The organism is Pedobacter gandavensis (assembly GCF_032678465.1).
Lineage (GTDB): Bacteria > Bacteroidota > Bacteroidia > Sphingobacteriales > Sphingobacteriaceae > Pedobacter > Pedobacter gandavensis_B.
The window spans coordinates 230,687-288,357 of the sequence record NZ_JAVTSK010000007.1; the positions used below are offsets into that span (position 1 = coordinate 230,687).

46 protein-coding genes (2 of these 46 running past the window's edge) are annotated in these 57,671 nt (G+C 39.5%); 28 read left to right on the forward strand and 18 right to left on the reverse strand.

All coding sequences use genetic code 11. The annotated features are described in order from the left end of the window. The 6 genes from R2Q94_RS14725 to R2Q94_RS14750 all read left to right on the forward strand — a co-directional run. A protein-coding gene (locus tag R2Q94_RS14725) for an SCO family protein (RefSeq protein ID WP_316822227.1) crosses the window boundary here: on the forward strand, positions 1-379 show its 3' portion. It extends 329 nt beyond the left edge of the window; the window shows 379 of its 708 coding nt (coding positions 330-708); the start codon falls outside the window, past its left edge; it ends in the stop codon at positions 377-379. A 22-nt stretch (positions 380-401) separates the two neighbouring features. After that, complete coding sequence (locus R2Q94_RS14730; protein ID WP_316822228.1) at positions 402-971, forward strand: DUF420 domain-containing protein; 570 nt, start codon at positions 402-404, stop codon at positions 969-971. Between the two features lie 132 nt (positions 972-1,103). After that, on the forward strand, positions 1,104-1,352 hold the full coding sequence (locus R2Q94_RS14735) for a hypothetical protein (RefSeq protein ID WP_316822229.1): 249 nt from the start codon (positions 1,104-1,106) through the stop codon (positions 1,350-1,352). 44 nt (positions 1,353-1,396) lie between these two features. Continuing rightward, positions 1,397-1,795, forward strand: coding sequence for a DUF983 domain-containing protein (locus R2Q94_RS14740; RefSeq protein WP_316822230.1), 399 nt, complete (start codon positions 1,397-1,399; stop codon positions 1,793-1,795). Next, the gene (locus tag R2Q94_RS14745) at positions 1,792-2,451 is read left to right on the forward strand and encodes a DUF2461 domain-containing protein (RefSeq protein ID WP_316822231.1); all 660 of its coding nucleotides are present in this window, start codon (positions 1,792-1,794) and stop codon (positions 2,449-2,451) included. The genes R2Q94_RS14740 and R2Q94_RS14745 overlap by 4 nt, the downstream gene beginning before the upstream one ends. 2 nt (positions 2,452-2,453) lie before the next feature. Further along, a complete protein-coding gene (locus R2Q94_RS14750; protein ID WP_316822232.1) occupies positions 2,454-3,299 on the forward strand; it encodes a flagellar motor protein MotB in 846 nt (281 codons plus the stop codon). A gap of 91 nt (positions 3,300-3,390) precedes the next feature. Here the strand turns inward: R2Q94_RS14750 and rfbC are convergent, their stop codons facing one another. From rfbC to R2Q94_RS14765, 3 genes are read right to left on the reverse strand one after another with little or no spacing between them, the layout of a single operon-like run. Then, the gene (rfbC, locus tag R2Q94_RS14755) at positions 3,391-3,945 is read right to left on the reverse strand and encodes a dTDP-4-dehydrorhamnose 3,5-epimerase (RefSeq protein ID WP_316822233.1); all 555 of its coding nucleotides are present in this window, start codon (positions 3,943-3,945) and stop codon (positions 3,391-3,393) included. A gap of 7 nt (positions 3,946-3,952) precedes the next feature. After that, a complete protein-coding gene (locus R2Q94_RS14760; RefSeq protein WP_316822234.1) occupies positions 3,953-4,255 on the reverse strand; it encodes a DUF4286 family protein in 303 nt (100 codons plus the stop codon). 16 nt (positions 4,256-4,271) lie between these two features. Then, positions 4,272-6,080, reverse strand: coding sequence for a tetratricopeptide repeat protein (locus R2Q94_RS14765; protein WP_316822235.1), 1,809 nt, complete (start codon positions 6,078-6,080; stop codon positions 4,272-4,274). Between the two features lie 226 nt (positions 6,081-6,306). Between R2Q94_RS14765 and R2Q94_RS14770 the strand changes: the two genes are divergently transcribed. From R2Q94_RS14770 to R2Q94_RS14780, 3 genes are read left to right on the forward strand one after another with little or no spacing between them, the layout of a single operon-like run. Next, a complete protein-coding gene (locus R2Q94_RS14770) occupies positions 6,307-8,202 on the forward strand; it encodes a prolyl oligopeptidase family serine peptidase (RefSeq protein WP_316822236.1) in 1,896 nt (631 codons plus the stop codon). A 10-nt stretch (positions 8,203-8,212) separates the two neighbouring features. After that, positions 8,213-9,880, forward strand: coding sequence for a HAMP domain-containing sensor histidine kinase (locus tag R2Q94_RS14775; RefSeq protein ID WP_316822237.1), 1,668 nt, complete (start codon positions 8,213-8,215; stop codon positions 9,878-9,880). Between the two features lie 5 nt (positions 9,881-9,885). Further along, positions 9,886-10,575, forward strand: a complete 690-nt coding sequence (locus tag R2Q94_RS14780; protein ID WP_316822238.1) for a response regulator transcription factor — start codon at positions 9,886-9,888, stop codon at positions 10,573-10,575. On the opposite strand, the gene R2Q94_RS14785 is transcribed toward R2Q94_RS14780, so the two are convergent. The 7 genes from R2Q94_RS14785 to R2Q94_RS14815 form a co-directional block, all read right to left on the reverse strand. Further along, on the reverse strand, positions 10,572-11,453 hold the full coding sequence (locus tag R2Q94_RS14785) for a hypothetical protein (protein WP_316822239.1): 882 nt from the start codon (positions 11,451-11,453) through the stop codon (positions 10,572-10,574). The two genes, R2Q94_RS14780 and R2Q94_RS14785, sit on opposite strands and share 4 nt — an antisense overlap. Positions 11,454-11,470: 17 nt before the next feature. Then, a complete protein-coding gene (locus R2Q94_RS14790) occupies positions 11,471-12,748 on the reverse strand; it encodes a metallophosphoesterase (protein WP_316822240.1) in 1,278 nt (425 codons plus the stop codon). Between the two features lie 38 nt (positions 12,749-12,786). Then, positions 12,787-14,286 (reverse strand): sigma 54-interacting transcriptional regulator, encoded by a 1,500-nt coding sequence (locus R2Q94_RS14795; RefSeq protein ID WP_316822241.1) that lies wholly within the window; start codon positions 14,284-14,286, stop codon positions 12,787-12,789. Positions 14,287-14,311: 25 nt separating this feature from the next. Next, positions 14,312-15,409, reverse strand: a complete 1,098-nt coding sequence (locus R2Q94_RS14800) for a vWA domain-containing protein (protein ID WP_316822242.1) — start codon at positions 15,407-15,409, stop codon at positions 14,312-14,314. 194 nt (positions 15,410-15,603) lie between these two features. Beyond that, positions 15,604-16,485: a cupin-like domain-containing protein gene (locus tag R2Q94_RS14805; RefSeq protein WP_316822243.1), complete on the reverse strand. Its 882-nt coding sequence runs from the start codon at positions 16,483-16,485 to the stop codon at positions 15,604-15,606. A 97-nt stretch (positions 16,486-16,582) separates the two neighbouring features. After that, entirely contained in the window at positions 16,583-17,464 is an 882-nt protein-coding gene (locus tag R2Q94_RS14810; RefSeq protein WP_316822244.1) for a cupin-like domain-containing protein, read from the reverse strand. 287 nt (positions 17,465-17,751) lie between these two features. Beyond that, on the reverse strand, positions 17,752-18,297 hold the full coding sequence (locus R2Q94_RS14815) for a fasciclin domain-containing protein (RefSeq protein WP_316822245.1): 546 nt from the start codon (positions 18,295-18,297) through the stop codon (positions 17,752-17,754). 125 nt (positions 18,298-18,422) lie between these two features. On the opposite strand from R2Q94_RS14815, the gene R2Q94_RS14820 reads away from it, so the two are divergent. The 3 genes from R2Q94_RS14820 (at position 18,423) to R2Q94_RS14830 (ending at position 22,961) form a co-directional block, all read left to right on the forward strand. Continuing rightward, positions 18,423-20,393: a DUF1800 domain-containing protein gene (locus R2Q94_RS14820; protein ID WP_316822246.1), complete on the forward strand. Its 1,971-nt coding sequence runs from the start codon at positions 18,423-18,425 to the stop codon at positions 20,391-20,393. Between the two features lie 12 nt (positions 20,394-20,405). Continuing rightward, a complete protein-coding gene (locus R2Q94_RS14825) occupies positions 20,406-21,671 on the forward strand; it encodes a DUF1501 domain-containing protein (protein WP_316822247.1) in 1,266 nt (421 codons plus the stop codon). Between the two features lie 69 nt (positions 21,672-21,740). Further along, positions 21,741-22,961: a formylglycine-generating enzyme family protein gene (locus tag R2Q94_RS14830; protein WP_316822248.1), complete on the forward strand. Its 1,221-nt coding sequence runs from the start codon at positions 21,741-21,743 to the stop codon at positions 22,959-22,961. 35 nt (positions 22,962-22,996) lie between these two features. Here the strand turns inward: R2Q94_RS14830 and R2Q94_RS14835 are convergent, their stop codons facing one another. After that, positions 22,997-24,307: a DUF3472 domain-containing protein gene (locus tag R2Q94_RS14835; RefSeq protein ID WP_316822249.1), complete on the reverse strand. Its 1,311-nt coding sequence runs from the start codon at positions 24,305-24,307 to the stop codon at positions 22,997-22,999. Between the two features lie 167 nt (positions 24,308-24,474). On the opposite strand from R2Q94_RS14835, the gene R2Q94_RS14840 reads away from it, so the two are divergent. Continuing rightward, positions 24,475-27,633, forward strand: coding sequence for a glycoside hydrolase family 2 TIM barrel-domain containing protein (locus tag R2Q94_RS14840; RefSeq protein WP_316822250.1), 3,159 nt, complete (start codon positions 24,475-24,477; stop codon positions 27,631-27,633). Between the two features lie 152 nt (positions 27,634-27,785). Here R2Q94_RS14840 and R2Q94_RS14845 read toward each other — a convergent pair whose 3' ends face one another. The 4 genes from R2Q94_RS14845 to R2Q94_RS14860 form a co-directional block, all read right to left on the reverse strand. Beyond that, positions 27,786-28,109 carry a phage holin family protein gene (locus R2Q94_RS14845; protein WP_316822251.1) on the reverse strand — a complete coding sequence of 108 codons (324 nt, stop codon included), beginning with the start codon at positions 28,107-28,109 and terminating at the stop codon, positions 27,786-27,788. A 134-nt stretch (positions 28,110-28,243) separates the two neighbouring features. Further along, a complete protein-coding gene (locus R2Q94_RS14850) occupies positions 28,244-29,029 on the reverse strand; it encodes an SDR family oxidoreductase (protein ID WP_316822252.1) in 786 nt (261 codons plus the stop codon). Between the two features lie 42 nt (positions 29,030-29,071). Further along, positions 29,072-30,214, reverse strand: coding sequence for a radical SAM family heme chaperone HemW (gene hemW / locus R2Q94_RS14855; RefSeq protein WP_316822253.1), 1,143 nt, complete (start codon positions 30,212-30,214; stop codon positions 29,072-29,074). A gap of 41 nt (positions 30,215-30,255) precedes the next feature. After that, entirely contained in the window at positions 30,256-30,837 is a 582-nt protein-coding gene (locus R2Q94_RS14860; protein ID WP_316822254.1) for a YdeI/OmpD-associated family protein, read from the reverse strand. A 334-nt stretch (positions 30,838-31,171) separates the two neighbouring features. Here R2Q94_RS14860 and R2Q94_RS14865 point away from each other — a divergent pair, with 334 nt between their 5' ends. From R2Q94_RS14865 to gldN, 15 genes are all read left to right on the forward strand, one after another. Continuing rightward, positions 31,172-31,738, forward strand: a complete 567-nt coding sequence (locus R2Q94_RS14865) for an RNA polymerase sigma-70 factor (protein WP_316822255.1) — start codon at positions 31,172-31,174, stop codon at positions 31,736-31,738. Between the two features lie 93 nt (positions 31,739-31,831). Next, entirely contained in the window at positions 31,832-32,989 is a 1,158-nt protein-coding gene (locus tag R2Q94_RS14870; protein ID WP_316822256.1) for a FecR family protein, read from the forward strand. A 156-nt stretch (positions 32,990-33,145) separates the two neighbouring features. Continuing rightward, the gene (locus R2Q94_RS14875) at positions 33,146-36,493 is read left to right on the forward strand and encodes a SusC/RagA family TonB-linked outer membrane protein (RefSeq protein WP_316822257.1); all 3,348 of its coding nucleotides are present in this window, start codon (positions 33,146-33,148) and stop codon (positions 36,491-36,493) included. Between the two features lie 9 nt (positions 36,494-36,502). Further along, positions 36,503-37,924 (forward strand): RagB/SusD family nutrient uptake outer membrane protein, encoded by a 1,422-nt coding sequence (locus tag R2Q94_RS14880; RefSeq protein ID WP_316822258.1) that lies wholly within the window; start codon positions 36,503-36,505, stop codon positions 37,922-37,924. Positions 37,925-37,940: 16 nt separating this feature from the next. Next, positions 37,941-38,717: a DUF4843 domain-containing protein gene (locus R2Q94_RS14885; protein ID WP_316822259.1), complete on the forward strand. Its 777-nt coding sequence runs from the start codon at positions 37,941-37,943 to the stop codon at positions 38,715-38,717. Positions 38,718-38,762: 45 nt separating this feature from the next. Next, complete coding sequence (locus tag R2Q94_RS14890; RefSeq protein WP_316822260.1) at positions 38,763-40,274, forward strand: PKD-like family lipoprotein; 1,512 nt, start codon at positions 38,763-38,765, stop codon at positions 40,272-40,274. 44 nt (positions 40,275-40,318) lie between these two features. After that, on the forward strand, positions 40,319-41,692 hold the full coding sequence (locus tag R2Q94_RS14895; protein WP_316822261.1) for a TlpA disulfide reductase family protein: 1,374 nt from the start codon (positions 40,319-40,321) through the stop codon (positions 41,690-41,692). Positions 41,693-41,808: 116 nt separating this feature from the next. Continuing rightward, positions 41,809-43,323, forward strand: coding sequence for a retropepsin-like aspartic protease (locus R2Q94_RS14900; RefSeq protein ID WP_316822262.1), 1,515 nt, complete (start codon positions 41,809-41,811; stop codon positions 43,321-43,323). Between the two features lie 10 nt (positions 43,324-43,333). Then, a complete protein-coding gene (locus R2Q94_RS14905; protein WP_316822263.1) occupies positions 43,334-44,491 on the forward strand; it encodes a thioredoxin family protein in 1,158 nt (385 codons plus the stop codon). A 355-nt stretch (positions 44,492-44,846) separates the two neighbouring features. Then, entirely contained in the window at positions 44,847-45,830 is a 984-nt protein-coding gene (locus tag R2Q94_RS14910; RefSeq protein ID WP_316822264.1) for a DUF4271 domain-containing protein, read from the forward strand. Between the two features lie 17 nt (positions 45,831-45,847). Continuing rightward, positions 45,848-46,618, forward strand: a complete 771-nt coding sequence (locus tag R2Q94_RS14915; protein ID WP_316822265.1) for a uroporphyrinogen-III synthase — start codon at positions 45,848-45,850, stop codon at positions 46,616-46,618. Between the two features lie 234 nt (positions 46,619-46,852). Beyond that, positions 46,853-48,214, forward strand: coding sequence for an SUMF1/EgtB/PvdO family nonheme iron enzyme (locus R2Q94_RS14920; RefSeq protein ID WP_316822266.1), 1,362 nt, complete (start codon positions 46,853-46,855; stop codon positions 48,212-48,214). Positions 48,215-48,245: 31 nt separating this feature from the next. Next, entirely contained in the window at positions 48,246-49,055 is an 810-nt protein-coding gene (gene gldL / locus R2Q94_RS14925) for a gliding motility protein GldL (RefSeq protein WP_316822267.1), read from the forward strand. A gap of 45 nt (positions 49,056-49,100) precedes the next feature. Next, positions 49,101-50,639, forward strand: a complete 1,539-nt coding sequence (gene gldM / locus R2Q94_RS14930; RefSeq protein ID WP_316822268.1) for a gliding motility protein GldM — start codon at positions 49,101-49,103, stop codon at positions 50,637-50,639. Between the two features lie 8 nt (positions 50,640-50,647). Then, positions 50,648-51,529 carry a gliding motility protein GldN gene (gldN, locus tag R2Q94_RS14935; protein WP_316822269.1) on the forward strand — a complete coding sequence of 294 codons (882 nt, stop codon included), beginning with the start codon at positions 50,648-50,650 and terminating at the stop codon, positions 51,527-51,529. Between the two features lie 127 nt (positions 51,530-51,656). Here gldN and uvrC read toward each other — a convergent pair whose 3' ends face one another. The 3 genes in view from uvrC to R2Q94_RS14950 are tightly spaced (at most 22 nt apart) and all read right to left on the reverse strand, a layout consistent with a single transcriptional unit that may run on beyond the window. Beyond that, complete coding sequence (uvrC, locus tag R2Q94_RS14940) at positions 51,657-53,465, reverse strand: excinuclease ABC subunit UvrC (protein WP_316822270.1); 1,809 nt, start codon at positions 53,463-53,465, stop codon at positions 51,657-51,659. 22 nt (positions 53,466-53,487) lie between these two features. Further along, entirely contained in the window at positions 53,488-55,710 is a 2,223-nt protein-coding gene (locus R2Q94_RS14945) for a penicillin-binding protein 1A (protein WP_316822271.1), read from the reverse strand. Positions 55,711-55,712: 2 nt separating this feature from the next. Then, positions 55,713-57,671, reverse strand: the 3' portion of a protein-coding gene (locus R2Q94_RS14950; RefSeq protein ID WP_316822272.1) for a tetratricopeptide repeat protein. The gene runs 828 nt beyond the window's last position; 1,959 of the gene's 2,787 nt are visible here — the last part of the coding sequence; its start codon lies beyond the right edge, outside the window; the stop codon is at positions 55,713-55,715.

Consider the following 57,671-nt stretch of genomic DNA (forward strand, 5'->3'; position numbering starts at 1 on the left):
GGCATTTGGAGCTACTTATGATCACAATAAGACGGTTAACTTTGTTGGATTGAGTATTGACCCTCGCCGGGATACTCCGGAAGTATTGGCGAAGTACGCCAAGGGTCTGGATGCAAAACCTGGAAAATGGGATTTACTGACTGGTGATAGCACTACGATTTACGATTTGGTCAATAAAGGTTTGTTTATCGATGCGCATCAGGAGTTAGAAAATGGAGAACCAAAATTTGTATACAGTAATATGTTTGTCTTGTTGGATCCTCAACGCCGCATACGAGGCTATTATCCTGCGAGTAGTCAGGAAGCACTCTCCCAGTTAAATGATGAGATCAAGGTGTTGATCACAGAAGAACTAAGAAACAATAACGACGGAAGGTAAACCTTTCAAAATACCATTTAAGATGAATAATGATAAGTTTTTTTTAAGACTGGTTTGGATCGTAACGGCAGTTGTACTGGCTGTTGTGATTGCATTGAAACTGGTTCCCCCTCCAACTCATAAACCCGCTTTCATTTATATGCTGCCTCATATTATTGGTGGGATCAATGCCACTTGTTCTATTTTACTGATTGTATCTCTGATCTTCATTAAAAAAGGTAACATTCAGGCTCATAAAATTACAAATATATCGACCTTTATTTTGTCGGCTATATTCCTGATTTTTTATATCCTGTTCCATCTTTATGAGAAGGATACGAAGTACGGTGATATTGATCATAACGGTGTATTATCTGCTGCAGAGCTGGCATTGGTTGGCAGTACACGATATATCTATTTCTTTATCCTGGCCACGCATATTATCCTTGCGGTGGTAGTATTGCCTTTAATTCTGGTGAGTTTTTATAGAGGATTAACGATGCAGGTGGAGCTTCATAAGAAGATTGTACGCTGGTCATATCCGGTATGGTTATATGTTGCTGTAACCGGAGTAATTGTTTATCTGATGATCTCACCTTATTATAATTTCTAGGTTAAAGTCAGAAGAGCTAATTAAAATAATGACTCGGAGGTTGCTGGATGTTGATTCAGCAACCTTTTTTATGTGATATTTTTTACAATAGCAATTGCCTTATTCTTAGCGTTGTTTCTCTATATTTGTCAAATGAAAAAGATAGTTTTTATCTTCCTTTTTATGCTCACATTGTTGAGTTCTAATGTACCTGTTGCAAATGCACAATGTGCGATGTGTACAGTTAGTGCAGAACAAAGTGTGAAAAATGGAAATACACAAGGAAATGGCCTGAATTCAGGAATTCTTTACCTTCTGGCAATCCCATATCTGTTAATTACTGGGATGGGGGTTCTTTGGTATGTGAAATTCCGTAAGAAGAATACAGAAGAAATCGCCTAGTATTTCAGAAACTCATTTCCAGTAGTCCCGATTGATTAATCTCTATGAACAAAACTTCAAAATTGTATGCAGTGCTGCATGGTAAATGTCCGCAATGTCGTAGAGGGGATATCTTTACCGGAAGTATGTACGGTTTTAATATCCAACAGACCAATACCAATTGCAGCCATTGTGGTTTTCGATTCGAAATTGAGCCAGGCTACTTCTATGCAGCAATGTATGTCAGTTATGCTATGAATTGTGCAGAAATGATCAGTTTAGGTGTGGCTGCTTACGTCCTGTCCGGTGGTTGGCTGGAATATGAATCGTTCTGGATGTACATCACTGTGATTTTTAGCGGGTGTTTAATTTTAGCACCTTTTAATTATCGTTATTCCCGGGTGATGTTATTACATTTTCTGTCACCTAAGATAAAGTATAAACCCGCATATGATACGTTATGATTAGACCTGAAACATTTGCTTTCATCACCGATGTCGCTCGAAATAACAATCGGGATTGGTTTGCGGAAAACAAAGCAAGATATGAAAGTGCAAAAGAAGATGTATTGGCCTTTGTAGATCAGTTGATTCCTGTCCTGGCAGGGATAGACCCGGGATTTTCTATTGATACACCGGCGAAGAAATGTTTGTTACGTATTTACAGGGATGTTCGCTTCAGTAAAAATAAAGATCCGTATAAAAATAACTTTGGTATCTCCTTTAACATAAAAGGCGGGATTCATGGACCAGGTTATTATCTTCATCTTCAGCCAGGCGAATGTTTTTTGGCTGCTGGTTTCTGGATGCCTGAAGCTCCGGTGTTAAAAAAAATAAGAGAAGAAATAGATTATAATGCTTCAGAGTTTTTAGATATTATTCATGCTAAAAGTTTTAAAAGTACGTTTAAGCTGAGTAAAGAAGATACGCTGAAAAATGCGCCTAAAGGTTATGAGGTAGATCATCCGCAGATAGAATTTTTGAAGCTAAAAAGCTTTGTTGCAGTTTACCCTATACCGGATCAGGCATTTTTTAAAGAAGGAATTGTGGATCAATTGAGAACTGGCTTTGAAAGTGTCTATCCTTTTATATTGTTTTTGAGAAATGCCGTTGCACAATAATTATGAAGAGAAGAATTATTTTATTTTTATTTAGCCTACTGTTTGCCTCTGCATTCAGTGCCTGTGTGGTCTTATCACCACAGAAATATAAATCCTTATTAGCAAAGCAGGATTCATTGAGCCTAGGTTTAGATCAGTCTCAATTGAAAAATGAGTATCTGGAAGATTTGATCGCCAGATTGAAAAAGGATACTACCGGGCTTAGCGCCTCTTTAAATGACTTGAGAGGGAAGTATGCTGAAATTGACGATAGTTATGCTAAGTTGAAAAATAACAGCTCTACAGAGATTAATAAGTTGTCTCAGGACTTGAAAAAAAGAGAGCAACGTTTAAAAGAGGTGGAAGAGATTTTGCGTAAGCGTGATGAAGCGACCAATCAATTAAAAGAGAAGCTACAGCAGGCCTTGCTGGGTTTTACAAAAAGTGGCTTGACTGTAGAGATCAAGAACGGAAAGGTCTATGTGTCTTTGATGGATAAACTATTGTTCCCTTCAGGGAGTATTGTCATTGACGAAAAGGGAAAGCAGGCATTGACGCAATTGGCTGCAGTATTAAAGGAACAACCTGAGATTAATATCGCGGTAGAAGGACATACTGATACGCAGAAAATTAGTAATCTGGGGCAAATTAAAGACAACTGGGATTTAAGCGTATTGAGATCCACTTCTGTTGTGCGTTACCTGACTGAGGTAGCAAAAGTAGAAGGAGTGAGGATGACTGCTACCGGAAAGGGCGAATTCCAGCCATTGGCACAGAATTCAACAGCTGATGGAAGAAGTAAAAACCGTAGAATCGAAATTGTACTTTCTCCAAAACTGGATGAGCTTTACGACCTGATTAAACAATAATATTATAGTTTACCAAATAAAAATGCCGTTAGGATCATCTCTTAACGGCATTTTTATTTGGTAAGTTTTTTCGATTTAAGGTATCCTTTTATTAGAATGGACTACTGAAATCTTTGAACGCCGGTAATACCAGGTCTTTATCAGAAAGTAAAAGTTCTTCCAATGGAATATCCTGACTCCAGTTGATGTTTAAATCTGTATCATTCCAGATGACACCTATTTCTGATTCCTTATCGTAGTAATTACTTACTTTATAAGTGAAAATTGTCTGATCTTCGAGTGTTAAGAAGCCGTGTAGAAAACCGGGTGGTACCCAAAGTTGTCTGTGATTTTCTCCGCTAAGTTCAATCGTGAAGTGTTGGCCGTATGTAGCAGAGTCTTTTCTGATGTCTACTGCAACGTCCAATACTTTGCCCTGAATTACTCTTACCAGCTTTCCCTGAGCGAATGGTGCTTTCTGAGCATGTAATCCACGTAAAGTACCTTTCTGAGAGAAAGATTGATTGTCCTGTACGAAATTGACATTGATGCCGACTTCTGAAAGGGTTTTTGCATTGAAACTTTCATAAAAATAGCCACGGTTGTCTCTCCAGACTTTAGGCTCTATGATCAGGAGATCAGCAATAGGGGTTTCTAAAATATTCATATAATGATTAATCGATGATTTCCATTAGGGTTCGAAAAGCAACAAGTTGATTTTCGAATTTTGCGGTCACCTCGGCCTGTAGGGCAGGTGCAAAGTTTTGCTGGTAATCCAGGTAGCTCTCCATGTCTTCTACCACATATTGTGCGCAATAAGTCACACCTTCATTTGGAGAGTCTACTACTTTAAGTAAACGGTGGGAAACAAACTTTCCAGTGTCCATTACGCTTGGAATGTGTGATTCCTGCATCCATTGCAACCAGCGATCTGCTGCTGCATCTTCAATTATTGAGGTAACATTGTATACTAACATTTTGTAAAGATAGGAACTATGTACCAATAATATCTCCGCGAAGTTTTCTAAAGCGTTTGCGTGCCTCAGTGGTATACATACTTCCAGGATAATCATTGATCAGTTTCTGATACATGGCTTTAGCCTGCTCCGTATCTTTCAGGTTATTTTCATATAAACCCGCGAGTATAAATAAAGCATCGTCTGCCCAAATGCTGGTTCCATGTTTTTCGGTAAGTATTTTTAGGCTGATAATGGCCTGAGGAATATCGTTGCTTTTAATCCATATTTTTGACTTTGCCATTAGAATATCGTCGACTAAACTATTATTTGGAAAGGCGATATCAATGCTATCCAGCTTCAGGATGGACTGACTGGAGAGGTTTCTAAATTGTAGCATTTCAGCATCTGCATACATCTTTAATGCAGCGCTATCTGTTGGAGATTGTAAGTTGTCAGAAATCAGTAAGCTGAGGTTGAGTGCATCATTTGCGATCAATTGAGAGGTAGATGCTTTAAGGATATCTGCTTGTGATTTAGCATAGTCAAAATTACCTTGATAAAACGATAACCTTGCTGAACGGTATCTTGCCTCATTACCGATGGCCTGATTCTCAAACTGTTTGGCTACTTGTTCATAGATTAGAATAGCTTCCCATGGTTGTTGGGTTAGGATGTAGAGATCTCCAAGGTCGATTTTTAATTGTCCAAGATCGGTAGGAGCAATTCCAGAAATTTTGATTGCTTCCTCCAAAGCTTTTTCTGCAATACCGGGTTGATTTAAATAGTAAGCCTGAAGATTTATCCATTTTTTCAATGCAAAAATGGTTTGAGGCGTTTTGCCATATTCATTAAGAATGGATTGGTAGGCATTAGCAAGTTCTGCAATAGCAGTTTTTTCGTATTTTCCGGCAATTAATAGTTCATATCTTGTATTGATCAGCTCGACTTTTGCCGGAAGGTAATAATCGCTTTCTTTTCCTTTTTGCAACAGGTATTCATAAGCTTTAATTGCTACAGGATAGGCCTGGTTGCTAAGGAAGGTATTTGCCGCCTGATAAATTATTCCGCCATCATCTTTGATGCGTTTATCCTGAGCGATTAACTGCCTCAGCGCCATCTCATACTCTTGCTGTTGCAGGTATTGCCAAATCAATAGTTTGGTATAAATCTCTATCTGTGGTTCTTTCTGGATCTTTTTTAACAATGCAGTCTGTAATAGCTGATAATCACTGTTCTCTTCAAATACTGTAGAAAAAACACTTTCGGCCTGCGGTAGTAGTTGAGGCATTTCTGGCAGGGCTTCCAGATATTCCTGAATCAGCATTGCTTTATCTTTTTTATAGCGATAGATACTGAGTAGTTCAAATGTGAAGGGTTTATTACTTTTCAAGAGTTTTCTTCCCTGTAGGAAGGCAGTAATTGCAAGGTCATAGGCTTGGAAATTGTAAAATTGAGTTGCAATTTCTCTGATCTTGAATTCATCAGGAGGGAGATTACTCAGTGTCTCCGCATATTGTTTATTGGCTTCTTGAGTTTGTCCTTTTTCCTGAAATAAGCGGCCTAGTGCAATTCCAAAGCTGAGGTTCTTCGGGTTTTGTTTCAATAGCTTTTTCAGCATTTTTTCCGCATCATCAAATTTCTTGATTTTTAGGAGGCTACTAAAATAGAGTTCAAAATAAGTTTCATTGTTGTTTCTATTGTAGAGCTTCTCGAATAAGACAGCAGCCTCCTGGAACTGCCCTTGTTGGTAATACTGATAGGCAAGGGCATCATCCATTTGGTCTTGTGCAGCACAAAATAACTGAAGCAGGCAAAAGGTTAAAACTAAAACTAATTTCTTCATTGGAGGCTTAGCAAAGAGGAATCTAAAAATAACGATTTAAAGACGAATGTATGATGTCTTGTGACAAGATTAATACCCAGGGGTATTTTAAATGTTACCAATTTATATTTTCATACCCCAAAAAAGTATCTATATTCATCAGTTGTGGAAATGTAATAGTAACAATATTGGTGTATTTCTGCTATAGACAAGTTGGGTTGCGTAGCTTTGTTAGCGATAAAATTATATGATGAGATATAAAAGATACTTTTTCCTGTTTTTAATATCTCTAGCCTTTGGTTGTCAGCCGAAGGAGGAAGGGGAGCGATTGATTCCCCTGGATGACTTTTTTAAATCACAGGACAGGATGACCTATCGTGTGTCGCCGGACGGATTAAATCTTTCCTATTTGAAGTTAGAAGGGAAAAGCCTAAATCTTTATATTGAAGATATAGCTTCCGGAAAAGCCAAAAAGATTACTCATTTGGAAGATAAAAATATAGTTTTTTATTTTTGGCTGAGTAACAATGAATTGATTTACTATAAAGAGGTAGATGCCGCTAAAAGGCGTTCAGATATTTTCATTATCAACAAGGAAGGGGCAAATGAGCGTCAGTTGAGCCGTAATGAAAAAAGTAGAGTTCGGGTAATCGAAGATCAGCTGATTGATGATAAGTACTTGTTGATTTCTTCTAATAAAAGAGATTCCACTGTTTTTGATGTTTATCGTCTGAATGTTCGGAATGGGAGTATGGAGATGGTCGCAAAAAATCCTGGAAATATTACCGAATGGAGAACAGATTCTGAAGGAAAGTTAAGACTTGCGGTAAGTACGGATGGGGCGAATACCACTATGTTGTATCGTGCGCAGGAAGGAATGCCTTTCAAACCAATTATGACCAATAATTTCGTCACGGTATTTAATCCAATTGCTTTTAAGCATGATCGTCCAAATATCATTTATGCAATATCCAGTGTGAATAGAGACAAAAGTGCTTTGGTGGAGGTAGATTGTAATACTGGTAAAGAGTTGAAAGTTCTTTTTGGAAATGATTCTTTGAACATTACTGATGCCCAATATTCCAGGAAGAAACAGCAATTGTTATTTGTTATTTATGAAACATGGAAAAAGGAGAAGCATTATATGGATGATTCCATAAAAGCTTTGTATCAGGATCTGGATCAACTTTTGCCTAAAACGGAAACGAGAATTCTGGATCGTGATCAGGCCGAAAACGTTTTTGTATTGCGGACCTTTACCGATCGAAACCCAGGTTCTTATTACTTATACTTTGCCAATAAGCGTAAACTGAAGAAGCTGAGTGATTTTAACCCTGCAATTAAGCAAGAGGAAATGAGCGAGATGAAGCCGGTTAGTTACCAATCCAGGGATGGCCTCAGGATTAACGGTTACCTGACTTTGCCTCTTCATGTTAAACCAGAACAGCTACCAGTAGTTGTTCTTCCTCATGATGGTCCTGTGGACCGGAATTTATGGGGTTATAATGCCGAAGTTCAGTTTCTTGTAAATAGGGGATATGCGGTCTTTCAGGTTAATTATCGTGGTTCTTCTGGTTATGGAAAAGCATTCATGTCTGCCGGATTTAAGCAATGGGCCGGGAAAATTCAGGATGACATTAATGATGGGGTAAAATGGCTGATTGAACAGAAGATTGCAGATCCCAAAAGAATAGGAATTTACGGTGCTGGATTTGGGGGGAATATTGCATTAAATAGTGCTTATCTGAATCCTGGAATGTACACTTGTGTTGCCTCTAACTCAGGAGTGATTAATCTGTTTGCTTATTTAAAATCTATTCCACCATTCTTAAAGAATAGTTTGCAAATGTATTATGAAATCGTAGGAGATCCCTTAACGGATGCTGATCAAATGCGAAAAGCTTCACCCTTATTCCAAACCGATAAAATCAATACTCCTGTATTTATCTCTCAAAATGTGAAAGATCCAACTGCAAATGTCGCAGAGACGCTACAATTTGTAAAAAACCTAAAGAAGAGAAATGTGAATGTGACTTATCTGGAAAATGAAGGTATTGGATTTCCGACTAAAAATCTGGAAAGCAGGCATCAGTTTTATACTGCTCTTGAACAATTTTTAGAAATAAACCTTAAAAACAGGTAAATTCGGATCAATGATCTTAGAGAAGAAAACAGGCTATCGTAAGAATTTTTCATTAATCCTTACTTTCATCATATTGATGTCTGTATTGTTTTCCCTATCCTTGTATTTTGCCTACAATTTTAGCAAAAAATATATCGAAAGTGAGTTTGTATCTGAAAAAGTGAATGTGCTGGAAAAGACCATTCAACCTTACAATGACTTCTTTCAGAAGAAACTGCCGGAGGTTTCTTACTACAATGGCTACCTTGACTCTGCCACGGCATCCAGTTTTGTAGATACGGTATTGCTGGAATATCCTTTTGTTTCCAGAGTGGTATTTTATGACTCTGAAGTAAAAAATACTCCTGTTAATGATGGATTGAACACTGGTAAGTTTTCTTTTGGACCTAAGGATATTTACCAGTTTGGGAGTTTGATTCCTGCTGATTCAATTAGGTTATTTTCAAGGTCTAATACGCGTAATTTTATTGTAGGGGATGATTTTAATGCATTGGCATTGAAACTTGCCTCTTACATTGAAAGTCTGGATACGAATAAGGTACCGAATCAGGATGAGCTGTTCAGTAATTTTAGTAATGTACGCTCGAATAAAATCACTTACCTTAACATACCGCGGATAGAAGATCTGAAGATGTATAAACGAATGTTGAGGGGTTCGTTAGATCCAAAACCAGTCTATCAGCAAGATATGCTCTCTTTTCATCTGGATCCATACAAGCTTAAAATTATCAATTCCAGGCCATTGTTGTATCAACATATTAAGATTCAACCCTCAACTTATGATCCTCTGGACACTACGGAGACTTATTTAAGTACTGAGATCACTTTGCCAGGAGCTTTTTCAGACTATAAGCTTTATTTTTTGTCTTCGAAGTCATTTGTTGACAAGGAAGTACTTAGCTATTTTCTACCTATCGCAGCAGGTATTTTTGTTTTCTATGGAATTCTCGTACTTGTTGCATTCTTAATTTATAGGAATTTGAATATTAACCAACGAATGTTCAAATTACAGTATGATTTTGTAAACAATTTGACGCATGAGTTTAAAACGCCTGTCAGCGTGATCAAAATAGCGGGGAATAACATAAAAAGTGCGACATCGCTTAGCGATAGAGAGTTGAAACTTTATGGAAAGATTTTGGATGAAGAGGCTGATAAATTGAATGGCTTAATGAATAAATTATTAGCTTTCACCCAAATAGAGAACAAAGCAATTCATCTCAACCAAGACAAAATCTATATTGAGGATTTCATAGAAAGTACAGTAGAGTCTCATAAGTTGAAGCATCCTGATTTCGATTTTACTTATGAAGTCAGTGGTTTTACCACTTTTGTGACCGACCCGGTACTCTTAGGTAGTCTTTTTGATAATCTTGCAGAAAATGCTTATAAATATTCTCCTCCGGAGCGGAAAAAGCTACATATTAGTGCCCGTCTTATCAAAGGCCGGGTAGTGTTTAGGTTTACGGATCATGGGATTGGGATTCCTTCCTCCGAAATTAATAATATCTTTAAGAAGTTTTTCAGAATTCAGAATCAGTACAACCAGAATGGGAGTGTTGGTCTCGGATTGGCTTTCTGTAAGGAACTTGTTAACTTTATGAAGGGCGAAATTACTGTGAAAAGCAAGTTAAATAAAGGAACAGAATTTAAAATTGTACTACCATATAACGATTAGAAAGTATGTCGAAGGGAATTAAAATATTAATAGTTGAAGATGATGAGAATCTTAGGTTTTTAGTGGTTCACCGTTTAAAAGCGGAAGGGTATGAGGTGCTGGAGGCTGGTGATGGCGAGACTGCAGAAACCTTGATTATGGCAGAAAAACCGGATATTGTTTTGCTGGATTGGATGTTGCCTGGCAAACAAGGTTCTGAGGTTTGTGAATCTGTTCGTAAACAAGGCTTTGAAAATCTGATTATCATGATGACTGCAAAGGCACAGGATGTGGATAAAATCGATGCGTATAATTTTGGTGTTTCCGACTATGTAACAAAGCCCTTCAATATGGATGTGCTGGTTGCTATGTTAGATAATAAAGTGAAATTCCTATTAAATAATGACCGGTCAGAGATCCACCGTTTTGGAAATATGGAGCATCATCCTAATATTCATACTTTGTTCAGGAATGAGAAGAAAATTGAGCTGACTATTTTAGAAAATAGAATTCTACTTTACTTCTTAAGAAATCCGAATAAGGTCATCAACCGTGATGAGTTGATGTTGGTAGTTTGGGGTTACAATTCAGACGTGAACACCAGGACACTGGATATGCATATTGTACGCTTACGTAAAAAGATTGAGCTTAACCCTGATAACCCCCAGTTATTACAGACAGTGAGGGGAGTGGGGTACCGTTTTAATCCTGCTTAACAACATTGGTGTAGCAGTAGCAGTAAAAGGTATTGCAATAACATCATTCCATCCAAATACAGAAAATAATAATATTCATTCTTTTCTGTATTTGATTTATAAATGAGTCCACCCGTTAATACGATCGTGATGGCCAAGGAAATGACTTCAAGATTTACAGTTTGCCGGAATACGAGTAATAATATCAAATGCCCAGCAAGCAGAAATTGACAGAATAAGAAGGCCTTCTTATCTCCCAGAAGAGCTGGAATCGTTTTTAATGCAGGGATTTTGTTTTGAAAAAGATCTCTGACATCAAAAGGAACAGTAATTGCTGCCACAAATAGAAAGCGCATCGCAACCAGGAGCAGGGTATCTCCTGTGGAGATGTTTAGCAAACGATTATGTTCGGTCTCTATAATTGGCAAAAGAACACAGCTGATTGACCAAATTAAGGCTACGAGAAAGAGCTTAATCAAGGGGATGTTTTTTAATCCTATTTTCTGATCATCAAGGGTTAAAAAGGGAATGTTGTAACTAACAGCCAGTATTCCTGTGAATAACATCAGTAGTTTTCCTTCTATACTTAAATACAGTAATCCTAAAGGAATCAAACAAAGTGCTGAAATCAGAGTGATAGAAATGATTAACCGTTGATGTGAAAAGATCCAGCGAACTCTCAATAACTGATCGTTTGCAGGATCTTTTGGTTTTGACAGCAACATACTGAAATTATAAAGCCCTAATGTGCCGAAAAAGATAATGGCAAGGATGTATTTATCAGGAGGAACCTGAAGTAAATCGTAAGTAAGCAAGCCCTGAGCAACTGCACAAATGGCAATGAATAAATTGCTGAATAGCAAAAAATCAAGACTGGAGAACAGTATTTTTTTTACCATAGCTGATGGCTACTTAATTAGGCACGTTTCAACTCAAATATCGTGATTTCTGGTAAAATTCCAACCCTACCTGGATAACCCAGGAAACCATATCCTACATTGACATAGAGTTGTTGTTGTTGATCCTGGTAAAGACCGGCCCATTCGTTATAGATATATTGTACAGGACTCCATTGAAAATCTTCGGTTCTTACCCCGAATTGCATCCCATGGGTATGTCCGCTAAACATGGCATCAATCTGTGGGTATTTAGGCAAGACCTCCGCTCTCCAATGAGAGGGATCATGGGATAACAATAGTTTAACTGGTAAATCGTCCGTGTCTTTCGTAGCCAGGTCCATTCTTCCATATTTTGGAAACCTTCCTGTACCCCAATTTTCGATGCCTAGAATCCCAATTTCCTCACCGTTTATCTTTAATCGGCGATGCTCATTCATTAGCAAATCCCAACCCATTCTTTCATGTGTTTTGATCACTTCCTGGAGGTTTTTAGTTTTGGCAGTGGAAGGTTCCTTTCCAAAGCGATACTCCCCATAATCATGGTTGCCTAGAACGGAATACACACCTAATGGTGCCTTTACCTTTTTAAAGATATCCTGATAATCTCTCATCTCCGTTGCCATGTCATTGACCAAATCTCCGGTAAAAAAGACAACATCAGGTTTTTCGGCCATCAACATTTCGATTCCACCCAAGACCGCTCTCTGATCATAAAAACTTCCGGAATGGATGTCAGATATTTGTGCGAGTTTCATACCCTCAAAAGAAGAAGGTAGGTTAGGCAGGATCAATGTGCGACGGATAATTTTATAATCATATGCTCCTTTAACAATGCCCCAGCTTAAGGAGGTTAAGGGAATTGCAGCAGTAATGATACCTGCTTTTACGAGAAAGGCAGAGCGACTGATGGGCTCTCCTAATACGGGCTGGGTAATGGTCTCTGGAAGAGCAGGATCTACGATTGGGCCTGTTTTTGATTTTGCCGACCTGGAAAGTCTGATGATGAATCTTCTAAGGTCGTCTACAATCAGAAAAGGCAGCAGGACCATTTTACAGGCAACAGTCAAGAAATAAGCAACTAGAATTACTGATTTAAGGCTAAGAAATAAGTTGGCATAGAAGGTGCTAAAAACACCAATGAGTAGCACAAAAGTATAACCCCACCATAGAATAGTAAATAACTTCCGGGTTCTGGGTTTCCATTTATTGAAAACACTGAGGATCGCACGAAAGCAATAATAATCGAATGCTAAAAGTAAAAAGGATAAAAATATAAAGACGGGTAATCGGCCCATTGGATATTTAATAAGGGTTTGTTTATAATTAAAAATGTTTATCTGAAGTCCATATCATCTTCATCCTCATCATCAGGACTCGTATTAAAGAGACTGTCGAACATATCAGAGAATCCAAAACCACTCAGCAGGTATTTTTTATTCAGCTGGGAATATTCTGCTAGTCCGTGTAAAGCGAATTCCATCATCAATAAAGTTTGATTGGCACTAAGTTTTGGATGAAACTGTTTTACCAAATCATTTAATCCATCTACCTGCATCAACTCCTTCTTGTATTTAGCGAAGCTAAGCTGGTCAGAGATGTCCAGGGTATTACCTTCAGTAAACCATTCTGTAATGTGGAAGTAAGGGTTTGCGGATTTGCTCTTTTTCGCTTTTTCAGGATCTGGAAAATAACGGTTGAATAAAGATTTAATGGCTTTTCCAATGAGTGTATGTGCGACTTTAGCCGGACCTTCCAATTCACCTTCATACACCAGCTCGATTTTTCCGGTAATCGCAGGGGTAATTCCTACCAGATCAGATAGCCTAACAAAAGTACTTTTTTCCTTATTGATGAGCATTCTTCTTTCCGCGGTGCTGATGAGGTTTTCATAAGCAGAGATCGTCAGCCTTGCCGAAACACCTGATTTCTGATCGATGAACTCACTTTGTCTGGCTTCAAAAGCGACTTGTTCTACCAGATCTTTTAGCAGACCATCAACCTCGATCAGTTCTTTTTGTTCGGCTGTTATTTTCGCTTCCTGCGAGGTAATCTCTCTTGAAATGGCAATTGTTTTCGGGTAATGGGTTAAAATCTGACTTTCTATCCGATCCTTCAGAGGGGTTACAATGGATCCTCTATTGGTGTAATCTTCTGGGTTAGCAGTAAAAACGAATTGTACATCAAGAGGTAATCTTAGTTTAAATCCTCTGATCTGGATGTCTTTTTCCTGGAGCATATTGAATAAGGCCACCTGAATTCGGGCTTGTAAATCTGGAAGCTCATTGATGACAAAAATACTGCGGTGTGCTCTTGGAATTAGTCCAAAGTGAATCACACGCTCATCATTATAGGTGAGTTTAAGTGTTGCCGCTTTGATTGGATCCACATCACCAATTAAATCGGCCACGGTGACATCGGGAGTAGCTAGTTTTTCTGTATAGCGTTCGCTTCGGTGCTGCCAACTAACTGGTGTATCATCCCCATGAATATTAATCTCATGTTTGGCATACCAGGAAATTGGGTTTAATGGATCATCAAAGATTTCGCTCCCTGAAACGTATGGAATATATTCGTCCAATAAATTAACCATCAGTCGGGCAATTCTTGTCTTTGCCTGACCTCTTAAACCCAGTAATAAGATGTTATGCCTGGATAAGATAGCGGTTTGAAGTTCTGGCATTACCGTTTCATCATAACCTAAGATTCCTTCAAAACCGGCTTCATTACTTTGAAGCTGGCTGATCAGATTTTTACGAAGTTCGTCTTTTACGGGAAGAGACTTATAATTGGAGGCTTTTAATTGCCCAAGGGTTTTTATCGTGATATGATCCATGTGATGTCTTCGTGTTGAGGAGGAATTATCGAACTGTTTTTCTTCTGTTTTTTATATAATCTTCAAATATGTATTCCCCTAATCCGTTTAGAGAACTATAGAATGCTCTGCCACCGTTAATCTGGGTAAATTCCCTGACGAACTGTTGTAAGTAGGGGTCTTGTGCAATCATAAAGGTGGTAATTGGAATGTTCAGCCTTTTACATTGTGCGGCCATATTTAAAGTCTTATTGATCACTTTTCGGTCTAAGCCCATGCTATTTTTATAATAGCGGCCATTTTCTTTCAGGCAGGTGGGTTTCCCGTCGGTGATCATAAAAATCTGTTTATTGTGTGTTTTTCTACGCCTTAGCAGATCTGCTGCAAGCTCCAGTCCTGCGAATGTATTGGTATGATAGGGGCCAACCTGTAAGTAAGGCAGGTCTTTTATGGTGATGGGCCAGGCATCATTACCAAAAACAACAATGTCCAATGTATCTTTTGGGTATCGTGTTCTGATCAATTCAGCAAGTGCCATAGCTACTTTTTTGGCGGGGGTAATCCGGTCTTCCCCATAAAGTATCATGGAATGACTAATGTCAATCATGAGCACTGTAGAAGTCAGGGTTTTATAATCCTTTTCTTCCACTTCAAGATCGCGTTCTGTTAAGGTAAAATTACCGATGCCATGATTGATCTGGGCATTGTGAATAGAAGCAGTCATGTCGATTTGATCCAGGGGATCCCCAAAAGTATATTCTCTTCTATCGGCATTTTTCTCTTCTCCGATTCCAGAGATATTGGTGTTATGATTTCCTTTTCCTGCTTTTTTTAGCTTGCCAAAGATTTCTTCCAGGGCTGATTGCCGAATGGTTTGTTCCGTTTTCGCTGTAATATTCAGATCTCCATTAACTGGGTTTTCTTTTAGATAACCTTTATCTTTCAGGTCCTCAATAAAATTACCCATTCCATATTCGTTGTTGGTGAATTTATATTTCTTATCCAGTTCATTCATCCATGACAAAGTTTCTCCCGCATCACCGGCAGTATAATTTAGCAGTTGAGTGAAGAGCTTAAGCAATTCATCAAAGCCACCTTTCGGTAAGTCATCTGGCTGAAAATTAGAAAAATGGAAACCTCTCATATATTCGTTATAAACGGAATATCGAAGGTAAAAGTTTGCAAAGGGAGTAATGTTATCCAGTTGTAAAAATACCTTAGCCTGAGAAAGGTTAGGATAAGTGGAATTCGAGGATCGAAAACCTCTTTTATACAGGGTACGATAAAATATCAATACCCTGTATGAGAAGGATTGGAATAAGAATATTCCTGTTTTAATTATTTCGGAGAACGGTTTGCGAGTGCACGTTCTGCTCTTTTTATTGCAAGTTTCTCCCTATATTTAGCATAAGGGGCTTTAAAAGCCATCTTCAGCACACTATCTACACCGCCTTTTACAGCCAGGTTGAATACACTTTGTGCTTTTCTAACGATAGAAGCATCCCATGCCCTCAGGCTTAAAGAGAAGGAACCGTCAAGGTATTTCATCCAGTGCCACATTCCTGTAGGCATAAATAAAGTATCGCCATGTTCCAGGAACACTTCATAACCTTCTACTCCTTTTAAAGCAGGGAATTTTTCGAAATCAGGATTTGCAACATCATAGTCTTCTAAAGCATAGGTTGCGTTAGGGATACAGTATAATCTTTTCTTCCATTTATTATCGAATAAAATGATGTGTTTTCTTCCACCAAAATGGGTATGGAAAAGGTGTGGCAGATCAATATCGTAGTGTAAAAAAGTAACTGAGTTAGAGCCACCAAAAAACATGGCAGGCATACTTTCTATAAAGCCACCCATTAATGCTTTTGGCAATTCAATATCTTTAATCAGGCTAGGCACATGCTTAAACAGGTTAAAGAAAAAGATTCGAAGTTCTGTAGGTTCTCTTTTGATCAGATCAAGGTAATCACCAAAACGCATATTGGCCACGGAGGCATTGATAGGTTTTGATGGATCAGCCTTTGAGTTATCCATTAAGCTGACATTTATATCGCCGGCGATTTCTTTTAAATATTCAGTCGTCCATTTTTCTCTGGCTGGCCACGATTTAGTCAATCCTTTAATAATTAAAGGACGTCTGGGATCTAAATAATTCTTTTTGAAATCCTCAGGACTAATGTTCTCAACGGTATCTACCGGCTTCAATATAAAGCTCATAATTATCAAGGTTAAAGGACAAAAGTGTAAATTAAAATTTAAACTTGTCTATCTCTCAATAATTATTTTTCCCTTAAAAAAGGATTCAGCAGGCAGATTATTCGGGCTTTTGATTTACAAGCGCTTTGTCTGCTCTTTTTATGGCGAGTCTTTCCTTCCAGGCCATGTACTTTTCCTTAAAATTGGCTTTCATAAAATCATCAAACTTGCGCTGAACGGTGAGGTTGTATAGGCTTTTTGCTTTTACTGCAAGAGATTTATCCCATGCTCTTAGACTGATGGAGAAAGAACCGTCTAAGTATTTCATCCAATGCCAATAGCCGGTAGGCATAAATAAAGTATCCCCATGTTCCAGATAGGCTTCAATTCCTTTTACACCTTTTAGTGCAGGAAATTTGTTGAAGTCTGGTTTTTCTACATCATAATCCTCTAAAGCATAAGTAGCATAAGGGATTTGATATAAACGTTCTTTCCATTTGTTCTCAAATAAGATTACGTGTTTTCTACCATTAAAATGGGTATGAAAAATATGTGCCAGGTCGATGTCATAATGGAGAAAGGTGACAGAGCCCTTTCCACCAAAAAACATATTTGGATAACTATCTAAAAAACCACCCATCAAGTCTTTTGGGGCCCGATAGTCGTCCAATAGCTTAGGTGCTTGCTTGATGGGATCGAAAAGAAAAATCCGGAGATCGGTTGGCCTTTCTTTAATTAATTCTATATAATCGGCAAATTTCATTTCCGCCGCAGAAGCATTAATGGGCTTGGATGGGTCTGCTTTTGAACTGTCGTAGAGGGGAACGGTTTTATCGCCCACCACAGATTTCATATAGTCCAGCGTCCATTTTTCATGTGCAGGCCAGTTTTTAGACATGTTTTTAATGATGAGCGGGCGGCGGGCATTTAGATAATTCTTCTCAAAATCTTCTTTTGAGATGTCCTGGACAACGTCAATTGGAGTTAATTCAAATTTCATCTCTGATGCTTTAATAAAGCAGATGGGCATGAGAACATGCGCTGGTCATGCTTCGTTTATTTAGTATCAAACATAATAAAAAGGTAAAAGTTTGTTAATACCAGATTTTAAAAAATGGAAATCTTCTGACAAAAGAAAACAATTAATCCTGTTGTCAGACTCAAACTTTTCCGAAGGGGAAAATATGTTAAAGTCATCAAACAGGATTAATTTTTCTTTTTAATCATTAATGTGCTAAGTATTCAAATTTTTAATGCTCTGAACAGGATCAGCTCCTTTATGTTTATTTAATTGGGCATTAAAACGGTGTCAATAACATGAATCACTCCATTTTTCTGCATTACATTCGCGATGGTTACGGTAGACATTCCACCTTTTTCATCTTTCAGAACCAGTTTATTCCCTTCCATCCATGCCCATAATTTCCCTCCGCTAGCGGTAGTGAATTCTGCCTTTCCATTTCCAGCTTTGATGGCTTTTGCAATATCCGCGGCAGTCATTTTTCCGGGAACTACATGATAAGTAAGGATTTTTACTAACATGTCTTTGTTTTCTGGTTTTAACAGCATTTCGACTGTTCCTTCAGGAAGTTTTGCAAATGCTTCATTTGTTGGAGCAAAAACAGTGAATGGTCCTGCTGATTTTAACGTTTCTACTAGTCCGGCGGCTTTTACAGCTGCAACCAGAGTGGTGTGATCTTTGGAATTTACTGCATTATCTACAATGTCTTTATTGGGATACATAGCTGCGCCGCCCACCATTGGATTTTTTTGTGCTTGTGATGTAACTGCCATAGTTAATAAGGCTATTACGATAAAAAATGTTTTTTTCATGATAGTAGTTTTTGTATAGGCAGATACGAGGAAATCTCCGGGTCGGTTTTTGTTATATTTAAAAAAGCATTAATCTTTCTTTAATTCTATAAGTCATAAGAACGAGTTATCAAATCATTCATCCTATGAACACAACGCTAAAGGTTTTTTATTCATTTCTCGGATTAGTATTCTTCGCTATACTTTTTAGTTCTTATAAAAACGGGGAATCAGCAGTTTATAAACCAACATTTCCTTATCGTCAGGCAGGTTTGAGCGAGCGTCAGGCAGCGGCACATTTACTTAGTAGGTTTACTTATGGGGCGAAGAGGGGAGATTTGGATAGGGTATTGACAATGGGTTTGGAAAAGTGGTTTAAACAACAACTGGATGGAACAATTCCCGATGATAGCCTGAATTTGTTATTGAGTAAATATGAGGATATCAACCTGACCAATGCTGAAGTTGAGAATAAATTTCCCAGAGGAAATCGGGTGTTGAAGCTAGCCATACAAGATGGATTTATCCATAGGGATTCGGTTAATAAAGGCGATCGGGCTGAATATCGGTCACAGATCCGTGCTTATATGGCGCAGAAAGGCTTAAAGCCAGAGCAGGAATTATTGCGGCAATTCATCAATCAAAAAATACTAAGAGCAACTTATAGCAATAACCAATTGAGGGAATTATTAACTGATTTCTGGTTTAACCATTTTAATGTATCACTTACAAAAAATCAGTGCGCGGCTTTTGTACCTGCTTACGAACGTGATGTAATTCGTCCAAATGTGACCGGGAAATTTGAGGATCTACTCATTGCTACCGCAAAATCGCCTGCGATGCTGCTGTACCTTGATAATTTTAGCAGTACCGGTACTCCTTCAAAGAAAAATGGCGGACAATCAATAAACAATGAGAAGGGGCAGTATCGGAGGATTAGCCAAGTCCAACAAAGACAAAATAACATTGGTTGGCAATTAAAGAAAGAACAACAGGGGATGAAGCAGGCTGGGCAGCCCAAAAAAAGGAGCGGCGGACTCAATGAAAATTACGCCCGTGAAGTGATGGAATTACATACCCTCGGTGTAGATGGAGGATATACCCAGTCGGATGTGACGCAAGCAGCAAGAATATTAACTGGTTGGACCATCGCGCCTATGGGAGAGGAGGGGTACGGAGCGGCTATGAAAAAGACGCTTGACCAAATTGGAGCGGAAAATTTAGAAAAAAGAGGTTTTGTGAGGGATGGCGACTTTCTATTTGTCCCGAATAGACATGACAATGAAGAGAAGACGGTCTTAGGACATTATTTTCCAGGAGGGGTTGGGTATGATGAAGGTATAGCTTTATTTGATTTACTTTCACATCACCCTTCTACGGCTAAATTTATCAGCAGAAAATTAGCGATCAGGTTTGTGAATGATCAACCCGCACAAAGTCTGATTGATAAAATGGCCAAGACTTTTACCAAATCTAACGGTGACCTTAAACAGGTCATGATGACGATGGTGGAGGCTCCGGAATTTTGGAGCAGCAAGGCAATCAGGGAAAAAACAAAATCTCCATTTGAACTGACAATAAGCACGGTAAGAGCACTAGATGCAGAAATTACACAACCTTATCAGCTTTTCAACTGGGTCAATAAAATGGGCCAGAAAATGTACTATTATCAGGCGCCAACCGGCTTCCCTGACCAGGGACAATTCTGGATCAATACAGGTTCATTGCTCAATAGAATGAATTTTGGATTGGCAATTGCGGCTCAGCGTATCCCTGGTGTCCAGATCAATCTTTCAGCATTAAATGACTTTCGGGAACCGGAAAGTGCCGAGGCAGCATTGTCTACATATGGAAAGGTGATGATGCCGGAACGCAATTTAACGGAGACTTTTAAAAGGCTTAAACCGATGTTGAAGGATCCTGAATTAACTGATAAAGTAGCAAATGCTGCAGATAAAACAGTGGCAGGAAAACCTGTAAGCGCAGAGGATGCGCCAATGGTTAGCAGTAAAACAGATTCAAATCAGCAAGATAAAAATACTAAAAAGAACAACCATGCAATGTTGGCACAAGTTGTTGGCGTTATTATAGGTTCTCCGGAGTTTCAGCGTAAGTAAATTTAGAAAATCATGACATCAAGAAGAGGATTCATTAAAGGAGGGGGATTGGCATTATTCGGAATCGGATTGGGAGGGATTCCAGGATTTCTGAGCGAAGCTGTAGCCAATTCGACAGCAGCTGGATTGTTCAAAAGAAAGAAAATACTGGTTTGTATTTTTCAACGTGGAGCGATGGATGGTTTAATGGCCGTGACACCCTTCACCGATCAATACCTGCAGCAGGCCAGGCCAAATTTGTTTATGAGTGCGGCGAAAGGAGCGAAAAATGCAGCATTGATTGATTTGGATGGACGATTTGGATTGCACCCCTCTATGGCTGGCTTTGAATCTGTATTTCGGGACAAACGGCTTGCGATCGTACATGGCATTGGTTCTCCAAATAATACCAGATCTCATTTTGACGCCCAGGACTACATGGAATCTGGAACTCCTTTTAAAAAAGGAACGGATAGTGGCTGGTTAAACCGTGCTGTTGGTTTACTAGGTCATGACGGAGCAACACCTTTTCAGGGTCTTAGTTTAACTTCTTCCTTGCCAAGATCCTTCTATGGAGCTAATCCTGCATTGGCGATCAGCAATTTACAGGATTTTAATATTCAAATGAGAGGAAACCTGAAGGGGGCAAATCTAGCGGCCAAAAGTTTTGAGGATTTGTACGATCAAACCTCTTCAAATCTATTAAAAGATACAGGAAAGGAAAGCTTTGAAGCTATAAAAATGCTGCAACAAACAGACACAAGGAATTATAAGCCTGCCAATAATGCGCTTTATCCGAATACAGCGCTAGGAAATTCACTGAAGCAAATCGCACAGTTGATCAAGATGAATGTAGGAATGGAGGTTGCTTTTGCGGAGTCTGGAGGTTGGGATACCCATTTTAATCAAGGCACAGATACCGGAATTTTTGCTAGAAATGTGAACGATCTTAGTCAAAGTATGATGGCTTTCTGGACTGATATGGGTACTTTACAAGATGATGTGACGGTTATGACGATGACTGAATTTGGACGTACAGTGAAACAGAATGGAACTGGAGGGACAGATCATGGACGTGCATCCTGTAATTTCATTCTGGGCAATGGGGTAAATGGGGGATTGGTTCATGGAAATGTTCAACCTATGGCCATAGAGAATTTAGAGGATGGCAGAGATCTCGCGGTAACCACTGATTTTAGAAGTGTATTTTCTGAGGTAGCAGACCGGCACTTAAATCTTCATAATGATCAGGTTCTTTTTCCGGATTGGGTAGGTAGTAAAATCGGTGTGATGCGGTAAAAATCAGATTATTGAGCCAAGACTTTAAGATTTTATCATTAATTTGGCCTTCATTAAGCTAAGTTCAGGATGGCCTGTGAATTAATTCAGGCGTATATCAACCTCAAGCTGAACCTGACCCGTATTTTTATGAAGAAAGAGTTTTTGTATTTGTTTTTAACAGCAGCAGTGGCTGGCTGCAATCAAAGTGATCAGAGTAAGTCGGCGGCGACCGGAAGCAGTGCAGATAGCACAACCAAGGTAGGAATGTCTGGATCAAATCCTGAGGATGCACTTTGTTGCAGTTCAAATCTTCCTAAACGATATGCTGCGGTTTCGGGCATAGCAACACTTTCAAAGGATAGTAAAAACGAATTGCATTCTCATGTAGGCATGAAGTTTATTCCGGCAGGCTCCTTTAAAATGGGTGCTTCGGATAAAGAAGGACGTAAGGACGAATATCCGGCTCATGAAGTAAAAATGGATGGTTTCTGGATCGATGAAACAGAAGTGACAAATGCGCAGTTTGCAGAATTTGTGAAAGCTACAGGTTATATTACCCAGGCGGAGCAAAAACCTGACTGGGAGGAAATCAAAAAACAATTGCCTCCAGGTACTCCAAAGCCTTCAGAAGAACAATTACAACCCGCTTCTTTAACTTTTTCTCCACCTAAGGGCAGGGTAGATATCAATGATGTGTCACAATGGTGGAGCTGGACTCCTGGTGCCAGCTGGAAACATCCACAAGGCCCAAAAAGCAGTATAAAAGGTAAAGAACACCATCCGGTTACCCAGGTATCCTGGTTTGATGCCAATGCCTACGCTAAATGGGCAGGAAAACGTCTACCTACAGAAGCTGAATGGGAGTACGCCGCCAGAGGTGGTTTAAGAGAGAAAAAATACCCATGGGGGGATGAAGACCTGGCTACCGGAAAAGTAAAAGCAAATACCTGGCAGGGAGAATTTCCATATTCGGATAAAAAGACGGATGGTTACGGTAGTGTTGCTCCTGTAAAGACATTTGCTGCCAACGGATATGGCTTATATGATATGGCTGGAAATGTATGGGAGTGGACTGCCGATTGGTACCGTGAAGACTACTATCAGCAACAGAAAGGTCAGACTGCAAATCCACAAGGACCGAAAGATAGTTATGATCCGGCTGAACCAGGCATCCCTAAAAAAATCATCAGGGGAGGTTCATTTATGTGTCATTCTTCGTATTGTAAAGGTTATAGGGTGACTTCTAAAATGAAGTCTTCTATGGATACAGGACTGGAGAATACCGGTTTCCGGTGTGTGTCCAAATGATATTCTAATCCCAGTCCTGATCGCAGGCTACCTACCTACGGCAGCTTATTGAAATCTATTTCAGGATGTGTTTTTCCTGTAGATTTCCTATGAAATGGTGTCCGAATGGGTGTGAAGTCATTAAAGAAACCGCAATTTTTTAAGTAGAAAACAGTCTGATCAGCTCCGCCGGTATAATCCTTTCTGTAGTTGATTCTTGCTGTTGCATCTGCACCGAAGTTCGCCTGATTTACTTCATGCCATTTACCGGAGGCATCAATTGCCCACTGGTTTTTATAGTCGCCTCTGCGGGATTGATCACCTGTTTGAGGTGAGAAATTTTCCAGGAAAGAGTAAATCCCGTTCAGGTAAACTGAAGATTGTGGGCGCTCGAAACTAGCGACTAACTGCCAGTCTCCTTTTTCAAGATCTTTGAAGTAGGCTGTATAAATAGTAGTCTTTTTTTCGTTATTAGGCTGTGCATGGGTTAAGAAGGCATAACTTTTACCCGCTTCCCATGGATAAAGCATATAGCTTTGTCCGCCTGAACCCTCATTTCCAAATTCTCCGGTTTTGGTCGTATTTCCTTTTTTTAGCAATACAATCTTCATGCTATCAGGAATAGACTTCGGATCATCTGTGCTAAAGGGGCTCCAGATAGAAAATAATACCCTACGCTCCGTAGGAGAATTTACCTGCATGCCAAAATAACCAGCATTAAAGCCATTGGCCATGTAATAAGTACCTTGTTTGTCTTCTCCTTTAGGCACCATAATTTCATTATAGAACCACTCTACCTTACCTTTTGCTGCTTCAGGAATTACATAATTTAGATGTACAGAAGGACCTCTTCTGCCCCAATGAAAATAACTACCTTCATTATTTTTTACATAAACGGCACCTTTTTCTAAAGCTGAGCCACTAACAATCAAATCTGAAACTTCTGCAAAAACGGCTCCCGTTTTACTGATTCCTTTTAATTCAACTTTAACGTAACCTGCTGTTTTGATGTTTGCTTTGCCGATAGATATAATTTTCGATTCCGCATTGTTTAGTTCTTTTTGGAAGGTCTTTCCACCTACTGTCAGGCTGATTTTACTGTTTCCTTCAGGAACACGCAATTTAAGCGATAGATCTGCTGATCCGGCTGCTTCTGTTCTAAAGTAAATGGCAATTGCATCAGAGGCTTTGTTCCAGTTGGTTAAGCCTTCATTTTTTATTCTTGCAGTTCCGCCTTTTTCTACATAACCATTGCCCCCAAGTGGGATGGTGATGCTTTCAGACTCGGTTTCAGCCCTGCTTCCGGCAAAGGTAGCCGGAAGAATCAGCAGCTGAAAAGCAAGAAGGAAAAAACTAAATTTCTTCATGTTCATTTGTGTGTGTGTTGGTTCTTGTGTGGTTGATGGTATGAAATTAGGAAAAGAGGAATTAAAAGAAGGATCTAAAACCAGTCAAACGTTTGCGCTACCCATTTAGGGCATTATTTGCTAGAATATGGTTAGGTTCGATTTAGCAATACAATCTAAACACATAAATGAAAACAATTTTTACCACACTATCCTTATTATTGGCCTCTTCGGCAGTAATGAGCCAGCAATTACCAACCGAGTTGCAAACTCCAGAGGTAGTTTCTGTAAACAGGATGCCTATGCGTGCTTCGGCATTTGCATATGAAAGCAAGGCATTGGCTGCAAAGCGTGAAAAGGAGAAATCAAATTACTTCTTAACCTTAAATGGACAATGGAAATTTAATTGGGTTCAAGACCCGCGCCAACGTCCACAAGAATTTTTTAAGACCACTTTCGATGATAGCAAATGGGATAATTTTAAAGTTCCGGCCAATTGGGAAACCAATGGCTATGGTTTGCCAATCTATGTAAATCATCCTTATGAATTTGCCGGTCGTAAATTAATGGGAGAGCGAATGAATCCTCCATTCGACATTCCAGAAGACAATAATCCTGTTGGTTCTTATAGAAAGAAGTTTATACTTCCGGAGAACTGGGATGGCCGTCAGACTTTTATCCACCTTGGTGCCGTAAAATCGGCTTTTTACATCTGGGTGAATGGTAAGAAAGTTGGTTATAGCGAGGATAGTAAGCTTGCTGCGGAATTCGACATCACCAAATACCTTAAAAAAGGAGAAAACCTGGTTGCACTGCAAGTTTACCGTTGGAGTGACGGCAGTTACCTGGAATGTCAGGACATGTGGAGAATCTCTGGTATAGAGCGTGATGTTTATTTATATTCTACCCCGAAAGTAGATGTGAGAGACTTCAAAACGATTGCTACTTTAGATAAAACCTTTAAAAACGGATTATTATCTTTTGATGCAGAGATCAATAACTACAAGATCGAAAAAGGAACGCTTCACAGCACACCAGATACCTTCTCTGTAGCTTTAGAACTGGTAGATCCGAAAGGGAAAATAGTTTATACGGAAGAAACTAAAGGAATCAACAAGGTAATTGGAAACTATAAAGCAAATGTAAAGCTGCAGACGGAAATCCCAAATGTTGCAGCATGGACTGCTGAGACGCCAAACCTTTACACCTTATTCATCACGCTTAAAAACAAAAAAGGAGAAGTCCTGGAAGTGATTCCACAAAGAATCGGTTTCCGTACGGTAGAACTGCTGAATAACAACTTCCTGGTAAATGGAAAAAGGGTGTTCTTTAAAGGGGTAAATCGTCATGAGCACAACGCTACACAAGGGCATACCTTAACTAAAGCAGATATGTTAAAGGATATGGAAATGATGAAGAAACTGAATGTGAATTCGGTAAGACATTCTCATTACCCACCAGATCCTTACTGGATGGAACTTTGCGATGAATATGGATTATATGTTATTGACGAAGCAAATATTGAATCTCATGGACGTTATTATGACCTTGCTTATACGCTTGGAAATGATAAAGAGTGGAGAATGCCACATTTAGAGCGTATCAAAAGAATGTACGAACGCGATAAAAACCATTCTTCAGTGATCACCTGGTCTTTAGGTAACGAAGCGGGTAACGGTAGAAACTTCTATGAGGGTTACGATTGGTTGAAAGCGAATGATGGTCGTCCGGTACAATACGAACGTGCAGAAGAAGATTTTAATACTGATATGATTGTTCCTCAGTATCCTGATCCAAACTGGTTGAAAAGCTATGCGAACAGCAATCCGGACCGTGCTTTGATCATGAGTGAGTTTGCACACATTATGGGAAACAGTTTGGGTAACTTTAAAGAATACTGGGATGTGATTGAAAGTCAGCCGAATTTACAAGGTGGATACATCTGGGAATGGATTGATCAGGCAATTGATACCGTAAAAAATGGTAAACGTATTGATGCCTACGGTGGTGATTTCCCTTTAAGCGGACCGGTAAATGAAAACTTTAGCGATAACAACTTTAGTGTAAAAGGTGTGGTCACCAATCATCGTGGCATGACACCAATGGCAGTAGAGGTGAAAAAGGTATATCAATATATCAAAACCAAATACAATGGTAATAACACGATCAGTATCAACAATTCCTACTTCTTCAAAGGTTTGGAGAATGTGAAGTTAAACTGGGAGTTGTTGGAGAACGGTAAGATCGTTGAGAAAGGAAGCCAAAACGTATTGAGCATAGCGCCAAGAACAGAGAATGATCTGAGCTTGCCAATCAAAACTAAAGCAAAAACTGGATCAGAATATTTCCTGAATATATATTACAACTTAAAAACAGCAGAACCTTTCCTTCCTTTGGGTTATGCGATTGCTACGGAACAATTTGCCTGGAATGGTACGGCACACGCTGTCAATCCATCAGCAGCAGCTGGTAAACTTACGGTAGAGAAAGCAGGTGCTAAAACGCTTGTGAAAGGAAAGGACTTTACAGTAGAGTTGGATCTTGATAAAGGACTGATGACTGGTTATGCTGTAAAAGGCGAACAGTTGTTAGCTGAAGGCCCTAAGCCAGGTTTCTGGCGTGCACCAACAGATAACGACATTGGTGCTGGTTTCAATAGTAGCCTTAGAAAATGGAGAACTGCCTATGATGAAGCTAAAGCAAGCGCTACGGAAGTAACGACTGCAGCTTCAGGAGAAGTAAGGGTGGTATTTAGGAAAGATGTAGTGAATGGCGATGCTACCGTTGAGCAAACGATTACGATCAGACCTGACGGAATTTTAAAAGTAAACAACCGTTTTAAAGCAAATAAAGGGAAGTATCCTTTGATGTTGCGTATCGGTAATGATTTACAATTAAACGCAGGGTTGAATAAAATCAATTATTATGGTCGTGGACCAGGCGAAAACTATTCCGATCGTAAAACGGCTTCTTTCGTTGGCCTATACAACCAAACTTTAGATGAGCAATACTTCCCTTATGCACGTCCACAAGAAAGTGGAAATAAAACGGAAGTACGCTGGGTGAATTTCAAGGATAAAAAAGGAAAAGGATTGAGCTTCGGTATGGCAGATAGCCTATTGAGCTTCTCTGCACTGCCTTACAGTGTAGATGACCTGGATCCTGAAGTGAATAAGAAGCAGTACCATTCAGGTGAATTGATAAAGAAAGATCGCATCTATATGCATCTTGATCTGATTCAAAGTGGTTTACAAGGAATTGACAGCTGGGGTTCTATGCCATTAAGCGAATATAGAGTTCCTTTCGCGGCACATGAATACTCTTATTGGATCAAACCAATCAAGTAATCATCCTACAATAAAAAGCAAAAGCGGTCTTTCGAATACTAATTCGAAAGACCGCTTTTTTTATGTGTCTTTGTTTTATAACCGAATGTTTTTTAGTCGATTAAAAAATATTGCGCAAACGTTTGCGTCTGTTTTTAAAACTTCTGTTTGTGTTATAGGATCATTCCAACGATAGCCATCACTAAAGCGATGATGATTGCCGGGACAAATCCTGTGATTTCGAAATCGTCAAATAACTTGTCTGCTAATTTGATCATTACAGCAGTCACAACTAAATGAACAAAAAAGGATAGGAAACCTAAGGTAACGATATTCAATGGAACCCTTAATACCCAACCTAAAGTTGCGTTTAAGAGGCCAATCACTAAGGCAACCACAATTGCAGTACCGTAATTTTTAATTCTTACAGTAGGTAGAACATAAGTCATACCCAGTAAAATACCGGCGTTGACTAAGAGAGTGATGATAAAATTCATAGCTGATTTTTTGAGTTTTCAATGGGTCAAAAATCAATCCAAAAATTAAAGGCCAGTTTAATCAGTAGGCCTTTAATTTTCCAATTCTGGAAATTCCATATTGTGATATGGAAACATGCAACAAGCAAAATCAATTAAGTAACCTTTGCAGTTCTGATGTATTTGGAGAATTTTAGTGGAAAGAACCTTTTTAACCAAACGCCTTTAACCTCTTTACCCCCGATGTAAACTTCTTCTTTTCCTAGGTCAATTGCTTTTACAATCAATTCTGCGCAGGTTTCGGGTAGCATTCCTGTCTCCTGTGCTTCATCCATTGTTCCTTGTGGACTGCCGGAGGGCGTTAAGGCATTTAAGGTTACATTGGTTTTGATGAAACCCGGGCAAACGATCGTAATTTGAATGCCTTTATCATATACTTCGGATCTTAAGGAGTCGAAATAGCCATGTAATGCATGTTTAGAAGCCGAATAAGCAGAGCGAAGTTTAGTACCAAACTTACCCACCAGACTACTGATGCAAACGATCTGACCAGCACCATTTTCGATCATCATTGGCAAAACAGCTTTGGTTAAAGCAACTGTACCCCAGAAATTGACGTTCATCAGTCGTTGTTCTACAGCCAGCTCTGTTTCCAACGCTAGTCCACGCTGACTAATTCCTCCACTATTGATCAAGAGATCAATCTTTCCAAAAATTCGAATCGCTTCTGTTGCTTTTTCTGCCAATGCGCCTGTGTTTTCCAGGTCCAGCGACAATACATGGACATGCATCTTGTTTTTGCAATTGCCTTTTACACGGAACAATTCATCCCGGTTACGGGAAGAAATGATCAGTTTAGCGCCCAGATTACTATAAGCATAAACCAATGCTTCTCCTATGCCGGATGAGGCTCCGGTGATCCATATCACTTTATCTTTCATTTCTAAAATGCTATTGTAGCAGTATTTTTATTTTAAACTGGTTTACCGGTGGTCATCAGGAATTAAGAATAATTCTGAGGCAATATGATCAGCAAATAATTTACCATCTAAGGTTAAAGTTAAATGATCTTTTTCATTGATCAACCATTTCCTTTCGATAAAAGGGTTGATGCTTTTCAGCGTATCCTCTCGGAAAATCTGACCAAAATCTGCGGTTATTTTATCCAGACTTGTTCCCCACATGGTACGCAAGGAAGTCATGATGTATTCATTAAAGCGGTCGTACAGATCTAAGGTCTCTATGGTTTCCGGTAAATGTCCTTCTCTGATTTCCGCTAAATAAGCTGCATTGTTAGCGATGTTCAGGTAACGGGTATGGCCATCAAATCCGTGTGCGGATGGGCCGATACCTATGTAAGGAATGCCACGCCAGTAATTGGTATTGTGTACTGCGTATTGGCCAGGTTTGCTAAAGTTAGAAATTTCATAGTGTTCAAAACCGCCATCTTTGAGTTTATCAATCAGCATCAGAAACTGTTCTGCGCTTTGTTCATCATTTATCGGTGTTTGTTTACCTCTTTTGATGGCACTGGCAAGTGCGGTTCTTGGTTCTACCGTTAAAGAATAAGCAGAGATATGTGGGGTTTGAAATTCTATTGCTTTATTGATGTTACTTAGCCATTTTTGATTGGTCAGTAGGGGATAGCCATAAATCAGATCAATACTTAGATTTTCAAAACCGGCATCCTGACTTCTTTTGATACAATCTTCCGCTTCCTGCGCATTGTGTGCACGGTTCATCCAGATCAGATCTTCTTCAAAAAAAGACTGGATGCCTATACTGAATCTGTTGACAGGTAATTGTCTTAAGTCCTTGATTTTCTTTGCATCAAGATCATCTGGGTTGGCTTCAATGGTGATTTCCGCATCTGAAGCAATTGAAAAATGTTTGGTCAGCGTATTGAAAATCTTCTCGAATGCTGCGGTTGGGAGTACGGATGGTGTGCCTCCGCCAAAGTAAATACTGCCAACCTGATGGTCGTTAACCCTATCTTTTTTTTTAATGATTTCTGTGCAAATTGCATCAGTCATCTCATCAACGTATTTTAAGGTGGTGCTAAAATGGAAGTCGCAATAAGTGCAGGCCTTTTTGCAAAATGGAATATGGATGTAAATGCCGGACATCTGGCAAAAGTAAGCTATAAAAATAAGATATCCTTTTTCCTTTATCTAAACTGTTTAGGCCTCAGTTTTTGGGCAGCATGTTCCGCTACCTCATCAATTCTTTTTTTTCTGGTTTCTGGTCGTTTGGCGCTCAGAATCCAATATAGTATCATCTTTTTAACAGATTTCCTCAGGCTGTTGAAATAATCCGCTGAATCTGGCAGCGACCTGAATGCTTCCTCCAGATCTTTCGGGATGATCAATTCCTCTACTTCATCCAGGTTAGTCCATGAACCATTTTTCTTTGCGATTTCAATACTTTTTAGTCCCGCTTCAGCCATCAATCCTTCAGCGATTAAGCGTTCGACTTTAGCTTTGTTAATTTTCGACCAATTGCTGGTTGGTTTTCGCTTAGTGAAGAATTGTATAAAACGCTCTTCGTCGATCGTTTTTCGAGTACTGTCAATCCAGCCAAAGCAAAGTGCTTCATCTACAGAATCGCTCCAGGAAACACTATGTTTGGTTGATTTTTGTTTATATTGAATAAGCCAAATGGACTGGCTTGAATGATGATTTTCCTTTAACCAATTTCTCCATTCTTCCTGGTTCTCAGGGCAAAAAGTTTCTATTTCCTTGTGCTGCATGAGCTCGTTCTGATTAAAATAATACTTCTCAAATATTACTGATTTATCGCTAAGGTCTTTTGATATCCCTTAGCGTCCTTAAAGTTAGGATTTAATTGGTACAAGATTTAGCTCATTTTTTTGCTTTTTTATCATCCATCCTGATAATTTATACATTATAAAATTCTGAGAAAGCTGTTTTTAAAGCTTTGGTGTTTACGTATTTAATGGTACTTTTGAACTTCACGAAATTTTATTAGGCAAGAATCGAGCTGCGGTCGTTTAGAAAAGATTGCATGGATACTGTACAGCCTAAAGATATCGTTTGTTTGGTTTCAAATTACTAGCGGGGGCAATGTTAGCTGATACGGCACTTTCTGATGTTGAATTGATTTCACTGTTGAAACAGGGGAATGCAGCAGCGTATACCGTAGTTTACAATCGTTATTTTGAGGAACTTTACCTCCATGCTTACAACCGTTTGCGCGATAAGGAAGAGGCCCAGGATTTGCTTCATGAGCTTTTTGCAACAATCTGGAACAAAAGGGCTGAGTTACAGATTAAGTCGAGTTTAGCGGCTTACCTCTATACTGCGGTGCGTAACAGGGTTATGGATGTGATTGCTCACCAGCAGGTAGAAACGAAATATATCAGTTCCCTGCAATATTTTATGAGCCATGGTTATTGCGTCACAGACCATCAGGTAAGGGAACGACAGCTTGCTGCATTGATTGAAAAAGGCATCAAGGATCTTCCTCCAAAAATGAGAGAGATATTTGAACTGAGTAGGAAGCATGAAATGAGCCATAAAGAGATCGCAGTCCAATTGAATCTCTCTGAGCAGACCGTTCGTACCCAGGTTAAAAATGCCTTGAAAATACTGAGGGTAAGGCTGGGAATGATGCTCGTGCTCTCTCTATGATCTGAATTTTTTAAATAATTATCAATTTTCTCTACCCCATAAGCATTTGCTTTCCGTCTATAGTTTAAAAGGGGAGATATTCCTTTTTAAACTATGCAAAATAAAGAAGCAAAAGAACTACTGAATAAGTATCGCAATGGCGGATGCAATGAGACAGAATTGGCCTTGTTGGAAAGCTGGTATCTGGAGGATACGGAAGTAGCGGCTATGCAATTGAGCATGGAGGAAATTAGGCAAGCTAAAACTCAGGTATGGGCAACGTTGCCCGTTCATGATGCCCAAAAATCAGTGGCTCAGAAAAAAGTACGCCGGTTATGGTCCTCTGTTGCTATTGCTGCTTCGATTGTACTTTGTTTGACCGCAGGAATTATCCTTTTAAAAACGAAACCAAATATAGGTAGGACGGTCTTTAAAGGAGAAACAGCACAAATTGTTCCTGGGGGGAACAATGCTGTTTTAACCTTGGCCGACGGTTCAAAAATTTCGCTGAATGATGCTGAAAATGGGCAGCTGGCAAATCAGTCTGGGATTGTCATTACCAAAACCAAAGACGGACAACTTGTTTACAGCATTTCGGAAAGCGCAGCAGCTACCGGAGATCAGAAATTAGCCAGCGCACATAATACCATTACTACGCCAAGAGGAGGTCAATATCAGGTGAACTTACCTGATGGGAGTAGGGTTTGGCTAAATGCGGCTTCTTCCTTAAAATATCCTGCTGCCTTTAGTCTTAATGAACGTAAGGTAGAATTAAATGGAGAGGCTTATTTTGAAGTTAGCCATGATCAAAACAGACCATTCAAAGTCGCGTCCAACCGTCAGGTGGTAGAAGTGCTGGGTACGCATTTTAACATCAGTGCATATGCAGAAGATAAATTGGAAAAAACGACCCTTTTGGCAGGAAAAGTAAGGGTGAAACTTCAACAGGGAAATGCTGAAGCTGTACTTCGTCCCGGAGAACAGGCGGTTTTGCAAAACCAGTCATATAAAGTCTTGGAAGTGACTACCGAAGATGCCATCGCCTGGAAAAATAATGCTTTCGTATTTAACAATGAAGAACTGGGAAGTATCCTGGATAAAATCTCCAGATGGTATGATGTGGAAGTGACTTGTCCGCCGGAAATGGAAAAGATGATTTTTACCGGATCAGTATCCAGAAATAAAAGCATCACACAAGCATTACGGATTATGGAACTTACCGGAACTGTACATTTTAAGATTGAGGGAAGGAGGATTACTGTAATGCCTTAAACCTTTACTTTCTCTTAAGGCTTTTATCCTCAAAACAAGAGCCAGGAGCGGTCGCAACGCCCCTGGCCTTTACTCTTTTGGAGTGTTTTGTCTGGGAAAGGCTGTAAAATTTTCTGAAACTAAACATTGGATCCTAAACCCAAACTAAACAAATGTATGAATTTTTATAGGACATCGAAATGCGGCGATCCCAGTCGTATTTGTGCCAATATTTTATTGAAATTGAAACTTACTTTTATACTGTTGATCACTGTAATCCTACAGGTTAGTGCAACCAGCTATGCCCAGATTACACTCAAAGAAAATGCTGTTCCGATGGAACAGATTATCAAAAAGATAAGAAAACAAAGCGGTTATGACTTTTTTTATAATGCAAAGATGCTGGCAGGAGCGAAACCAGTTACCATTGATGTTAAAAATGCTTCTGTAGCAGAAGTCCTGGCGCATTGTTTTGCCAATCAACCCCTCACTTACCGTATAGAAGAGAAAACAATTGTCGTGCAATTTGCTATGCCAAAACCTGTAGCCCCAAAACCTGCAGTAGTGTCAGGAACGGTGTTGGATGAAAACGGACTCCCGATTCCAGGTGCCTCTATCCGTATTAAGGGAAATGGCATCGGTGCTACTGTCAGTAATAAAGATGGGGATTTTAAAATTATCCTCCCTTCGGAAAACGAAACCATCCTCATTTCTTACATGGGTTATAAAACCAGAGAAATACAGTTGAAGCCCAACCAGCAGCCATTGATCGTTAAACTGGAGGTTGCGGAGAACAACATGAAAGATGTGGTGATCACCGGAACCGGGATTACCCGTAACAAAAACACCTTTACTGGGGCGACCGCTACTTTTACTGGCGAGCAATTGAAAGCTGTAGGAAACCAGAATATCATTCAGGGATTAAGAGCCCTAGACCCTTCTTTTGTGCAACTGGAAAATAATCGTTTTGGTTCCAATCCTAACGTGTTGCCAAATATTGAGGTACGCGGAAAAACGAGTATCTCGTCCTCTCTGCAAGACCAGTTTGCTGCTGATCCAAATCAGCCCCTATTCATTTTGGATGGTTTTGAAACTACTTTAAGAACGATTGTGGATTTGAATATGAATAGGATCGCCTCTGTTGTAATTTTGAAAGATGCTGCATCCACCGCGATGTATGGCTCAAAAGCCTCAAATGGAGTAGTGGTGATTGAAACCGTGAAGCCCCGCCCCGGACAAATGCGTTTAAACTATACGACCGATTTAAGTGTGGAACTTCCAGACCTGAGTGGCTATAACATGATGAACGCAAAGGAAAAATTAGAATTTGAAAGACTTTCAGGTAGGTACAATGTGGACAAAAGTTTTGATTCGAATCCACTTTCACAGCTCTATCAGGATTCTCTGTACAATAGCCGCCTGGCAGAAGTACAAAGAGGTGTAGATACGTATTGGTTAAGAGAGCCGGTAAGAACCGGATTTTCTCAAAGGCATTCTATTTATGCAGATGGTGGAGATAACGCTTTTCGTTATGGAGTAGGTGTGACTTACAAGAAGCACAATGGTACTATGAAAGGTTCAGGAAGAGAAGACTGGGCAGGAAACGTAGACCTTAGTTATCGTAAGGGAAAACTGAATATTTCTAATCAGATTTATATCAATGGCTATGAATCTAATGAATCTCCTTATGGTTCATTCTCAACTTTTGTAAATGCTAATCCTTATTACCGTAAAAGTAATGACCGTTATCTGGAGCTAAGTGTAGACCGTCAGGGTGTGCGTTTTCCGGTAGAGAATCCTTTATACAATGCAGGTTTGAATAATATCAACAGAACTACAAACTTTGCCATTCAGAACAATTTGCAGATGAATGCAGATTTGAGTAAGGAATTGATTTTCCGTGCGGCTTTACAATTGCAAAAAGGAGTTACTACAGGAATTAGATTCCTTTCTCCATTACACACCAGCTTTGACGAAGCCAGTATCTTTGAAAAAGGGTCTTACAGGAACAGTCGTATAGATAACTTTAGCTATAATGCCAATGTTGTGTTGACCTATGGAAAGGTTTTTGCAGATGCCCACTCTTTAACCGCAAATTTTCGTGCAGACATCAGAGAAAATGACAACACAAATTTATCGATGTCTGCGGTTGGATTTCCGGCTTCCAGCAATGGAAACCCAAGTTTTGCCTTCAGCTACAGTCCAAACTCCAGACCAGTTGCAATTATTGGGAAATCCCGTAACAATTCTATACTCGCTTCTGCTAACTATGCTTATAAAGGTCGGTACCTGGCGGATATTTCCTACAGATATGACGGATCAACGGCTTTCGGTTCTAATAAAAAATACTCCCCTTATTATAGTGGAGGGATTGGCTGGAACCTCCACAATGAAACGTTTATGAAAGCAGTTAAGTTCATCAATATTTTTCGCCTGTTCTTAAACAGTGGGGTTACTGGTAATCAGAATTTTGCTTCTGCTTCTTCCTTGACTACTTATGGACATGATTCTTTTGTGAACATCTACGGACAAGGAGTGAACATCAATGCCTTGGGGAATCCCAACTTAAGGTGGCAAAACTCTGTTCAAACGAATCTGGGAACAGATATCGTGATGTTCGACAATAAGTTTAGTATCAATGCCAATATTTATCAGAAAAGGACAGATCCTTTAGTGGTGGCGATAGACTTACCTTCATCTACAGGAATCAGCTCTTTCCCAATCAATGCAGGTTCATTAAATATAAAAGGGCTGGAGGCTACAGTAAAATACTCGCCTATTTATAAACCAACTGAAAGAATCATCTGGACCATAGGTTATATGGCGTCTTTATATAGAGGAACATATAGTGGCTTTAACAACCAGTTGGCCTCACTGAATGCGAATCAGCAGAGAAACAATTTATTGATGCGATACAAAGATGGGTACAGTCCGAATGACATTTGGGCAGTGCCTTCTATGGGAATTGATCCGGCCTCAGGAAGGGAAATTTTCCGTAAGAAAAGTGGGGAATATACTTTTGTTTATGATGCCAATGATATTGTAAAAGTTGGTAACGAACAGCCTAAAATTGAGGGTGTATTCAGCAATAATGTGAGCTATAAAGGTTTTACTTTCGGTATGACACTTAGGTATATCCTAGGTCGTGAAATCTTTAATACTGCCCTGTTTAACAAAGTAGAGAACATTTCCATCAAAGAATTGGCGAATAACCAGGACAAACGTGCACTGTACAACAGGTGGCAAAATCCGGGTGATATTGCGCAATTTAAGGGAATTAGTCTGACTGATAAAACGCAAATGTCATCCAGGTTTGTTCAAAAAGAAAACCTGCTGAGTGCAGAATCGGTAAGTTTTGGTTATGATTTTCAGCATAATAAATGGCTGAAAACCATCGGACTTTCTTCCTTGAGATTAAACGCCTATATGAATGATATCTTTCGCATTTCTTCCGTACAAGCAGAACGTGGAATTGAATATCCATTTGCAAGGTCCGTTTCTTTTAGTCTAAACGCCAGTTTTTAATCTTTTATCATGAAAAAATCACTTATAAATACTTGTTTATTTGCCGGCCTTGCCTTGATGATGGCGCTTAGCTCTTGCAGTAAATGGCTGGATGTACAACCAGAAGATAAGTTTACAGAAAAACAAATTTTTTCCAGTCTGGAGGGAATTTCTGATGCCATAAATGGTGTTTACCTGGATATGGGTAAAACAAAATTATATGGTGCGACACTGACCAGTGCTCATTTGGAAATTTTTGCCCAGCGCTATAATGTACCAAGCGTACACAACTATACCCGATATCAAACCTATAATTATGAGGATAAGGTCGTTAAAGCCAGTCTTGACTTAATCTGGACGGATATGTATAGAAATGTGCTGAATGTCAATAAGTTTATTAAAAACCTGGACGCTTATCCGGGAGTATTGGATGCAAAAGCGGATTCTATTTTTAGGGGGGAAGCGTACGGTCTTAGGGCTTTTCTTCAATTTGATCTGCTGCGGATGTACGGACCAAGATACAGCAGTGTTGATTCTTTAAGAACATCAATACCTTATTATACTGATGCAGGTACAAACGTAAATGAGATTTCTCCTGCAAATATAGTAATGCAAAAGATCGTTCTTGATCTGAAAAAGGCAGAAGCCCTATTGGCTGCAGATCCGGTAAGGAAGCAGGGAGTCCTGAAAGTGGCAGAGCAGCCTTACCTGCAATTTCGCAATTATCGAATGAATTATTTTGCATTAAAAGCATTGCAGGCCAGAGTTTATTTATACCGCGGTGATCAGGTTTCCGCAGCAGCAGCGGCTCAGGTAGTGATCAATAATTCGGAGAAGTTTCCCTGGATTGAGAATAAAAATATCATGTCTGATAAACAAAATCCTGATCGTGTATTTTCTACTGAAATCTTATTTGGTTTGCAAAGTATAGATATGTACAGCAATTACAGAACATTCTTTTCAGCCGATCAGCAGACGCTTCAAATATTGGCTCCTGGAGAGAATAACCTAAAGACATTGTTTGAAAACAATGAGAACGATTACAGGTATAATCCAAACTGGATGATGACGGGGATTGGTGGAAAGAGTTTCAAAACATTTTTTAAGTATGCTGATATCGATAATAAAGCACTTGTTTATAGGATGACCATGCCTTTGATCCGTTTGAGTGAGGTGTATTACATCGCAGCTGAAGCAGGAAAAAATGTGGAATATCTGAATAAAGTGCGTAACCAGCGCGGGTTACTCAACCTGCTACCGACAGCAAACTTTGATACTGAGTTGCTCAAAGAGTACCAAAAAGAGTTTTTTGGAGAAGGCCAGCTATGGTTTTACTATAAACGTAAAAATGCCACCAGTATTCCTAATCCTCTTGTTGCTTCGGGGAACTTAACAATGAACCTCAGCAATTATGTATTTCCACTACCATTATCAGAATTAAATCCACGCTAGTTTAAAAATGATCATCATGAAAAGATATATATACGCGATCTTCAGTCTCTTCCTGTTCGGCAGCATTTTTAGCTCCTGCAAAAAAGGATTGAAGGATTTTGATGGCACAACAGGAATTTATTTTCTGCGGGCCGTGGAGCCGCTTAAAAAAGACGGAGCATTGCTGGATAGTACAGTGGTTAGTTTTGGCTATACTACAGCGACAACGACAGATTCTACTATATTAATCCCGGTCAGGATTTCAGGTGCCCCCTTAAATACCGAGCGGAGTTATCAACTGAGCATCGATACAAGCTCTACTGCAGTGCGTAATCAGCATTACCAGATTTTAAATACTAAAATTTCTATTCCTGCAAATCAGGTTACCGATACGTTAAAGGTAAAACTGATCCGGACGACGGATATGCAAACCAATTCCTTTAAACTAATTCTGAACCTGAAAAGTAATGAACATTTCAAAACGACTATGCAAGATCAGGTAATCGATTTGGCGACAGGCAGAAAATTAAGTTTCATCAGTCACCGGATCCAGGTTACAGATCTACTAATAAAGCCTAAAGCCTGGCTGGATACTTATCTAGGTACCTTTAGCAGGAAGAAATTATACCTGATGGCGGAGGTTATGTCTATAAAGAACCTGAGTGTTTTGGACGATAGGAAGCTGACCAACCCTGGTCATTTAATCTATTATGGCTCCTTTATGCAACGCTACCTGAACGAGCTGGAAGCGAAAGGAGAGACGATATACGATGAAGACAAATCGAAAATGAAAATGGGACCGGCAGTTCAATAGTTTTCTTATTAAAATTTAAATCAAATGAGCTTAAGTTATAAAAAAATGAAACAAATAGTATTGCTCGCAGTATTGCTGCTGACCTTCTCCTGTACCAAAGATCTTGGTAATTACGAGTATCAGGAGATTAATGCAGTAAATTTCTCAGGAATCGAGCCTTTATATACTGTATTGGTAGGTGAAACACTACAAATTAAGCCAGTGTTAAAGTTTACAAGGGATGAAAGCGGGAAAGAAGACGACTATACTTACGAGTGGATAGGTTTCAAAATTGAGACTACGGCAAATGCAACGACCAAATTCGTTATTGCCAACACTAGAAATCTGGACCAATCTATCGGATTACTTCCCGGAGATTACAATGTTCATTATGCAGTGAAAGATAAAAGAACAGGGGTTTCTTATCGATCAGTTTTTAAATTAAAGGTGGAAACTTCCCTGAATGAAGGCTGGCTGGTTTTAAATGATGTCAACGGTCAGGCCAGATTAGACATGGTCTCTAAAATTAAGGACAAATACAAGAATATTACAGATGTTTTAAAAGTAGCAGAATCTGGATTAAGCCTGCGGGGGAAACCATTAGATGTGTATTGTTATGCTTACAATTTTTCTGAATATGGGGTGTATGTCAGTACCGATCAGAGTACAGATCGTGTGGATCAGAATACCTTTAAATGGAAGAATACTCTCAACCTGAAGTATGAGTTTGTAGCCAGTGTCCCTGATGATTTTCATGCAGACTTTTTCAGTGCAATTAAGGAGCCTTCAGCTTATGGGACTTCCTACCTTTTTGCCAGAAACAAAGTATATTTTTATCAAAGTACGCAATCTATTCGTTATGGACTTCCCATTAACCTGGTGAAAGGAGAGATCAATACTTTTAAAGCAGCTCCATTCGTCACAGTGGCTCAGGATCCATCTACACTTAATGCAGTGGCAATTATGTTCGATGTCGATAAAAAAAGATTTTTAAGACATGGCAACAATGAAAATACATCCTCCACGATGGCCAATCCAACTAACCTATTATTTAACTACAATAATGTGGGAATGGATTTACTTTACATGGAACAGGTAACTTTCAATGGCGGGGAGGTCTTTGCGCTTCTAAAGAATTCTGCAGGAAAAGTATTTCTTGCCCGTTTTAATCCTACTAATGGCATTCAATCTTATTTTGAAGAAATAGCCGTTTCTGAGATAAGCAATGCGGAGCATTTTGCAGTTCATCCTGGCTTTGGTTACCTCTTTTATACTATCGATAGCAAAGTTTACGAATATGACACCTCTTTGAAAACCACAAAACTAATGCTGGATAAGGGCACCGAAAAAATCTCTCTGATGAAATTCCAGAAGTTTGCACAAAAGGGATCTTTAAGACCATATAACGATAGTAGAAAAGATCAATTGTTGCTGTGTACCTATAATCCTGCACAGGCCGCTGATCAGAACGGTACTATGGAATTATATAACGTTCCTAACCTGAATGCAGCATTGACACTTGGAGAAAGCTATACAGGCTTCGGTAAAATTGTGAGTGTTTCATATCGTGAACGTTAAACCAATCCTCAAAATTATTTAAACACAACACCTAATTATAAACTATGAATATTAGAAAATTAGCCATTGCCGCCCTGTTGGCTTTTCCTTTAGGAAGCAGCTTTGCGCAATTACCAGTACAGGTAACCGGCTTAATGAAAAAACAAACCATTAGCCCGGTAAAGCTTTTCAAAGTCATCGAAGGCCGTTCTGTAGAAATTGCCTCTGCTACGCCTGGAAATACAGGTAAATTTGGATTTATATTTTATCCGGAATATGAAGGCCTTTATGTAATTGGGACTGGAATTGCTGGTAGTCCATCAGGAAATTACAAATTCTATTTTAAAGGTGGAGAGCAGCTGGGACTTTCTCTTTTAGACAGTACCTATGTATTAACCGGAAAGCAAAATTCAAAAGAAAATCTATTGTTGACACAATGGCATGAGGTGTTAAAGCCAGTAGAAATTAAGTCGGTGACTTTCATGAGCAGCTTTGTGGATTTCTTTCCAACTTTAGAAGAGGTGGCGGAAAAGTCTAAAACCTTTATGGTAGGTAAAACGAGTGGAAATGTGAATTTCGATCGTCAAATGAAAAGTTTCATGGAGTTAGATCTGGCTATGTTTGCAACTAACTTCCTGCAAACCCCTCGCGGAGCCCATCCTTCAAGTGAAGAATTCAGCCCTTATTTTGATGAGATGAAAGCCTTGAGATTTTCAAAATATACCGGGAATATTTATCGCTATCCATGGGGGCAACGTACTCTTTTAGGGATGATCAATGCAAATATGAATCAAGGTAAAATTAAATATGTAAGAGGGATGGAAGGGGTCAAAACCTTGATTTCTTTTGTGGCTAATGATACGCTGAAAGCAGATGTGATCCTGGATGCTGCCAGTAAAATTAAAGTTTACAAGGATTACAAAGAATTAAATGATACTTACCAAAAATATGTGGTGACTAAAAGTCAGAAGGTGAAAAATATGGACATCCTTTCCGGTCTGGCACAATTGAACCCAGGGGATATGGCCTATAATTTCTCCTATCCGGACAATAAAGGGAAAGTGATTTCATTGGGAGATCTAAAAGGAAAAGTGGTCTTGATTGATGTTTGGGCAACCTGGTGTGGACCTTGTAAAGCGGAGATTCCTTACCTGAAAAAACTGGAAGAGGAGTTTAAAGGAACAGATCTTTCTGTGGTAAGTGTGTCTTTTGATGAGCTGGAAGATAAAGAAAAATGGATCCAGATGATCAAGGATGAAAAGTTGGGAGGTACGCATTTATTTGCAGGCGGATGGGCCGATTTTGCTCAATATTATAAAATCAGAGGGATTCCACGTTTTATGGTCTACGATAGAGAAGGTAAAATCGTAACTGTTGATGCGCCTAGACCATCAAATCCTGCGCTAAAAGCACTTTTGGAAAAGACATTAGCAAAATAGTATCCCTATTGTTAATCAGTGGCTATCCCCGATAGCCAGTAGAAATGCCGGTGCATGGTGTTATTTTGATCACCAGCCCGGCATTTTTTTAATGACCCAGATTTAATAATTGTCAAATGAATAAAAGATATCAATCGGGCCTGCTGGGCCTGGCCCTCTCTCTATTGAGTGCTTTTCCTACGCCTGCACAAGAACGCTCTGCTGCGGTGCTCATTTCGGGTTTAAAGACCATGTTTATTCAGAACAATGCAGAGCCTGTGAAGTCTCAGCTCTCTACGGAATTTTCTATAGCAGCGTATACTCATGAAAGTGCCATCAAAGTCTTAAACATTATTGCCGGTCGGTATGAATGTGATTCCGTATCACTGGTTGCTGAACAGACGGTGGGAACCATCAAAAAATTGCAGTTGAAACTTTATGACAAAGGTCTGTTGAAAACAGAAACCGGTCTTTATGCCGATCAGAATTATCGGATATGCTATGTGGATCTTTTTGATCAGCTCTATGGCATGAACCGTTACCAGTCCTCTAAATTAAAAGCCAAAATTCCCTTTGAAATCCATGATGGATTTATCGTGCTCCAGGTGAAAATTAACAACCACCCGCTCCCCCTGCGGTTGATGTTTGACACCGGAGCCGATGGAATTGCGGTGCTTAAGGAAAAGGCAGAACAAATTGGTTTAAAAGAAACCACCTCTCAAAATGCCTCAGTAGTGGGGGCAGATGTTAAAATGTCTTTTTCCCAAGGAAATGTAGTTTACCTGGATAGCCTGGCATTTAGAGATCAGAAAATCGCCCTTTTTAATGAACTGCATAAAGGAATGGATGGAATTATCGGTAATGGATTTACCCGACGATACATCACGAAAGTAGATTTTGACCAAAAGGAACTTTCTTTGTATGATTATGGAGATTATCAATATGAAAAAGTAGGGGCTTCAGTGCCTGTAAGTATGCCTTCAGGGGTGTACGTCATTCCCGGTATATTGAGCATTACCGCCCCAAAACCGGTGAATGGAAATTTTGTATTTGATTCTGGTGCCGGGTATCAGTTGATTGCTTTCCGACCATTTGTGAAAAAGAACAGACTGTTGGTGTCGGGTTTTAAAGCCGAATATAATGGTAGTACAAGCAGTATGGGCGTAAGCTCCCCAACCTTTAGCGGAAAGGCTGCAGCTTTCTCTTTCTCGCATATGCCTGCTGTAAACGATATGCCGATTACCCTAATGGCCGGTGGTGGTGCCAATGAAAATTGGGATCCCGGCTTCGATGGATCTATCGGATTGCGGTTAATCAGTAGGTATAATTTCACCATCAATATGCAAAAGAAGGAAATCCATTTTAGTCCCAATAGGACCTATGATTATCCGCATGATTTTGCGATTGGAGGTTTTCTTTTTGGCTTCAATAGCGATGGAGTGCTGGAAGTTCAGAGCCTCACTAGTGGGGAAAATATGAAAGTGAGTCTTAAGCCAGGGGCAAAGGTGAAAAGTATTAATGGGCTGGCTGCTGCGATTTTTTTGAAGGATAAAAAGCAATTGACAAAATTAATGAGTTCCCCAGTAGGAACTGATATTGTCGTAGAATCAACTCAAAATGGGATGTCGTTTAAAGACGTTCTTGTCAAATAAAAAATTAAAAATGATGAAATCTATTAAATGCATTTTTCTGCTCTTACTGATGGCAGTTTCATTTGGCCTACATGCTCAGGAAAGCCAGTTTATCAAAGTTAGTAGCTGGGAATCTTTGCTTTCAAAAGCAAAGAAAGAAGGAAAATTGGTACTGATCGACAGCTATTTTATTGGCTGTATCCCTTGTAAAGAAATGGATGATGAGGTATTCCCTTTAGAGAATGTGAAAGTTTTCATGGAGAAGAACTTTGTGAATGCAAAAATCAATTTCATGACAGAAGAACTTGGGAAACAACTACAAATCAAATATGGGGTGACGGGCTTTCCTACGTTCTTAATTTTGAACGGGGATGGACAGTTGATCTCCAGATTTTTGGGATATAAGGATGCGGATCAGTTTCTGAAATTACTGTCTGAAGCCATGGATAAATCTGCAAATGGATTGGTCTTGGCCGGTTTTTCGCCTGAATTAAACGTCTTGTATCCAGATTTTTATACGGAAATGTTCAAAGCCAGAAAATCTATGAATCCGATTGAGGTAGCTGCTTACATGGACAAAAATAAAGAAGTAATGAAAGAGGGGCATGCGCTGCCGTTCCTCCTTACGAAGCATATTAATCCCTATTGGAATTCATATTTTTTGGAAAATTATGCGCAATGGGAGCAGGCCTTTGGTAAAGAACTCATAGCGATAAAACGTAATGTGGTGATTAAAGAAGGGATGAAAGCGATCGGAACAAGCCGTGATGATGCACGTTTTGCCAGCTTTCTAAAGGAAGTTCAACCTAAGATCGTCTTAAAAGACTGGCCTAATGTGAAATTGAATGCCGCAGAACATTATTATTTGAATCTGCATAAGGATGCAAAGGCCTTTTTTCAGTTCGCCCTGGAAAATGCAAATGATGACGAGAATAAACTGGTTTACCTTTCTTCCCATCTGAATGGCCCAAAGGTGGATGCGGAAGAAAAAAGATTGTTTTGCGAATGGATGAAACAGGTGGTTAGCGCTGGTTCCGGTTATGAAATGCTGACCATTGCGACTCGTTTGATGCTCGCGCAAAATGATCTGGAACAGGCTAAAAGGTATGCCAAATGGGGGCTAAATAAGTCGGTTTTACTTCAAAAAGACGGCAGTTATTTTCAAGGGGTATTGGCACTGAAAAAATAAAGAAACCATCTCGAAATTATTCTGAAGAAATGATGGAAAATGGCTGAATGTTCTCTGAAAAAAGTCCAGATTGAGAGGGTGTTGGGATGGAGAGTTCGTTTGGGATTTAGTTGGGATTCCTGTATCCATAACCAACCAAACTCCATCCCAACCCCATCCGAAGGTGGTATTCTTCCCGAACACTTCCCCGATTCTTCCAGACATAAGCTTAGGTTCATTTTTTGAAATTTATAAGCACTTTAAAACCTGTAATTGGGGCACATTTTATTCCCTCGTTTTCGATTCTTCTTTTCCTTTTAAGCAGGATCTGAAAACGGTTGGGAAACTCATGCATATTTAAGCTAAATTTGCAGCAATGAATTCAAATCGCATCATCCTGTTGCTCTTCTTTTTTTGCTTGGCTGGCTTTTCAAAAGCGAATGCTCAGATTCCTGATATTGCTGTGGATACCTTGCAGCAAAGGACTGCCTATCCGAAGCGGGTATTGAAGGATGCGGCATATTTTGCCCGGCAAAAGTTCGTGACCGATTCGATCATGACACATACTTGGATTTTGCCGGATTCCCTGATTGATAAAAACATCATTATAGACAGCATCATTAAGGCAAATACTCATGGACGTACAAGCCTGTTAAATCGCTATCAGGAGATAGGCGATGCCAGAAAAGTTTCAGCCTACCGTTCTGGTAAACCATTGCCTCATGGAGAACGCTGGGTGCTGGGGGTGCTAGTCGTTTTACTCGCCATCTTTGCCGCTTTGAAAATTTATTTTTCAAAACAATTGCAAAGTATTGTCCAGTCCTTCTTTAGTAATAGGGTGCTTAACAACCTGAATAGGGAAGATAATTTGTTTACCTCATGGCCTTTTCTACTGCTGTTTGTGCAGTTTGGATTCACTTTAGGAATGTTTTTTTACCTGGTTTCCCAGTATTATCACCTCGCTTTTGCCAGCAGTGGTTTTCAGTTTTATGCTAGTATTTCTATCCTGATTATCGTTTTATACGTGATGAAAATTCTCATTTTACGTCTTTTAGGCTACCTGTTTGAGGTGCAAAAAGCCGTAAATGAATACGTTTCCATATTATATTTAAGTTACTTTAATCTTTCTTTAGTTTTCATCCCTTTGGTAATTGCATTTGCCTTATCTCCTTTAAGGTATGGAGCTTACTACGTGGTAGCTTCTTTTGTACTTCTCGCAATTATCTTTATTTTTCAGTTTATTAGGGCAGGGATAAATATTTTATCTCATTATAGATTTTCTAAAGTCTATTTGTTTTTGTACTTTTGTGCCCTCGAAATTTGCCCTATATTAATATTAATCAAGGCAATAGGATTTTAAAGCGGTAATTAGGTAAAATGCAAGAAAAGACAGAAGATAGGTTACGTAAAGTGAAAAATATACTGATCACCTTACCAAAACCGGAAACAGAGAAGTCTCCTTATTTTGATTTGGCAAAGAAGTACAACCTGAAAATTGATTTTAGATCATTCATTCATGTTGAAGGTATTCCAGCCAGAGATTTCAGAAAAGATAAAATCACTTTGAGTGATTATACTGCAGTAGTGTTTACCAGCAGAAATGCAGTAGACCATTTCTTCCGGATTTGTGAAGAAATGAGATATGATGTTCCTGCTGACCTGAAATATTTCTGTATTTCAGAATCTACCGCTTTGTACCTCCAAAAATATATTCAGTACAGGAAACGTAAAATCTTCTTTGGTAAGCAAACTGCTGCTGACTTAGCGGAGGTGTTGAAAAAACACTCTAACGATAAATTCCTATACCCTTGCTCTGATATGGCAACTGAAGATACCATGAACTTTTTGCAGAAAAATGGTTATGATTTTACTCCGGCAGTACTTTTCAGAACTGTGGTGTCTGATCTCTCTGATCTTGCTGAAGTTTTCTATGATGTGATTGGCTTTTTTAGCCCTTCGAGCATCCAGTCGCTTTTCACCAATTTCCCGGACTTCAAACAAAATAATACCCGTATTGCAGCATTCGGATTGAATACGCATAAAGCGGTTATGGATGCGAACCTAATTGTAGACATTGCAGCTCCATCTCCGGAAGCGCCTTCTATGATTATGGCCATCGAGAATTATATCAAGAAATCCAACAAGTAATCTTATACACTTAATTTTATACCCCAAATTGTGCTTTCTAGCGCAATTTGGGGTATTTTTTTTTTGAGGGTTAGGTTTTTTTACTTTGAAGTAGAACCTTCTTTCGGACAGGTGGTTGGTGCTGGGAATGAACGGATTATTCCGTTCATTATTATCTTTCCGCGTATTTTTATGGCTTAATAGTTGTGAATGTGAATCTTAATATATAAAATTGCTATAAAATTGCGGGAATATATGAGGAGAAACATCTACTTTTTGGGATTTATAGCTACAATTTTTCTTGCCAGCTGCGGAAAAGGCGGCCAAGGTGAGCTGGTTGGAGTCTACAATAAGAAGTTTAAAAACAACAGGGTGCCGCTTGGAATGGTCTACGTACCACCAGGGAGAACCTTGATTGGAATGTCTGATGAAGACATCAACAACTCTCAGACCTCCCCAAGCCGAATGACTTCTTTTAGTGCTTTCTTTATGGATCAGACCGAGATCTCCAATGCAGAATACCGACAGTTTGTAAATTGGGTAAGGGACTCTGTAGCGGTTACTACACTCGGACCAACTGTGGCTGCAAATTTTTATAAGCCGGTTCCCGCAAATGCCGGACCAACGTCCTCTTCTGAGCGTTATATCGATTGGAAAAAGGTCGGAAATGGTTCTTTGCTTTGGAGTAGAAAAAATGGAGGCTTCGGTGCCAAATTAACCGATATGTACTATAGCGGTGCAGATGCCCTTCCTGGCAGAACAGAAATTGATGTGAGAAAGCTGAGGTATGCTTACAGTTATAAAAGTACTGATCTGGAAGCCGAAGGCCGTAAAGATCCCAGTAAGAAAAGACAGGATTTTATCGTGACTTATTCCGACCTTCCTGATCCTGAAAAACCAAATCAATACCCTTCCGTAAATGTATACCCGGATACCTTGGTTTGGAAAATCGATTATTCATATTCCCAGAATGATCCGATGGTGAAAACTTATTTCAACCATCCTTCTTATGATGATTATCCCGTTGTAGGGGTTAGCTGGGAACAAGCCACTGCATTTTGTGTGTGGCGTACACGTTTCTATGAATCGGTGGCCGTTGCCAGAAAACAACCGTTAAACTCCAGACCAGAATACCAATTGCCAAGTGATGCCCAATTCGAATACGCTGCAAGAGGTGGTAATGTAAAAACAAAATATCCCTGGGGCGGGCCATATATTCGTAATACCAAGGGGTGTATGCAGGCCAACTTTAAAGTTGGGCGTGGAAATTATTCAGATGATGGTGGTTTATATACCGTAAATGTGAAATCTTATTTTCCGAACGACTATGGTTTGTATAATATGGCTGGAAATGTTGCAGAATGGACTGTTACGGCCTATAATCAGTCGGCCGCACCATTATTGTTAGATTTCAACCCAAACTTTACCTACGTTGCTAAATCTACAGATAGCAAATACCTGAAACGCAAAGTCGTAAGAGGCGGCTCATGGAAAGACATCGGATTTTTCCTTCAAAACTCTGTAGGTACTTATGAGTATCAGGATCAGGCCAGATCTTATATTGGCTTCAGGTGTATTTCCGCTTATCCGGGATCTGATATCCGAAATAAAAATTAAAAACAACATATACCAAATTCATCCTAAAAAAATGGTAGCAAAACGTAAATTCGATAAAATGCACCTGGCAATATCGCTGGGAGCCAGTGTGGTTATTCTAGGCGCACTTTTTAAAATTCTTCACCTTGGGGGTGTATGGGGTAATTACATGATAGGAATTGGACTAGGTGTGGAAGCAATTCTTTTTGCTTTAACCGGATTTATTCAGCCAGAACCAGAACCTGCATGGGAACGGGTATATCCTGAATTGAGAGATGATTATGATGGGGAATTGCCGAAATCTTCAGCAAGAAATATCGCTCCGGTGGCTGGATTTTCTTCTACTGCAGCCCTTGATAAAATGTTGACTGATGCTAAAGTTGGTCCTGAATTGATTGAAAGCCTGGGCAACGGACTTCGTACCTTTGGGGATAAAGTGGCTGCTATTTCCAATGTAGCTGATGCCTCTACCGCAACTTCCGAATTTGCCGGAAAGATTAAAACTGCTTCTGCAAGTTTTGATGCTTTGAATGGCGCATTCTCAAAAGCAACAAACCAATTGGTGGAAATCGGTGAAAGTGCCGGCGCCTCTAAATCTTATCATGAACAGGTAAATGCATTGGCTAAAAATCTTTCTGCTTTAAATGCTGTATATGAATTGGAATTGCAGGATTCCAGTGCGCATTTAAAATCAATGAACAAATTCTATCAGAACATCGCTTTGACGATGGATAACTTCAGTGGTTCTATGGAAGATTCTAAACAATTTAAGGACGAAGTTGGGAAACTGGCTAAGAACTTAGGTTCTTTAAATGCAATCTATGGTAACATGTTGTCGGCGATGAATCAGCCACGCGTTTAATCCGTATTTAATTAGTGATCATTTCATCATCAGACTGAATTAAGAATGGCCGGAGGAAAACAAACAACAAGGCAGAAGATGATCAATATCATGTATTTGGTATTGTTAGCTATGCTTGCCCTGAACGTATCAGATACGATATTGAATGCTTTTAAGAACATTAATGACAGCTTGCAGACCTCAAAAAATAATGTCAGCACCAGCATTGATCAATTGTTCGCCGCATTTCAAAACACAAAATTAAAAGAAGAGCCTGCAAGGGCACAGCCCATCTGGGAAAATGCCAATAAAGCGAAAACGTATGCTTCTGAACTGAATGATTATATTCAGAAAATTAAAGATCAGTTTGTAGTTGAAGGTAAAGGGATTGATCCTGAAACCGGAGATTTAACGGAACGTTCTAACTTGGATATCGCCCAGGGCATTATGATCAACCAAAAAAAAGGGGCTGATCTTCAAAAGAAAATTAATGAAACCCGTGAAAAGTTGATTGCCCTATTACCGGAAAAAGACCGTGCACAGGTGACTTTTTCTCTGGAAGCTAAAGATGCCGAAAAGCCAGTCAATGGAAAGAAAAACTGGGCAGACATTAACTTTGGTGAAGGCACGCCATTAACCGCTGCCAATACCATTCTTACCAAAATACAGGCAGATGTGAAAAATGCGGAGGCTGAAGTAGTAAAGAAATTATTCGGAGATATGGATAAGGCATTGGTCAACTTAGATCAGTTTGATGCGGTTGCTGTAGCACCGAGTTCTTATGTGATCCAGGGACAGCCCTATACCGCAGAGGTATTTCTAACCGCAAGCGATTCCAGATCTACTCCTGAAATTTCGGTAAATTCGAGCCCCCTTTCTGTGAAGGATGGTAAAGGTACCTATACCGGAAATACGGGGAGTGTTGGAGTATTCAAATGGTCAGGTTTGATACGTGTAAAACAAACAGATGGTAAAGTTGTAGAATATAAAACGCCTGAACAATCTTATCAGGTGGCTAAACCTTCTGCTACCGTATCTCCTGATAAAATGAATGTCATCTATGCGGGTATCCCTAATCCATTCTCTGTTTCTGCAGCAGGTTTTCCATTGGAAAGCGTAAAAGCAACTATGCAGGATGGATCTATTTCCGGAGGTAATGGTAAGTTTACTGTTAACGTCAGTGGTGCACAGGTAGGCAGAGAGTTGAGCATCAACGTTTCTGCAAATACCGGTGGTAAATTGTTAAATCTGGGTTCTCAGACATTCCGTGTAAAAGCCTTGCCAACACCAAAAGCGCTGGTGAAAGGTAAATCCGGTGGTAGTGTAGACCTGGAATGGCTGGAAAATGCCGGACTGCTGGACACTCAGCTGGATGATTTTGTTTTTGATGTAAAATATAAAGTGATCAGATTTGCGGCAACGTTCATCAACCCAAGGTCTGACGCTGTAACAATACAAAATAGTGGTGCTGGATTTAGTGGTCAGGTAAAAGGGGCCTTGAATTCGATTAAACCAGGAGCTACCGTGGTTTTTAAAGACATTGTTTGCGAAGGGCCAGATGGCCGTCAGCGCGTGTTGGATGGCATCACATTTAGTGCAAAATAGGATTGAATATGAAGAACATTTTAAGTATTTCGGCATTACTGTTATTGGGATTTACTGCATCTGCACAAGATGTAGCTCCTCCGGTTAAACCAAGTACAATAAAGAAAGCGAAAATCAAAACCCCGCCTAAAGATGGCTTTTCGGCTAGAAAGGACGTGGATAGTGCAGTGATGGTTCCTTTCGCCGATGTGAGAGAAGAGGATGTGTTTTACTCCAAAAGGATCTGGCGTGAAATCGATTTAAGGGATACCATCAATTCGGTATTGAAAGCTGAAAATGCTAGGTTAATTGATGTATTGCTGGAAGCCATTACCAATGAAGAACTGACCGTTTATTCTCCTAAAGATACGACTGCAGGTAAATTGCTGGAAGACAATGATTCTTTCAAAATTGCATTAACCACCCAACAGGCATTGCAAAATATGCGCGGTACAACAGAAGGCACTCCTGATGCGACCACCGGTAAAATTGCTGAACCTACTTTAAAAAGATTCAGACCAGATGAATACCTAAAATACAGGATTAAAGAAGATTGGATTTTAGATACTAAGCGTTCGGTTTTTGAACCTAGAATTGTGGGTATTGCACCAATGAAAATGGTGGAAGGCAACTGGCAGCCTGTTTTTTGGATCTATTATGATGATGTAAGAGAATTGCTGACCAAAAAGAAACTGATGAATCCAGGAAATGATGCCTCGGTATTGACTTTTGATGATTTCTTCGTGAGACGTTTATTCTCTAGTTATGTAGTGAAAGAAACGAACCCTGGAAATAAGACTATCGTGGATATGTTAGGATTAACTGACATTAAAGATCCAAGAAAATTATACGAATCGGAAAAGATTAAGAAATCTATCGCAGACTTTGAACAGAGTCTTTGGGAATATTAATCGCTTCCTGGCATAAAAAAATCCGGTCTCTATTAAGGACCGGATTTTTTTATGCCAAAATTTTCATTGAAACCACACTATTTCTTGTGATTCGCCTGAACTTTGTCAAGATCCATCTGCGATATACTTAAGTATTGGTTTCTTGTTTAAAATAATTGGTTAATGCGATTACCTGAGATTTGTTCAACACTTTCTGTAATTCCGTAATCTTAGCTTCACGGATCTTTTTAACCGATTTGAAATGACGCAAGAGCTTATCAGCTGTAGTCTTCCCAATGCCTTCAATTTTTTCCAGCTCGGTCTTTAAAGTGCCTTGATCGCGTTTCTTCCGATGGAAGGTAATTCCAAATCTATGGGCTTCATCACGGAGTTGCTGGATCAGCTTAAGGCTCTCCGATTTCTTGTCCAGATACAATGGATAGGGGTCGTTTGGGAAGAATAATTCTTCCAGCCTTTTAGCGATACCTACGATCGCAACCTGATTTTCTATACCCAGCTTTTTTAAGCTACTTAAAGCAGAGGATAGCTGGCCTTTACCACCGTCAATGATGATCAGTTGAGGTAAGACGCCTTCTTCTTCCAACATTCGCTTATATCGTCTGAAAACGGCTTCTTCCATGGTAGCAAAATCATTAGGTCCTTCTACTGTTTTCACGTTGAAATGCCGGTAGTCTTTTTTTGAAGGTTTAGCATCTTTGAAAACGACAATAGCTGATACGGGATAAGCACCCTGGAAGTTCGAGTTGTCAAAACACTCGATATGTTTAGGCAGCTCGCTCAAGCCCAGATCCTTTTGCATCTGGCTTAAAATACGGTCTGTTCTTAAATCCGGATTTAGTTTTTCATATTGGTTTAGTTTCTCTTTTCTGAAGAACAGTACGTTTTTCTGAGAAAGATCCAGTAAGCTTTTCTTTTCGCCAAGCTTAGGAACTGTAAATTTGAGGTTTTTATCTTCCAGAGTGATATCAAAAGGAACTACGATTTCTTTTGAAGTGCTGTTGAACTTGGTTCTGAACTCTGTGATGGCCAAGCTGAGCAGCTCCTCATCGCTTTCATCCAGTTTCTTTTTAATCTCTATAGTTTGAGTCTGAATGATACTGCCATTCATGACTTTCAGGTAATTCACAAAGGCATACCGTTCGTCGGAAGCAATACTCACGACATCAATATTGGTAATAGAGCTGCTCACTACGGTTGATTTGCTCTGGTATTTTTCCAAAATAAGGAGTTTCTTTTGATATTGATGGGCTAGTTCAAAGTTCAGATCTGCGGCTGCATCCTTGACAATCTGCTTGACCTCTTTGATGACGCTTCCAATTTTACCATTCAGAATGTCTTTGATTTCCTGAATATTCCTGTCGTAATCTGCGGCCTCCTGGTAAGCCTGACAAGGTCCTTTGCAGTTCCCGATCTGGTATTCCAGGCATACCTTGAATTTCCCATCATTGATGTTTTTCTCTGTCAGTGGTAAATTACAGGTCCGTAGACTATAGGTTTCTTTGATGACATCAAGAATGGTATGCATCATACCTACAGAAGCGTAAGGTCCGAAATAGGTAGAACCATCCTTTACCATATTCCTTGTCCAGAATACCCTCGGAAAGGGTTCTTTCTTGATGATGATCCAGGGGTAGGTCTTGTCGTCCTTCAACATGATATTGTACCGGGGCTGGTGCTTTTTAATCAGGCTGTTTTCCAACAGCCAGGCATCAATCTCGGTATCTACAATGGTAAAGGTGATTTTCCTGATTTTGGAGACTAGCACTCTGGTCTTTCCATTGAGCTGCTTGTCCTGGATAAAATAGGAAGCTACCCGATTTCTCAGGTCTTTGGCCTTGCCAATATATATTAAAGTATCCTCCGCATCCCAATATTGGTATACACCGGGCTTATGGGGAATATCGGCCAATACTTTTTTATACTCAAAAGTACTCATGAAAATCGCTTTTAAGGAAAAGCTAGAAGCCTAGCTTTTCGTCCAGTTCTGTAGTTTGCTCCTGCTGCTGGTATTGGTTACAGTCGAAGGTAATGGTCGTTCCATTTTTCGGCGGATCAAAATCAGCTTTGCTCATATTTAAAGTTTTACTGGCATATACACGCTTCATAAAACCAGCATAAATAGGCAATGCGGTAGTCGCACCATCACCCTGTCTGGTACTGGTAAAATGGAAAGCACGGTCTTCACAGCCCGTCCATACTCCAGCGGCAAGCTGGGGGGTAATGGCCATAAACCAACCATCGGAGTTGGCATTAGTAGTACCAGTTTTTCCACCTATAGGTCCTGTTACGCCAAATTTTCCTGCGAGGCGCCATCCCGTTCCACTGGTAATTACACCGCGCAACATTCGGGTCATTACGTAAGCCTCTTCTTCATTCAGCACAGGTACTGGAATTGGCGTGTCATTGAACAGTACAACGCCGTTTTTATCCTGGATTTTCAGGATATAAGTTGGTTTTTTCCAAACCCCTTTATTGGCGAAAACGCTGTATGCACCCACCATATCATATACTGAAGCATCAAAAGAGCCCAATGCAATAGAAGGTACGGCTGGTACTTCAGAGGTAATTCCCATTTTCTTGGCCAAGGTAGCCACAGCAGCTGGTCCCACTTGTTTCATGAGATAAGCAGCAATATAATTCTGAGATAATGCCAATGCTTTTTGCAAAGTTAAATAACCGGGAACGGTTCCTGAAGATCTTGGTGTCCAAGGTGGACTGCCTGGAGTTTCGATGGTTACCGGTTCATTTAAAACGCTGAAACATGGAGAATAACCGTTTTGAATGGCCACAGTATAGGTAAAAGGCTTTGCAGTGGAACCTACTTGTCTGGTTCCCATCTTCACCTGATCGTATTTGAAATGTTCATAATTGATTCCGCCAACCCATGCTTTTACATAACCGGATTGGGGATCCATCGCCATCATGGCATTTCTCAATAGTAATTTATAATACCTTACGGAGTCGATAGGCTTCATTAGCGTATCGATATTACCTCTCCAGGTGAAGATACTTAGGCGCGTCGGCGTGTTGAAGTCGGCTTTGATTTCTTCATCGCTTTTCCCTTCCAGTTGCAATGCTTTGTACCTGTCTGATCTTTTAACCCCCTGTTCAATTTGCATTTCTTTTCCTTTGAAAGGATTTTTACCCTTCCAGCTGTCGTAGAAAGAAGCCTGCAGAATTTTCATGTATTCTTTTTGTGCCTCTTCTGCATAGATCTGCATCTCGTAATTAATGGTGGTGGTGATCTTAAGACCGTCCCTGTCCAAATCATAGGGCGTACCGTCTGATTTTAAGATAGAACGCTCCAAGAAGAGTTTTTTGATGTCATTTTTCACTACTGCTCTGAAATAAGGCGCAATACCATCATTTACGGTGGCGGCACTAAAACGCAGCCCTAGTGGTTTTTCTATCTGTTTTTCATAATCCTGTTCGGTTAAGAAATCAGCTTTTACCATTAGTCCCATAATGGTATTTCTCCGTGCCAATGCGCGCTCCGGGTTACGGGTAGGGGAATATCTGGAGATCCCTTTTAGGATACCTACTAGTGTGGCCGCCTGACCAACAGTTAATTTATCTGGTGTGGTGTTGAAATATACCCTGGCTGCAGATTTTATACCATAAGCCTGGTTTCCGAAGTCCACGGTATTTAAATACATCACAATGATTTCTTCTTTGGTATAATTGCGTTCTAGTTTTACCGCAATTACCCATTCCTGGAATTTCTGTAAGATTCTTTTTGCAAAGTTCTTTTGTCTTCCTTCTTCTGAAAAAAGATTCAGTGCCAACTGTTGGGTAATGGTACTTCCTCCTTGTTTCTTGCCAATTATGGCATATAAAAATATGGTGAAAGTTCGTTTGAAATCGATTCCTGAATGTTCTTTAAATCGGATGTCTTCGGTTGCAATCAAAGCATTGATGACATTCGGTGAAATCTGATCATAGGTAACATTGGATCTGTTTTGAACAAAATAAGTGCCTAGAATTTTGCCATCTTCAGTGATGACTTCTGAGGCCTGATTACTTTTAGGATGTTCGATGTCTCTGAAGGAAGGAAGTTCACCAAACAAACCAAAACCAACGGAGATGATAAAAAGAGCGAATAAAACGATTCCTGCAATTAAGATTTTCCAGATGTTGAAATTATACCTTCTGATGTCTTCTTGCGAAAGTGATTTGTTCATTGTTAATAGTTATTTTTATAAAATTCAAGGTACTTCTTCAGTAGGTCCTCGCTGCTCAGCTTATCAAAGTTTTCTTTGCTAATGATAAAGCTCCTGTAAAGGTTCGCCGGGACTTTCATGATTTGTTTTAACTGTGGATCTATACCTTCCGCATATGTTTTTGCGTCTTCGAAAGTACCAAAGTTTCCTACAAATATAAGCTGATCATTGTCAAATTCCTTCAATTGATGACGGAGATTGTTTTCTGCGTGATTTCCGCGATTGAATTGTCCGATGCCAAAACGGGAAGAACTAAGGGTTAAAGAGCCATCAGCCACATGTACTACGTAATAGTATAGACTGGAAGTTTTTGTACTAAAAATTCCTTCCGTTTTAACAGCAGGTGCCGGTGTTACTGGTTTTTCTGGTGTTGCTGTTGTTATAGGTTCCCTGGGCGGGCTTTGAATTTCAGTAGTCTGCTGCGCCAGCTGATTTTTCGGATTGGCCTCTACCAGGGTTTTAGCAGGGAATTGTTGCGCAAAGAATTTTGGCTCATTGGCATCGAAATCCGCCAATGCAATTGCCCTTTGTTTAAATTCTTCTAAATGCAGACTGATATAGCTTAGGTGTTCTTTTACCAATGGAACAATCAATTGATCATTAGGGTAGTTCAATTTTATTTTTTCAAAAGTAGTGATCAATTGATCCACATGAGCGGTTCTGCCGATGGCAATCGCCTTTAAATAGGCAAACTGTGGGGCCAGATAGCTATCTGGATTCACCTTTAATATTTCATCCGCCTTAAGGATCACATTGCTGAATTCTTTTTGAAGGTATATATCAAACAGATCATTGTACTGTTTGTTGACCAGCACTTCTATTTCTGATTGTTTCAATGAGAAAGAAGGATCAAGAATGGTTTTGGCATAAGATGAACCGGCAAATTCTCTTAGAATTTTCTGTTTGTAGGTTTCGGATTTTGCATTATCTATTGTCTTATTGGCTAAAAACAATCCGTAATAGATAGAAGCAAGGCGGTCATTGTCAGGGAAACGTTTTAAGATAATTTCATAGGTTTCTGCTGCTTCTTTAGCACTGTTTAATTCCTGCAGGTAGAAATTGCCAATTTCATAATAGGCTTCCAATATTTGCTGATCGGATTTTGTTAAAAGCTCCGGTGTAGTTGGAATGGCCGCTATCATCGTTTTAATTTTTGAGATGGTATCTGATGGAGCCATACCTATACTGTCTGGATTTACCCGTGCATTGTTTGTTGCATAGTTCCTGGTAATGCCCTGATTGGTCTCCTGTGCAGAGGATTTTATACTCTGACGCCAATTCAGTTCCAGTTTACGGTTGCCCCATTTCTTCTTGAAGTCGTTAAAACCTGTACTGATTGCAGTTTGATTGGCAAAATAGAAATTGCTGGTAGCCAGGTTTTTCTGGTGCGGATCATTGGCAGTCTGGAAGGGATTTACTCCTGGGATAAGATTGGTCTGCCCATTTGTCTTTAGTGGTTCTATTTTTACCGGATTTACCAACAACTGTACTTTTGCCATACGTTCCGCTTCAGGAAGTTTAGCCAGTGATTGCAAGGTATCCTGCAACGCAATGAGCTCGTAACGATCCGTCAGGTATTCTAGATTTTGATTCTTCTTTACAATAAGTTCATAATCAGGATAGCTTTTTGGTAGGGTGTTAACAGTGCTGTCGTAATATAACTTCGCATTCAGATAATCATGAAAATGCTTGAAATTTAGATCGGCAATTCTTAAATAAGACAAACCTTTCTGGTACATGTTTTTTGTACTATTGCGGAGGGAAAGTTTATAGTATTTATCTGATTCTTTATAATTTTCATCTCTGGCATAACTTTCTGCAACCTGATAATAGATCTGATCATGATACTCCTCATTCTTATCATCTTTTAGCATCGCCAGTAGCTGTTGTTGTTTGTCTACTTTTATTCCAGTCAGAAAAGC

Coding starts and splice junctions, on each gene's coding strand:
- R2Q94_RS14730 (WP_316822228.1), top strand. CDS start 402: ATGAATAATGATAAGTTTTTTTTAAGACTGGTTTGGATCGTAACGGCA.
- R2Q94_RS14735 (WP_316822229.1), top strand. CDS start 1,104: ATGAAAAAGATAGTTTTTATCTTCCTTTTTATGCTCACATTGTTGAGT.
- R2Q94_RS14740 (WP_316822230.1), top strand. CDS start 1,397: ATGAACAAAACTTCAAAATTGTATGCAGTGCTGCATGGTAAATGTCCG.
- R2Q94_RS14745 (WP_316822231.1), top strand. CDS start 1,792: ATGATTAGACCTGAAACATTTGCTTTCATCACCGATGTCGCTCGAAAT.
- R2Q94_RS14750 (WP_316822232.1), top strand. CDS start 2,454: ATGAAGAGAAGAATTATTTTATTTTTATTTAGCCTACTGTTTGCCTCT.
- rfbC (WP_316822233.1), bottom strand. CDS start 3,945: ATGAATATTTTAGAAACCCCTATTGCTGATCTCCTGATCATAGAGCCT.
- R2Q94_RS14760 (WP_316822234.1), bottom strand. CDS start 4,255: ATGTTAGTATACAATGTTACCTCAATAATTGAAGATGCAGCAGCAGAT.
- R2Q94_RS14765 (WP_316822235.1), bottom strand. CDS start 6,080: ATGAAGAAATTAGTTTTAGTTTTAACCTTTTGCCTGCTTCAGTTATTT.
- R2Q94_RS14770 (WP_316822236.1), top strand. CDS start 6,307: ATGATGAGATATAAAAGATACTTTTTCCTGTTTTTAATATCTCTAGCC.
- R2Q94_RS14775 (WP_316822237.1), top strand. CDS start 8,213: ATGATCTTAGAGAAGAAAACAGGCTATCGTAAGAATTTTTCATTAATC.
- R2Q94_RS14780 (WP_316822238.1), top strand. CDS start 9,886: ATGTCGAAGGGAATTAAAATATTAATAGTTGAAGATGATGAGAATCTT.
- R2Q94_RS14785 (WP_316822239.1), bottom strand. CDS start 11,453: ATGGTAAAAAAAATACTGTTCTCCAGTCTTGATTTTTTGCTATTCAGC.
- R2Q94_RS14790 (WP_316822240.1), bottom strand. CDS start 12,748: ATGGGCCGATTACCCGTCTTTATATTTTTATCCTTTTTACTTTTAGCA.
- R2Q94_RS14795 (WP_316822241.1), bottom strand. CDS start 14,286: ATGGATCATATCACGATAAAAACCCTTGGGCAATTAAAAGCCTCCAAT.
- R2Q94_RS14800 (WP_316822242.1), bottom strand. CDS start 15,409: ATGAGAGGTTTCCATTTTTCTAATTTTCAGCCAGATGACTTACCGAAA.
- R2Q94_RS14805 (WP_316822243.1), bottom strand. CDS start 16,485: ATGAGCTTTATATTGAAGCCGGTAGATACCGTTGAGAACATTAGTCCT.
- R2Q94_RS14810 (WP_316822244.1), bottom strand. CDS start 17,464: ATGAAATTTGAATTAACTCCAATTGACGTTGTCCAGGACATCTCAAAA.
- R2Q94_RS14815 (WP_316822245.1), bottom strand. CDS start 18,297: ATGAAAAAAACATTTTTTATCGTAATAGCCTTATTAACTATGGCAGTT.
- R2Q94_RS14820 (WP_316822246.1), top strand. CDS start 18,423: ATGAACACAACGCTAAAGGTTTTTTATTCATTTCTCGGATTAGTATTC.
- R2Q94_RS14825 (WP_316822247.1), top strand. CDS start 20,406: ATGACATCAAGAAGAGGATTCATTAAAGGAGGGGGATTGGCATTATTC.
- R2Q94_RS14830 (WP_316822248.1), top strand. CDS start 21,741: ATGGCCTGTGAATTAATTCAGGCGTATATCAACCTCAAGCTGAACCTG.
- R2Q94_RS14835 (WP_316822249.1), bottom strand. CDS start 24,307: ATGAAGAAATTTAGTTTTTTCCTTCTTGCTTTTCAGCTGCTGATTCTT.
- R2Q94_RS14840 (WP_316822250.1), top strand. CDS start 24,475: ATGAAAACAATTTTTACCACACTATCCTTATTATTGGCCTCTTCGGCA.
- R2Q94_RS14845 (WP_316822251.1), bottom strand. CDS start 28,109: ATGAATTTTATCATCACTCTCTTAGTCAACGCCGGTATTTTACTGGGT.
- R2Q94_RS14850 (WP_316822252.1), bottom strand. CDS start 29,029: ATGAAAGATAAAGTGATATGGATCACCGGAGCCTCATCCGGCATAGGA.
- hemW (WP_316822253.1), bottom strand. CDS start 30,214: ATGTCCGGCATTTACATCCATATTCCATTTTGCAAAAAGGCCTGCACT.
- R2Q94_RS14860 (WP_316822254.1), bottom strand. CDS start 30,837: ATGCAGCACAAGGAAATAGAAACTTTTTGCCCTGAGAACCAGGAAGAA.
- R2Q94_RS14865 (WP_316822255.1), top strand. CDS start 31,172: ATGTTAGCTGATACGGCACTTTCTGATGTTGAATTGATTTCACTGTTG.
- R2Q94_RS14870 (WP_316822256.1), top strand. CDS start 31,832: ATGCAAAATAAAGAAGCAAAAGAACTACTGAATAAGTATCGCAATGGC.
- R2Q94_RS14875 (WP_316822257.1), top strand. CDS start 33,146: ATGAATTTTTATAGGACATCGAAATGCGGCGATCCCAGTCGTATTTGT.
- R2Q94_RS14880 (WP_316822258.1), top strand. CDS start 36,503: ATGAAAAAATCACTTATAAATACTTGTTTATTTGCCGGCCTTGCCTTG.
- R2Q94_RS14885 (WP_316822259.1), top strand. CDS start 37,941: ATGAAAAGATATATATACGCGATCTTCAGTCTCTTCCTGTTCGGCAGC.
- R2Q94_RS14890 (WP_316822260.1), top strand. CDS start 38,763: ATGAAACAAATAGTATTGCTCGCAGTATTGCTGCTGACCTTCTCCTGT.
- R2Q94_RS14895 (WP_316822261.1), top strand. CDS start 40,319: ATGAATATTAGAAAATTAGCCATTGCCGCCCTGTTGGCTTTTCCTTTA.
- R2Q94_RS14900 (WP_316822262.1), top strand. CDS start 41,809: ATGAATAAAAGATATCAATCGGGCCTGCTGGGCCTGGCCCTCTCTCTA.
- R2Q94_RS14905 (WP_316822263.1), top strand. CDS start 43,334: ATGATGAAATCTATTAAATGCATTTTTCTGCTCTTACTGATGGCAGTT.
- R2Q94_RS14910 (WP_316822264.1), top strand. CDS start 44,847: ATGAATTCAAATCGCATCATCCTGTTGCTCTTCTTTTTTTGCTTGGCT.
- R2Q94_RS14915 (WP_316822265.1), top strand. CDS start 45,848: ATGCAAGAAAAGACAGAAGATAGGTTACGTAAAGTGAAAAATATACTG.
- R2Q94_RS14920 (WP_316822266.1), top strand. CDS start 46,853: ATGAGGAGAAACATCTACTTTTTGGGATTTATAGCTACAATTTTTCTT.
- gldL (WP_316822267.1), top strand. CDS start 48,246: ATGGTAGCAAAACGTAAATTCGATAAAATGCACCTGGCAATATCGCTG.
- gldM (WP_316822268.1), top strand. CDS start 49,101: ATGGCCGGAGGAAAACAAACAACAAGGCAGAAGATGATCAATATCATG.
- gldN (WP_316822269.1), top strand. CDS start 50,648: ATGAAGAACATTTTAAGTATTTCGGCATTACTGTTATTGGGATTTACT.
- uvrC (WP_316822270.1), bottom strand. CDS start 53,465: ATGAGTACTTTTGAGTATAAAAAAGTATTGGCCGATATTCCCCATAAG.
- R2Q94_RS14945 (WP_316822271.1), bottom strand. CDS start 55,710: ATGAACAAATCACTTTCGCAAGAAGACATCAGAAGGTATAATTTCAAC.